Raw genomic sequence first — 40,980 nt, forward strand, 5'->3', positions numbered from 1 at the left:
TGCGATGCCCGAGCCGGGCCAGATGCGGGCGCAGGGTGATCGAGTAGTGCGTGAGACGTCTGCCGGAGTCGCCTTGAGATACCTGATCGATCAAGCCATGAATGCCCCCTTCGTCAGGTGCGAACTGCAGAAACGCAGGACGATTCAGCAGGTCTTCAAGGTCGAGCGACATGCGCTCGCTGACCAGCTCAAGCGTAAAGCAGAAGGGCTTGTTGATGGCCTCATGGCCGGTAAACGCCATTACCTGAAAACCATGATCAATGCCGTTGTGGCTATCGATGTTCAGGCTGAAACGAGGCTGACTGGCAGGTGCGAACATCCGAAACTCTCCGCGGTAACGGACGAATGCGCCCGCTGAATAGCGTGAGAGATAACAAGAAAGGTGCCAGATAATATTTTTATATATGAATCAGTAGGTTGGCGACGTTAGGGATGGGTTTTAGGTGCGTGGAGCAAAAAAAGCAGCAAAATCTGCGCATCATCTTGCGCGCTTTTTCGCGATGTTGCGCAGCGCCTCGAAACGTACGTGAAGCTTGCTCCTCAGCTATCCAGTGCCTCTATTACACAGCATGACAAGGCAACTTCTTGCGCATCATCTTGCAAAGCGTAATTCCGGCTTATCCCCCAACAAAAAACCCTTGTTCAACTCTGTCACCTCCCGGATGTACTCCCACAACAATGTAATCCGCTTGAGCTTCCTGAGGTCCTCCCGACAGTACATCCAGAATTGACGAGTGATGTTCACTTCTTCTGCCAGCACCGGCAACAGCCGCGGGTCTTGAGCGGCCAGAAAGCATGGCAGGATCGCCAGTGCGCGGCCTTGTAGCGCGGCGGTGTATTGGGCGATGACGCTGGTGCTGCGCATTTGTGCCTGGGCGTTGGGCAGCAGGTTGCTCAGGTACAGCAGCTCGGAGCTGAACGCCAGATCGTCGACGTAGCTGATGAAGACGTGTTCGCTCAGGTCAGCTTTTTGCTCGATGGCCGGGTGGCTATCCAGATACGCCTGGGTCGCATACAGGCGCAGGCTGTAGTCGCAGAGTTTGCAACACACGTAGGGGCCGTGTTCCGGGCGCTCCAGGGCGATGACGATATCCGCCTCGCGCTTAGACAGGCTGATGAAGTGCGGCAGCGGCAGGATGTCCAGCGAAATGCTCGGGTAGCTGTCGAGAAAGTGGCTCAGTTGCGGGGTGATGAAGAAGCTGCCGAAGCCTTCGGTGCAGCCCATGCGCACATGCCCTGATAGCGCGACGCTGGACCCGGAAACCTGTTCGCAAGCCATGTGCAGTGTGCTTTCGATGGACTCGGCATAACCCAGCAGGCGCTGACCTTCGGCGGTCATGATGAAGCCGTTGTTGCGCGATTTCTCGAAGAGCAGTGTGCCCAGTGAGGTTTCCAGCGAGTTGATGCGCCGCGACACGGTGGTGTAGTCAACGCCCAGACGCCGGGCCGCGCTGCTGACTTTTCGGGTGCGTGCCACTTCGAGGAAAAACTTCAGGTCATCCCAGTTCAACAGCCCCAGGGAGGTGATGTTTTTTTGCATGTTGACCCTGCTTTTATCTGCATTCTTGTTAGAAGTTTGCACATCTATACTCCAAAGCACGCCCCCTGACCAACTCAAAAACAAGACTGCCGGGAGACCACGGCGATCCATCTGCACATGCGCTGGATGCGTGGTTTGCTGGAGGGAGAACCGCTGAAATGAACGCCTCGTTGAACGACACCACAACCACCGTTGCTCGCGTAAAACTGCTGATCAACGGCGAGTGGATAGACTCGCAAAGCAGTGAATGGCAAGACATCGTCAACCCTGCGACTCAGGAAGTCCTCGCCCGGGTGCCATTTGCCACGGCCAGTGAAGTGGACGCTGCTGTCGCTGCGGCTCACGCGGCCTATCGCACCTGGCGCGAAACGCCTGTCGGTGTGCGTATGCGCATCATGCTCAAATTGCAGGCGCTGATCCGCGAACACTCCAAACGCATTGCGGCAGTATTGAGTGCCGAGCAAGGCAAGACCCTGGCCGATGCCGAGGGCGATATTTTTCGCGGCCTTGAGGTGGTCGAGCACGCGTGTTCGATCGGCACGCTGCAAATGGGCGAGTTTGCCGAAAACGTTGCCAATGGCGTGGATACCTACACCTTGCGCCAGCCCATCGGCGTCTGCGCGGGCATCACGCCGTTCAACTTCCCGGCGATGATTCCGCTGTGGATGTTTCCGATGGCGATTGCCTGTGGCAATACCTTTGTCCTCAAACCTTCTGAGCAGGACCCGCTGTCGACGCTGTTGCTGGTTGAGTTGGCGATTGAGGCCGGAGTGCCGGCCGGCGTGCTGAATGTGGTGCATGGCGGCAAGGAGGTGGTGGACGCGATCTGCACTCACAAGGACATCAAGGCTGTTTCCTTTGTCGGTTCGACCGCTGTCGGCACGCATGTCTACGATCTGGCCGGTCGGCACGGCAAGCGTGTGCAGGCGATGATGGGCGCGAAAAATCACGCGGTCGTGCTGCCTGATGCCAACCGTGAGCAAACGCTGAATGCATTGGTGGGCGCAGGTTTTGGTGCAGCGGGCCAGCGTTGCATGGCGACCTCAGTAGTGGTGCTGGTCGGTGCGTCGAAACAGTGGCTGCCGGACCTCAAGGCGCGGGCGCAGAAACTCAAGGTCAATGCCGGCCAGGAGGCAGGGACGGACATCGGGCCGGTGATTTCCAGAAAGGCAAAGCAGCGCATTCTGGACCTCATCGAGAGCGGTGTGCGTGAAGGCGCGACGCTTGAACTGGATGGTCGGGAGGTTTCGGTGCCGGGTTACGAGCGCGGCAACTTCGTAGGGCCGACGCTGTTCTCGGGTGTCACCACCGACATGCAGATCTACACCCAGGAGATTTTCGGTCCGGTGCTGGTGGTGCTTGAGGTCGACACCCTTGATGAGGCTATCGCGCTGGTTAACGCCAACCCGTTCGGCAACGGCACTGGCTTGTTCACCCAGAGCGGGGCGGCGGCGCGCAAGTTTCAAAGCGAGATTGATGTCGGGCAGGTCGGGATCAATATTCCGATTCCCGTGCCGGTGCCGTTTTTCAGTTTTACCGGCTCGCGAGGTTCCAAACTGGGCGATCTGGGCCCGTATGGCAAACAGGTGGTGCAGTTCTACACTCAGACCAAGACCGTTACCAGCCGCTGGTTCGATGACGACAGCGTGAACGACGGCGTGAACACCACGATCAATTTGCGTTGAGCACAGCCTGTCAGTCGGGCCAGGAGAACAATAATGAACATCGCATTTATCGGTCTGGGCAACATGGGCGCGCCCATGGCCCGCAACCTGATCAAGGCCGGACACACCTTGCAGGTGTTCGATCTCAACAAGAGCGTGCTGGCTGAATTCGCCGGTCTGGGCGCACAGGTCAGCGACTCACCCCGGCAGGCCGCCGAAGGCAGCGAGCTGCTCATCACCATGCTGCCTGCTGCGGCGCATGTGCGTAGCGTGTACCTGAACGACGACGGCGTGCTGAAAGGCATCTCACCCGGCGTTCCGGCGGTTGATTGCAGCACCATCGACCCGCAGACCATCCGTGACATCGCCGCTGTCGCCGCACAGCAAGGCGTGGTGTTGGGCGACGCGCCGGTGTCAGGCGGCACCGGTGGCGCGCAGGCCGGGACGTTGACGTTCATGGTCGGCGGATCTGCCGAGCATTTTGCCGTGCTCAAACCGGTACTGGAGCAGATGGGCCGTAACATCGTGCATTGTGGCGACGTGGGCACCGGCCAGATTGCCAAGATCTGCAACAACATGCTGCTGGCGATTTCCATGATCGGCGTGTCCGAGTCCATGGCATTGGGCAATGCGCTGGGCATCGATACTCATGTGCTGGCCGGCATCATCAATACCTCGACTGGCCGTTGCTGGAGTTCCGAGGCGTACAACCCGTGGCCCGGCATTGTCGAAACCGCTCCAGCGTCACGCGGTTACAGCGGCGGCTTTGGCGCTGAGTTGATGCTAAAGGATCTTGGCCTGGCAACCGAGGCTGCGCGCGCTGCGCATCAACCGGTCATCCTCGGCGCCGTGGCGCAACAGCTGTACCAGGCCATGGGCCTGCGCGGTGATGGCGGCAAGGATTTCTCGGCGATCATTGAGGGGTATCGCCCGAAAGCCTAGGCGTCACCCGTGTCGGGAATCAGTGGGGCGTAGCTTTGTATCCGGTTTTTACATTAGGAAAACGTGGCAGAACCGGCTACTTTGGACCTCGTCAGATCAGCGCAGGGATGCTCGGTACGCTTCGACGAGAAGCGCCGCATCCTCGCCTGGAGGCTGGCGCTCCACTCATCAAACGTCCCTGACTCAGAAAAAGAAGAGATCGACCATGAAGTTCGAACCCCTCGCCAGATCGCTGATAGCGACGGCATTGATCGTCGCTTATTCCCCCTCATTTGCTGCATCACAAGCCCCGGTTGCCGCCGAAAACGGCATGGTTGTGACGGCTCAGCACCTGGCTACCCATGTGGGTGTCGATGTGCTCAAGGCTGGCGGCAACGCCGTCGATGCGGCTGTAGCGGTCGGTTACGCGCTGGCGGTGGTCTACCCTGCGGCCGGTAACCTCGGTGGCGGCGGCTTCATGACCGTCCAGTTGGCGGACGGGCGCAAGACTTTCCTCGACTTCCGCGAAAAGGCACCTCTGGCCGCGACGGCCAACATGTACCTGGACAAGGACGGCAAGGTCATTCCTGATCTCAGTGCCAAAGGTCATCTGGCCGTTGGCGTGCCGGGCACCGTGTCCGGCATGGAAATGGCCCTGAGCAAGTACGGCACCCGCAAACGCGAAGAAGTTATCGCCCCGGCGATCAAGCTGGCCGAGGAGGGCTTTGTGCTGGGTCAGGGCGATGTCGACATGCTGTCGAGCGCCACGGAGGTGTTCAAGGCAGATATGGCTGATTCCGGGTCGATCTTCCTCGACAAGGGCGAGCCGATGCAGGTTGGTCAGAAGCTGGTGCAGAAAGACCTGGCCAAGACTCTTAAAGAAATCTCCGATAAGGGCAGCGACGGTTTCTACAAGGGCTGGGTCGCCAAGGCGCTGGTCGATTCAAGCCAGGCTGGCAAGGGCATCATCACCCAGGCCGACCTCGATCATTACAAGACCCGCGAGCTGGCTCCGGTCGAATGCGACTACCGTGGCTACCACGTCGTGTCAGCGCCACCTCCAAGTTCCGGTGGCGTGGTCATCTGCCAGATTCTGAACATCCTCGAGGGCTACCCGATGAAAGAGCTGGGCTTCCGCTCGGCGCAGGGTATGCATTATCAGATCGAAGCCATGCGTCATGCCTACGTAGACCGCAACAGCTATCTGGGCGACCCCGATTTCGTCAAGAACCCGGTCGAGCACCTGCTGGACGTGAAGTACGCGGCCAAGCTGCGTGAGGCCATCGAGCCGCAAAAAGCCGGCGACTCGAACAAGATCAAACCGGGCGTCGCGCCCCATGAAGGCAGCAACACCACCCACTATTCGATTGTCGATAAATGGGGCAATGCGGTCTCGGTGACCTACACTCTGAACAACTGGTTCGGCGCGGGCGTCATGGCCAGCAAGACCGGTGTGATTCTCAACGACGAAATGGATGACTTCACCGTCAAGGTCGGCGTGCCCAACATGTACGGTCTGGTGCAGGGCGAAGCCAACGCCATCGCGCCGGGCAAGACGCCGCTGTCTTCGATGAGCCCGACCATCGTCACCAAGGACGGCAAGGCCGTGATGGTTGTCGGCACGCCAGGTGGCAGTCGCATCATTACCGCGACGTTGCTGACCATGCTCAACGTCATCGACTACGGTATGAACATTCAGGAAGCTGTGGACGCGCCGCGTTTCCATCAGCAATGGCAGCCTGAGGCGACCAACATCGATACCTTCGCGGTCAGCCCCGACACGCTGAAGATTCTTGAGAGCTGGGGCCACAAGTTTGCCGGTCCGCAGCCACTCAATCATGTGGCAGCGATTCTGGTAGGCGCGCCTTCGCTGGGCGGCAAACCGGTCGGTAACAACCGCTTCTACGGTGCCAACGACCCGCGTCGCAACACCGGGTTGTCACTGGGCTACTGAGTCACTCTGTGATCACGCCACGGTTCCGAGCTTCAGGACCGTGGCGTTTTCGTTTCTGGTGCCGGGTCAGTTGCTTACCCAACGCTGTCTGCTCCAGCCGCTCAACGCGTCAACGGCGAACACCAGGATCAGCATCGCCAGAATCACGGTGCTGGCCTGCGCTTCCTGAAACAGGCTGAGACTTATGTAAAGCATCTGGCCCAACCCACCCGCGCCAACAAAACCCAGCACGCTGGCCATGCGAATGTTGTTCTCCCAGCGGTACAGCGTGTAGGCCAGCAACTGCGGCCACAGGTTGGGCAGGGTGCCATAGCCGAATGCCTGCCAGGCACTACCGCCTTGCATGCGAATGGCAGCGGCGGGCTCGGGTGCAGTGTTTTCCAGTGCCTCGGCAAACAATCTGCCGAGTACGCCAGTGGTGTGCAGTGCAAGCGCCAGAGTGCCCGCGTTGGGTCCAAGACCTGCGGCGAGCACCATCAACACGGCCCACACCAGTTCCGGAATGGCACGCAGTGCATTGAGCAGCAGACGACTCACGCTGCGCAACGGCCAGCCCAGGCGACCGGCAGCGGGCAATGCCAGCAACAAACCTGCGATGGCCGCCAGCAATGTGCCCAGTGCAGACATTGCCAGAGTTTCCAGAGCGCCCTGGCCGATTGCCTGCAAATGCTCACTGCTGAGGTCCGGGCTCATGAAGCGCAATGCGTAACGGCCCATCTGCGTCAGGTTGTCGTGACTGCCCAGGGTGAAGAGGTCGAGGCCGAGGTACATAAACGATGCGATCACTGCCTTAATCATCGCCAGCACCAGCAGCAGATTGCCTGCGCGCTTCATGTGAACTGCCTGCGCAGCAGGCGGCTGAGCTGGTCGGCGAGCAGCACCAGCAGCAGGAAGGTCAGCAGCATGCTCGCCACTTCGTCACCGGCGAACATGCGCATCGACAGGTCGATCTGCTGACCCAGTCCGCCTGCGCCGACGAAACCCATGACCACCGAAGCGCGCACGGCGCACTCCCAGCGGTACACAGTGTAGGACGTCAATTCGGCTGCCGCACTGGGCAGGATGCCGTAAGCCAGCGCGGCGAGGCGTCCGCTGCCCGATTGAAGCAGGGCGTGGGCCGGGCGTTGGTCCACCGATTCGAAAATCTCGGCGTATACCTTACCGAGCATGCCTGCGTAAGTGATGGCGATTGCCAGCACGCCCGCGGTCGGACCCAAGCCGACCGCGCGCACGAACAATAGCGCCCAGACGATTTCCGGCACGCTGCGCAGGAAGATCAACATGCCGCGCACCGGCCAGCGCAGGCATTGGCCGAGCCAACCGGGACGCCCGCCGCGTGAGGCGGCCGACAGGGACAGCGCCTTGCTGGCGAGCAGGCTTGCCGGTACAGCCAGCAGCAGAGCAAGGGCGATGCCAGCCGTGGCGATAGCCAGCGTTTGCAATGTCGCCTCCAACAACAGCCCGAGGAATTCTGCAGAGTGCGCCACAGGCCAGAACCCAGCGAGAAAGCTGCCCATCGTCCGCGCATTATCGGCTTGCAGCAGTACCAGCGGATTCAGTTCGGCCAGACGAATGCCCGGCCAGAGCAGGGCGACCGCCAGCAGCGTCAGCAACAGGCGTGGCGTTGCCGCCGGGTCGCGCTGATCCTGAGTCAGCATCGCGGCGTCCAGGGTGTTTCAGACACATCCGGGGCAGGCTGAGGGCTCAGTTGTTCATTGGCATACAGGGTGTCGAGATGCTGCCGGTCGACCTCGTTTGCGGCGAGGTCGAAGTGAACTTGCCCGTCGCGCACCCCGATGATTCGCGGAAAGTGCGCCAGCGCCAGCTCCACCGCATGCAGGCTGGCGACCAGCGTCACGTGGTGCTCGATGGCGTGCTGGCATAACAGCGCAAGGGTGTGATCGGCCAGACGCGGGTCCATCGCCGAAACCGGCTCGTCGGCCAGCAGCAGTTCAGGTGCCTGATACAAGGCGCGGGCGATGCCAACGCGTTGCAGCTGCCCGCCAGACAACTGCTGGCAGCGCTCGAACAGTTTGTCCGCGAGGTCCAGACGTGCCAGCACTTCGCGGGTGCCAGAAACGTCCAGTGGGTGCAGCAGGTTCAGCAGACTTTTGCCCAGCCCCCATTGACCAAGTTTGCCCGCCGACACCGCAGTGATGACCCGTTGGCGCGCGGGTAACGGCGGTGCCTGATGAATCAGCGCAATGCGGCTGCGCAGGCGCTGGCGGCGTTTGCTGGAAAGCTGCCAGGGATCAGCCCCCAGCACTTCCAGTTGTCCGGCACTGGGCGGCAACGCGCTGGCCAGCAGGTTGAGCAGCGTTGTCTTGCCCGCACCCGACGGCCCGATGATCGCGACCCGCTCGCCACGAGCGATGTTCAGATCAAGGCCGCGCAACGCCAGTGTGCCGTCGCTGTGGCGCAGTTCGATGCCGGACAGACGCAGGGTCATTTCAGCAGGTCGGCAGCGCGAGCGGCTTCTTCGATGCCTTTGTAGTTCTCTGGTTTGGTCTCGATGAAGCGGCTGGCAGCCTGAAGATCAAGGATTGCCTTCTGCTCCGGGTTAGCCGGGTCAAGGTCAAGGAAGGCCTGTTTGATCTTCGCCGCCAGCGCCGGGTCGATGCTGCCGCGTACAGTCCAGTTGTAGTCGAAATACGTTGGCGTGGTTTCGAAGACGTGAACCTTGCTGGTGTCGACCTTGCCGCTGGCGACCAGTTTGTCCCAGACGCTGGCGTTGAGCACGCCCGCATCGACCTTGCCCGCCTGAACCCATGCGGCAGTTGCGTCATGCGCGCCGGAATAGGCGACGCGGCTGAAGAACGTTTCCGGCTTGATGTTTTCCTTGAGCATGAAATAACGCGGCATCAGGCTGCCGGATGTCGACGACACCGAGCCGAAAGCAAACGTCTTGCCCTTGAGGTCCGCCAGGGTTTTCACGTTCGGGTCGGAGGTGATGAATTTGCTGGTGAATTTCGCATCCTGCTCACGCTGTACCAGTGGCACCGCATTACCGGTCTTGAGGTTGACCTGAACGAAGGTGAAGCCGCCCAGCCAGGCCATGTCGAGCCGGTCAGTGGCCAGTGCTTCGACCACTGCCGGGTAGTCGGCGACCGGAACGAACTCGACTTTCATGCCCAGTCGTTGTTCCAGATAGGCACCCAGCGGCTTGAACTTGCGCAGCAGTTCGGTGGGCGCTTCATCGGGAATGGCCGAGACGCGCAGGGTGTCGGCCGCATGGCTGGTCAGCGCGGAGAAGGACAGGGCAAGGCCGGCGGCGAGCGCCAGGGTACGCTTGAGCATGGAGGTTCTCCGGTTCAATAGCGGAAGAAGGATAAGGCAAAGCCCGCGTGCATCAGCAGGCGGCGCTTCACAGAATTCGGTGGTGATGCGCGGGGATTATAAGAGGCATGGCGAGAAAGGCCAGTTCAGCAGGTTCTCGGCCCCGAGGCACAACCGATGGGCGATGCGGTTTGCGCTGATAAGGGAACAGCCCCTAGACTCCGCAGCCTGTTTCCCGGTAACCGAGAGTGTCGCGATGAAAGAGCCAATCCGCCTGACCCAGTACAGTCACGGAGCAGGGTGTGGCTGCAAGATTTCCCCCAGGGTGCTGGACGTGATCCTCGCGGGCAGCGGCGCTCAGAACCTCGACCCCAAGCTCTGGGTTGGCAATGCTTCGCGTGATGACGCAGCGGTCTATGCGCTGGATGACGAGCGCGGCGTGGTCTCGACCACTGACTTCTTTATGCCTATCGTCGATGACCCGTTCGACTTCGGCCGTATCGCCGCGACCAATGCCATCAGCGATATCTACGCGATGGGCGGCGACCCGCTGATGGCCATCGCCATTCTCGGCTGGCCGGTCAACGTGCTGCCACCCGAGGTCGCTCGTGAAGTCATTCGCGGTGGCCGTGCAGTCTGCGACGCTGCCGGTATCCCGCTGGCTGGCGGGCACTCCATCGATGCGCCTGAGCCGATCTTCGGTCTGGCGGTGACCGGCGTGGTGCAGAAAAAGCACATGAAACGTAACGACACCGCCCAGGCGGGGTGCACGCTGTACCTGACCAAGCCGTTGGGCATTGGCATTCTCACTACTGCTGAGAAAAAGTCGAAATTGCGTGATGAAGACATCGGTCTGGCGCGCGACTGGATGTGTACCTTGAACAAGCCAGGCAGTCGCTTCGGCAAGCTGGCCGGGGTGCTGGCAATGACCGATGTCACCGGCTTCGGTCTGCTCGGGCATCTGGTTGAAATGGCTGATGGTGCAGGCCTGACCGCTCGTCTGGATTACGCCGCTGTACCGCGCCTGCCCGGCGTCGAGCATTACATTGCCGAGGGCTGTGTGCCGGGCGGCACGTTGCGCAATTTTGAAAGCTATGGCGACAGGATCGCTGCGCTGAGCGAGGCCCAGCGCGACCTGCTGTGCGACCCACAGACCAGCGGCGGTCTGCTGGTCGCGGTCAGCCCTGAAGGTGAGGCGGAGTTTCTGACGGTGGCTGCCGAACTGGGCCTGCTGCTCAACCCTATCGGCACCCTGCGTGAGCGACAGACCCACGCCGTCGAGGTGTTCTGATGGCCGACAACAGCAGCGACTACCGCGCATTGTTTCTCAACGACGTGCCGATGATGGACGCTCGTGCTCCGGTGGAGTTTTCCAAGGGGGCTTTTCCTGGTGTGATCAACCTGCCGCTGATGAACGACATCGAGCGGCAGAAGGTCGGCACCTGCTACAAGCAACATGGCCAGGACGCCGCTATCCAGCTCGGGCATCAATTGGTCTGCGGTCAGGTCAAGGACGAACGTGTCCGCGCGTGGATCGAGTTCGCCAGGGCGAATCCGGATGGCTGCCTGTATTGCTTTCGCGGCGGGCTGCGCTCGCAGACGGTACAGCGCTGGCTGAAGGATGCCGGGGTCGACTACCCGCGCGTTCTTGGCGGCTACAAGGCGATGCGCACGTTTCTGCTGGATACCCTGCACGAGGCGGTGAGCGAGTGCGATATCGTCGTGCTCGGCGGAATGACCGGCACGGGCAAGACCGAAGTGTTGACGCAGCTGCGCAACAGCCTGGACCTGGAAGGCATCGCCAACCACCGCGGCTCTAGCTTCGGTAAGCGTGCCACCGGGCAGCCGGCGCAGATCGACTTCGAGAACCGGCTGGCCATCGATTTGCTCAAGAAGCGCGCAGCCGGTATCGAACAATTCGTTGTGGAAGATGAAAGCCGTCTGGTCGGCAGTTGCAACGTGCCGCTGGAGCTTCATCAAGCAATGCAAGACTGCCCGATGGTCTGGCTGGAAGACAGCTTCGAGAACCGCGTCGAGCGCATTCTGGCGGATTATGTGGTCAACCTCTGCGCAGAGTTCATCAGCGTCAAGGGCGAAGAGCAAGGCTTTGGCCTGTTCGCCGAGCGTCTATTGCAGAGCCTGAACAACATTCACAAACGCCTGGGCGGCGAGCGTCATCAACGCTTGTTCGGCCTTATGCAGGCAGCGCTGGACGAGCAACAGCGCAGCGGTAAGGTTGATCTGCACAGGGGCTGGATCGAGGGCCTGCTCGGCGAATATTACGACCCGATGTACGCTTATCAGCGCGAACATAAAGCTGCGCGTATCGAATTCGCCGGCAACCAGATGGACGTGCTGGCCTATTTGCGCGAGCGGTCTGACAAACGTTAGGCCCCACTTTTTATCGACCTGGGCAGGGATGCCATGCACTCAATTCTCGACTTCTATCAAACCCTCGGCTGGGGCCTTTCGGCTCTGGTGATCGGCACCTTTCTGCTGGCCGGAACGGTCAAGGGTGTCATCGGCCTGGGCTTGCCTACGGTGGCAATGGGGTTGCTGGGGCTGGCCATGCTGCCGGCGCAGGCTGCGGCGTTACTGATCATCCCGTCGACGTTCACCAATGTCTGGCAACTGGCGACGGGTGGCAATCTGCAGCCTTTGCTGAAGCGGCTATGGCCGATGCTGAGCATGATTTTCATCGGCACTCTGGCCGGGGCGTTCTGGCTGGGCATGAGTGGCGGTCATTCAATGACCCGCGCGTTGGGTGGCGCGTTGTTTCTCTACGCACTGAGCGGGCTGTTTTTGCCGACCTTCAGGGTTGCTGCCGCTGCCGAGCGCTGGCTGGGCCCGCTGTGCGGTTTGATCACCGGGGTTATCGCTTCGGCCACCGGGGTATTCGTGATTCCCGTGGTGCCTTATCTGCAGGCGCTGGGGCTTGAGCGCGACCAGTTGGTCCAGGCGCTGGGGTTGTCCTTCACAGTCTCGACGCTGGCGTTGGCAGCGGGCTTGTCGTGGAACGGTGCGCTGGGCGGCGCAGAACTGGGCGCATCCACGTTGGCGCTGATGCCAGCCCTGTTGGGCATGATGCTGGGGCAATGGCTGCGCCAGCGAATCAGCGCGATGCTGTTCAAGCGCGTGTTCTTCATCGGCATGGGGCTGTTGGGGCTGCACCTGCTGATAAAGGGTTGAGCCTGATGGGGGTAAACCTGTCCTCATCCGCTCAGGCATTTCGCTCAATAGTCTTAACGCCATTCGTGACTGTGAAGCAAGAGTATTTTGCCCTTCGCTGTCTTACTCATGGGCGCACATCTCTTTACTCTCGGCTCATCCATTAATCACCTCCATCTCAGCCTCAAGACGGGCGGGGTCGGGTAGCGAGAGATCATCCATGAAAAAAGTATTGTTCCTCAACGGCGGCAAGCAGTTCGCGCACTCCGATGGTCGTTACAACGCAACCCTGCATCAGGCTGGAGTGGCGTTCATGGACCGTGCCGGTTTTGATGTGAAGGAAACCTTCATTGACGGCGGTTACAACGTGGCCGAGGAAGTGCAGAAGTTTCTCTGGGCCGATGTCATCGTCTGGCAAATGCCTGGCTGGTGGATGGGGGCGCCATGGACAGTGAAAAAATACATTGATGAAGTGTTCACCGAAGGACACGGCAGCCTGTACGCCAATGACGGCCGCACCCGTTCGGATGCGTCACAGACGTATGGCAGCGGTGGCTTGCTGCAGGGCAAGCAATACATGATTTCCGCGACCTGGAATGCGCCACAGAAAGCCTTCGATGACGCTTCTGATTTCTTCGAGGCCAAGGGCGTCGACGCGGTGTACTTCCCGTTTCACAAGGCCAACGAGTTTCTGGGTATGACCGGGCTGCCGACGTTTCTGGCAGTGGACGTGATGAAAATGCCGAATATCGAAGCGGATGTGCAGCGTTACGAGGCTCACCTGGGCAAAGTGTTTGGTGCGCAGTAAGCACAACCTTTGCACTGAACAGCGCTAATATCCTCTGAGCGTTGAGCAGGGGACAACAGTGAAAGCCAGATCTGATGAATTGCAGGTGTTTGTCTCGGTCATCGAAAGCGGTTCGATTTCCGCGGCGGCAGAGAAAATGGGCCAGACGCCCTCCGGTGTCAGCCGTACCCTGTCACGTCTGGAAGCCAAGCTTGAAACCACGCTGATCAACCGCACGACGCGGCGCATGGATCTGACCGAGGAGGGCAAGTTCTTTCTGGAACGGGCCCGCCATATTCTTGAGCAGATGGAAAGCCTGGAAGAAAGGCTCTCTTCCTCCCGGCAGACGCCCGCTGGCCGCTTGCGTATCAATGCCGCATCACCGTTCATGCTGCATTGCATCGTGCCGCATGTGGCGGAGTTTCGTCAGCGTTACCCGGATATCGAACTGGAACTCAACAGTGATGACTGGTTCATCGACCTGCTTGAGCAGAGCACCGATATTGCCATTCGAATCGGCGTGCTGCCTGACTCAACCCTGCATGCCCGCTCGCTGGGCAGTTGCCTGCTGAATATCGTCGCCAGCCCGGCTTACCTGCAACGCCACGGCTCCCCGAAAACCGCAGAAGATCTGGCGCAACACGTATTGGTGGGTTTCACACACGTGGAATCTCTCAATCAATGGCCGTTGCGCCACGCTGAGGGCGATCGCCTGTCCATCAAGCCTGCCATTTCGGCATCCAGCGGTGACACCTTGCGCCATCTGGTGCTGGAGGGCGTGGGAATCGCCTGTCTTTCCGACTTCATGACCAATGATGACCTGCGCGAGGGGCGGCTGGTCTGTCTGTTGAAGGGCGCCAACAGTGGCTATCGTCAGCCGATTCATGCCGTGTACTACCGCAATTCGCGACTGGCGTTGAGGATTCAGTGTTTTCTGGATTTCATGCAGGAGAAACTTGCTGGCTACACACACTGAAGGTGCTTGAGCGCGATGGGCGTTGTGCGCAGGTAATAAAAAAGCCCGTCACGCTGGACGGGCTTTTCGGCTGCGATGGCTGTCAGTGTGTGCGGGCGACCGCAAACTCGCTCAGCTCGACCAATACATCCCGGTACTCGCTGGGCGGCAGGGCATCCAGACAGGCGATCGCGCGGGCGGCATAGTCACGGGCCAGTTGTGCGGTGTAGTCCAGCGCTCCAGCGCTTTCCACAGCATTGCGGATGCTTTCCAGATCTTCCAGACCACCTTTCTGGATCGCCTGACGAACCAGCGCGGCCTGCTCCGGGCTGCCTTCACGCATGGTGTAGATCAGCGGCAGGGTAGGCTTGCCTTCGGCAAGGTCGTCGCCGACGTTCTTGCCCAGGGTTTCGGCATCGCCACGGTAGTCCAGCAAGTCATCGACCAGCTGGAAAGCCACGCCCAGATGGTCGCCGAAGGTGCGCAGCGCTTCGCTCTGTACCTCTGGTGCGTTGCACAGGGCTGCGGCACTGTGAGTCGAGGCTTCGAACAGCATGGCTGTCTTGCCGCGAATCACTTCCATGTAGGTTTCTTCAGTGGTGCTGGCGTCGCGAATCTTCGACAACTGCAGCACTTCGCCTTCGGCAATGATACGGGTCGCCTTGGACAGGATTCTCATGACTTCCATCGAGCCCAGTTCGACCATCATTTCGAACGAGCGCGAATACAGGAAGTCGCCGACCAGCACGCTGGGCGCATTGCCCCACAGCGCGTTGGCGGTGGATCGACCACGACGCATGCCGGACATGTCGACGACGTCGTCATGCAGCAGGGTTGCGGTGTGGAGGAATTCGATGGTGGCGGCCAGCAGGCGAAGGTCATCGCCTTCGCGGCCCAGCGCCTTGCCACACAGCAGTACCAGCAACGGACGCAGACGCTTGCCGCCTGCCGACGTAATGTAATCACCGATTTTCGAGACCAGCGGTACGCGCGACGTCAGTTGCTTTTTGATGATAAGGTCAACGGCACTAAAGTCGTCCGCCACCGCGCGATAGAAGGCTTGGGGTTGCATCAGCGACACGTGCTCCGGATAGGTTGCGCCGCATGCTAGGTCGCGGGGTAGAGCGTGTCAAGGTATGACGACCCGCCTCTTGCAACACACGAATGCCTTGCGTACAATCGCGCACCCTAACTTTCCTGGGCAGCACCTGCCTTACGCAATGCAAACGGGCCGTTCCAGCCCCATGCAGCCATGCCAGCCGATACTCTTCTTATAAAGAGCTGGGTGAGCAGGATTTTCGGAGAAATACCATGTACGCAGTAATTGTTACCGGTGGCAAGCAGTACAAAGTCGCCCCAGGTGAATACCTGAAAATTGAAAAACTGGAAATCGCTACTGGCGAATCCGTCACTTTCGACCGCGTTCTGCTGGTTGGCAATGGCGACGACGTCAACATCGGTGCTCCAGTTGTTGCTGGCGCTACCGTTGTGGCTGAAGTGGTTTCGCAAGGTCGTCACGATAAGGTTCGTATCATCAAGTTCCGTCGTCGTAAGCACCACATGAAGCGTATGGGCCACCGCCAGTGGTACACCGAGATCAAAATCACAGGTATTCAGGCTTAATTCAGCCTAATCCTCATTTGGAGAATTGACTCATGGCACACAAAAAAGCTGGTGGTAGTACCCGTAACGGGCGCGACTCAGAAGCCAAACGCCTTGGCGTGAAGATGTATGGCGGCCAGGCTATCATTCCTGGCAACATCATCGTGCGTCAGCGCGGTACCCAATTCCACGCTGGCTACGGCGTTGGCATGGGTAAGGATCACACCCTGTTCGCGAAAGTGGAAGGCGTGATCAAGTTTCAGGTCAAGGGCGCCTTCGGTCGCCGCTACGTGAGCATCGTTCCGAAGACTGAAGTCTCCGCAGCGTAATCACGCAGTTGCTTAAAAGCCCTGTCTTGCGACGGGGCTTTTTTGTTTGTAGAGGTAGAGAGGCAGGTGAGTCTCTTGCAAAACTGTTTGTGCGGGCTGTTGTGATGTTGACCCCTGGGGTCGCTGGTTTCTGATCGGTATCGCAACGCTCATTTTTGCAAGAGTCTTATGTAATTTATGTGGTTCTGCTCGTCCCTGTGGCGGGAGGCGTGCGTTATGAAATTTGTAGATGAAGTATCCATTCGAGTAAAAGCCGGTGACGGTGGCAACGGTTGCATGAGCTTCCGTCGCGAAAAATTCATTGAAAACGGTGGTCCGAACGGTGGTGATGGTGGTGATGGTGGCTCGATCTTCATGGTCGCCGACGTCAACCTGAATACGCTGGTCGACTACCGTTATACCCGTCACTTCGATGCCGAGCGCGGCTCCAATGGCGGCAGCGCAGACTGCACGGGTCGCAAGGGTGAGGAGCTGGTACTGCGTGTGCCGGTCGGGACCACCATCATCGACGCCACTACCCAGGAAATCATCGGTGACCTGACTAAAGACGGTCAGCGCCTGATGGTCGCCCAGGGCGGCTGGCACGGCTTGGGTAACACTCGATTCAAATCCAGTACCAACCGTGCTCCGCGTCAGACCACGCCGGGCAAGCCGGGTGATCAGCGTGATCTCAAGCTCGAGCTGAAAGTGCTGGCCGATGTTGGTTTGCTGGGCTTGCCAAACGCTGGCAAGAGCACCTTCATTCGCTCGGTATCCGCTGCCAAGCCAAAAGTCGCCGACTATCCATTCACCACGCTGGTGCCAAACCTGGGCGTTGTCAGTGTCGATCGCTGGAAGAGCTTTGTGGTGGCCGACATTCCAGGTCTGATCGAAGGTGCATCCGATGGTGCCGGTCTGGGGATTCGCTTCCTCAAGCATCTGGCGCGTACCCGCCTGCTGTTGCACCTCGTCGATATGGCGCCGCTGGATGAAAGCAGTGCTCCGGATGCCGCTGAAGTGATCGTCAACGAGCTGGAAAAATTCAGCCCGTCGCTGGCCGAGCGTGATCGCTGGCTGGTGCTGAACAAGTGTGACCAGATCCTCGAAGAGGAGCAGGAAGCGCGCAAGCAGGAGATCGTTGATCGTCTGGAGTGGACCGGCCCTGTTTACGTGATCTCTGCGATTGCCAAAGAAGGTACCGAGCAGTTGACCCGCGACATCATGCGTTACCTCGAAGAGCGCAGCCAGCGTATCGCCGAGGAGCCTGGTTATGCTGAAGAGCTGGCCGAGCTGGATCAGCGCATCGAAGACGAAGCCCGTGCTCAGTTGCAGGCGCTGGATGATCAGCGTGCACTGCGTCGCAGCGGCGTGAAGAGCGTGCATGACATCGGTGACGATGACTGGGACGAAGAAGATGTGGACGATGAAGACGGTCCGGAAATCATTTACGTCCGTGACTGATCGCTTGAAGTAAACTTGAACGCCGCTACGATTGTCAGCGGCGTTTTTGTATCCCGAATTTGAAAATCTCTGGCTAGGGTTGGAAGAAGATGCGCAGCAAAGTGACGGGCGCCCAGCGCTGGGTTGTGAAGATTGGCAGTGCCTTGCTGACCGCGGATGGCAAGGGGCTGGATCGCAACGCCATGGGTGTTTGGGTGGAGCAGATGGTGGCGCTGCATGAGGCGGGTGTCGAGCTGGTGCTGGTGTCTTCCGGGGCAGTGGCTGCCGGTATGAGCCGTCTTGGCTGGACGGCTCGACCCAGCGCCATGCATGAGCTCCAGGCTGCTGCGGCCATCGGTCAGATGGGCTTGGTACAGGCGTGGGAATCGAGTTTTGCCGAGCATGGCCGGCATACCGCGCAAATTCTGCTGACCCATGACGACCTGTCGGACCGCAAGCGCTACCTGAATGCCCGCAGTACCCTGCGCACGCTGGTCGAGCTTGGGGTTGTGCCGGTCATCAACGAAAACGACACAGTGGTCACCGACGAAATCCGTTTTGGCGATAACGACACGCTGGCGGCGCTGGTTGCCAATCTGGTCGAGGCAGATCTGCTGGTCATCCTGACTGACCGCGACGGCATGTTCGACGCTGATCCGCGCAACAACCCGGATGCACAACTCATTTACGAAGCGCGTGCCGATGATCCGGCGCTGGATGCAGTGGCGGGTGGTACGGGCGGTGCGCTGGGTCGCGGCGGCATGCAGACCAAGCTGCGTGCAGCGCGTCTGGCGGCGCGTTCCGGTGCGCATACCGTCATTGTCGGCGGGCGTATCGAGCGTGTGCTGGCGCGGCTCAAGGGTGGCGAGCGTTTGGGTACATTGCTGTCTCCCGAGCGCGGCATGCTCGCGGCGCGCAAGCAGTGGCTGGCAGGGCACCTGCAGACTCGCGGCACGCTGGTGCTGGACGATGGCGCTGTTGCGGCGCTGGCCAAGGATCAGAAAAGTCTGCTGCCGGTGGGTGTCAAGCTGGTGCAGGGCAGTTTCCGGCGTGGCGAGATGGTGGTATGCGTCGCCCCGGACGGTCGCGAGATCGCTCGTGGGCTGAGCAACTACAGTGCCATCGAAGCCCAGAAAATCATTGGTCACTCTTCCGAATCCATCGTGCGCGAGCTGGGCTACATGGCCGAGCCTGAGCTGATTCATCGGGATAACCTGATCCTCGTCTGACTCGAGGCTGCAAAAAAGGACTATTTGATGCGCTTCATGAAAAGTTTGTTGGCGGCCGCGTTGCTGATGCCGGTGTTGGTCTCGGCTGAAGAGATCGGTCAGGTGTCTACGGTGTTCAAGATGGTCGGGCCGAACGATCGCATCGTGGTCGAGGCGTTTGACGATCCCAAGGTCGACGGTGTGACGTGCTATCTGTCGCGCGCCAAGACCGGTGGCGTGAGGGGTGGTCTGGGGTTGGCCGAAGACCGTGCCGAGGCGTCCATTGCCTGTCGTCAGGTCGGGCCTATCCGCTTCAAGGAAACCCTCAAGGATGGCGATGAGGTCTTCAAGGAGCGTACGTCGCTGGTCTTCAAGACCATGCAGGTGGTGCGCTTCTTCGACAAGAAGCGCAATGCGCTGGTGTACCTGGTCTATAGCGACCGGGTCATTGAGGGCACCCCGCAGAATGCCGTGACCGCAATCCCGATCCTGCCATGGACAACCGCGCCCGCGCCTTGATGTGGCTCAGGGTTGGACGCAGAGCGTCCAGAAAGGCATGCCGACGCGGAGCGTCGCACGATAGTTGAATTATCGTTCCTCACGCTCCAGCGTGGGAATGCCTGTCGTGACGCTCTGCGTCACAAGTTCCGTTGCACCGGCTACTTTCCAGCAGGCAATAAAAAACCGACCCTGAGGTCGGTTTTTTAACAAGCGGGTCGCTTAGGCTGCAGCAGCAAGGCTCAGAGCCTTGATGTGACCGTTCAGACGACCTTTATGGCGAGCAGCCTTGTTCTTGTGGATGATGCCTTTATCGGCCATACGGTCGATAACAGGAACAGCCAGAACATAAGCGGCTTGCGCTTTTTCTGCGTCTTTTGCGTCGATGGCTTTAACTACGTTCTTGATGTAGGTACGAACCATGGAACGCAGGCTGGCGTTGTGGCTGCGACGCTTCTCAGCCTGTTTTGCACGTTTTTTGGCGGAAGGTGTGTTGGCCACCGTCGAGCTCCTCGAAAGACTTTGTGAAATAGCAAACAAAATAGGCCGCGAATCATGCCGATGAGTTGAAGTCTTGTCAAGGGCAGTTAAGGTGTTCCGCTGAGTGGTTGCTACATTTGACCGGAGGATTTATTTCCGGCCTGTGACCTGTAAACTCGCGGCCTTTGCTTCGGGCGTTTTTGCGGCGCGAAGTATCGCATAAATGGCGGGCTTAATCGCCCATCCTTTGCCAAGGCGCACAACTCTTTCAATGAATCTACTCAAGTCACTCGCCGCCGTAAGCTCTATCACCATGGTTTCCCGGGTTCTGGGCTTTGTTCGCGACACCATCATCGCGCGCACTTTCGGAGCCGGAATGGCCACCGATGCGTTCTTCATCGCCTTCAAACTGCCCAACCTGCTGCGCCGGATTTTCGCTGAGGGCGCTTTTTCCCAGGCGTTCGTGCCTATCCTGGCGGAATACAAGAGCCAGCAAGGGGAGGAGGCGACCCGCACTTTTGTCGCCTACGTCACCGGGTTGCTGACCCTGGCGCTGGCGCTGGTGACGCTGCTCGGAGTGATCTTTGCACCCTGGGTGATCTGGGCCACCGCGCCCGGCTTTGTCGACACCCCTGAGAAGTTTGCGCTGACCTCGGACCTGCTGCGGGTGACCTTTCCTTATATATTGCTGATCTCCCTGTCATCGATGGCCGGGGCGATCCTCAATACCTGGAACCGTTTCTCGGTGCCTGCATTCGTACCGACGCTGCTCAATGTCAGCATGATCTTCTTCGCGCTGTTTCTGACCCCGTACTTCGATCCCCCTGTCATGGCGCTGGGTTGGGCGGTGCTGGTCGGCGGCCTGCTACAGCTGCTCTACCAGCTGCCACACCTGAAAAAGATCGGCATGCTAGTGCTGCCGCGCCTGAATCTGCGTGATACCGGCGTCTGGCGCGTAATGAAACAGATGCTGCCCGCCATCCTTGGCGTTTCTGTCAGTCAGATTTCTCTGATCATCAATACGATATTTGCCTCGTTCCTTGTCGCCGGTTCGGTGTCATGGATGTACTACGCCGACCGTCTGATGGAATTACCCTCCGGCGTACTGGGTGTTGCGCTGGGTACGATCCTGCTGCCGATCCTATCGAAAACCTACGCGCAGCGCGATCGTCAGGAATATTCGCGGATTCTCGACTGGGGGCTGCGACTGTGTTTCGTGCTGGTCCTGCCTTGCACATTGGCGCTGGGGTTGCTCGCCGAGCCGTTGACCGTTTCGTTGTTCCAGTATGGTAGATTCGATGCGCTTGATTCAGCCATGACCCAGCGTGCTCTGGTTGCTTATTCAGTCGGGTTGCTGGGGATCATCCTGATCAAGGTGCTGGCTCCCGGCTTTTATGCCCAACAAAATATCCGCACCCCGGTGAAAATCGCGATCTTCACCCTCATAGTGACTCAGTTGCTCAACCTGGCCTTCATCGTGCCCTTGCAACATGCCGGTCTGGCGCTGGCCATTAGTGTGGGGGCGTGTATCAACGCCGGGTTGCTGTTCTGGCAGTTGCGCAAACAGGATCTGTTTCAGCCGCAACCTGGCTGGACGGTGTTTCTGTTGAAGCTGGTGGTGGCTGTTGCGGTGATGTCGGCTGTGCTGCTCGGGCTCATGCACGTCATGCCGGCGTGGGACGAAGGTCATATGCTGGAGCGCTTTCTGCGTGTGGGTGCGCTGGTTGCGGCGGGTGTCGTGACTTACTTCGCCATGCTTCTGTTGCTGGGCTTTCGCCTGAGGGATTTCGCCCGCAAGGCCATTATGTAGGCCCGGTTTGATCGTTGTTTTCTGGGGCCACGCCAAGAACCTTCATCCGGTCTTGGTGTGTTGCCTGTCGCCCACGGCCGTGTGTGGTTATAATCGGCCACTTTATGAGCAAGAAGTGCGTTATGCAGCTGGTTAGAGGCCTTCACAACCTGCGCCCCGAACATCGGGGCTGCGTCGCCACGATTGGCAATTTCGACGGCGTTCACCGCGGCCACCAGGCTATCCTGGCGCGTCTGCGCGAGCGTGCCGTCGAATTGGGTGTGCCCAGCTGTGTGGTGATTTTCGAGCCGCAGCCGCGTGAGTTCTTTGCTCCCGAGACCGCTCCGGCACGTCTGGCCCGACTGCGTGACAAACTCGAGCTGCTGAGTGCCGAAGGCGTTGACCGGGTACTTTGCCTGTCCTTCAATCAACGACTGTGCAAGCTGAGTGCCGCGAGTTTCGTCGAAACCGTGCTGATCGACGGCCTCGGCGTTCAACACCTAGAAGTAGGCGACGATTTTCGCTTCGGTTTTGACCGGGTCGGCGATTTTGACTTCCTGCAACAGGCCGGCACGACGTATGGATTTACTGTAGAAGCGGCGCAGACCGTTGAAATAGATGGCATCCGGGTCAGCAGTACCAAGGTACGCAAGGCCTTGGCTGCGTCGGATTTTGCCCTGGCCGAACGCATGCTTGGTCGTCCGTTCCAGATCACTGGACGGGTATTGCATGGTCAGAAGCTGGCGCGTCAATTGGGTACGCCCACCGCCAATGTGCAACTCAAGCGTCGTCGTGTGCCGTTGAGCGGGGTTTACCTGGTCAGCACGGAAATCGATGGCAAAACCTGGCCGGGGGTCGCCAACATCGGTGTGCGTCCGACGGTAGCGGGTGATGGCAGTGCCCACCTTGAAGTGCACCTTCTGGATTTTGCCGGCGATCTTTACGACCGGCGTTTGACGGTGGCTTTCCACCACAAGCTGCGTGATGAGCAGCGTTTCGCCTCACTGGAGGCGCTCAAGACGGCGATCAATGCGGACGTCGCCGCCGCCCGTGCCCATTGGCATGGCTAACCGCTAAACAAGAGCCTGAAATGACTGACTATAAAGCCACGCTAAACCTTCCGGACACCGCCTTCCCTATGAAGGCCGGCCTGCCCCAGCGCGAGCCGCAAACTCTGCAGCGCTGGGACAGCATTGGCCTGTACCAGAAGCTGCGCGAGATTGGCAAGGATCGTCCCAAGTTCGTCCTGCACGACGGTCCTCCGTACGCCAACGGCAATATTCACATCGGTCATGCGGTCAACAAGATTCTCAAGGACATGATCCTGCGTTCCAAGACCCTGGCGGGCTTCGATGCCCCGTACGTGCCGGGTTGGGACTGTCACGGTCTGCCGATCGAGCACAAGGTTGAAGTGACCCACGGCAAGAACCTCTCCGCAGACCGTACGCGTGAGCTGTGCCGCGCCTATGCGTCCGAGCAGATCGAAGGCCAGAAGTCAGAATTCATCCGCCTGGGTGTGCTGGGCGACTGGAGCAATCCATACCTGACCATGAACTTCGCCAACGAAGCCGGGGAAATCCGCGCGCTGGCCGAGATGGTCAAGGGCGGGTTCGTCTTCAAGGGCCTCAAGCCGGTCAACTGGTGTTTCGATTGCGGCTCGGCACTGGCTGAGGCCGAAGTCGAGTATCAGGACAAGAAGTCCTCGACCATCGACGTCGCGTTCCCGATCGCCGATGAGGCAAAACTTGCGGCGGCGTTCGGCTTGCCCGCGCTGGGCAAGCCTGCCTCCATCGTGATCTGGACCACCACACCGTGGACGATCCCTGCCAACCAGGCGCTGAACGTTCATCCCGAGTTCGAATACGCGCTGGTCGATGTCGGCGACAAACTGCTGGTACTGGCCGCCGAACTGGTCGAAAGCTGTCTGGCCCGTTACAAGCTGGAAGGCACGGTCATCGCGACCACCACCGGTCAGGCGCTGGAGCTGATCAACTTCCGCCACCCGTTCTACGACCGCCTGTCGCCAGTCTATCTGGCTGACTATGTCGAGCTGGGTGCCGGCACCGGTATCGTTCACTCCTCGCCTGCCTATGGCGTAGACGACTTCAATATCTGCAAGCAGTACGGCCTGAGCAACGACGACATCATCAGCCCGGTGCAGAGCAACGGCGTGTATGTCGAGTCGCTGGAGTTCTTCGGTGGCCAGTTCATCTTCAAGGCCAACCAGAACATCATCGACAAGCTGGTCGAAGTCGGCAGCCTGATGGACACCGAAACCATCAGCCACAGCTACATGCACTGCTGGCGCCACAAATCGCCATTGATCTACCGCGCCACTGCGCAGTGGTTCGTGGGCATGGACAAACAGCCTGAGAGCGGCGAGACCCTGCGCAAGCGTGCGGTCAAGGCCATCGAAGACACTGAGTTCGTTCCGGCATGGGGCCAGGCGCGTCTGCATTCAATGATCGCCAACCGTCCTGACTGGTGCATCTCGCGTCAGCGCAACTGGGGCGTGCCGATTCCGTTCTTCCTGCACAAGGAAAGCGGCGACCTGCACCCACGCACCGTCGAGCTGATGGAAGAAGTGGCGCAGCGTGTCGAGAAAGAGGGCATCGAAGCCTGGTTCAAGCTGGACGCCAGCGAGCTGCTGGGTGACGAGGCTGCCAAGTACGACAAGATCTCCGACACCTTGGACGTCTGGTTCGACTCGGGCACCACGCACTGGCACGTATTGCGCGGTTCGCATCCGATGGGCCATGAAAGCGGTCCACGTGCCGATCTGTACCTGGAAGGTTCCGACCAGCACCGTGGCTGGTTCCACTCGTCGCTGCTGACCGGTTGCATGCTGGACGATCACGCACCGTATCGCGAGCTGCTGACCCACGGCTTTGTGGTCGACGAGAACGGCCGCAAGATGTCCAAGTCGCTGAACAACGTGGTAGCACCGCAGAAGGTCAACGACTCGCTGGGTGCGGACATCATGCGCCTGTGGGTATCGGCGACTGACTATTCGGGCGAAATGGCCGTTTCCGACCAGATCCTGCAGCGCAGCGCCGATGCTTACCGTCGTATCCGCAACACTGCGCGCTTCCTGCTCTCCAACCTGTCGGGCTTCAACCCGGCAACCGACATCCTGCCGGCTGAAGAAATGCTCGCGCTGGACCGTTGGGCCGTGGATCGCACGCTGCTGCTGCAACGCGAGCTGCAAGAGCATTACGGCGAATACCGCTTCTGGAACGTGTACTCGAAGATCCACAACTTCTGCGTGCAGGAGCTGGGTGGGTTCTATCTGGACATCATCAAGGATCGCCAGTACACCACGGCTGCCGACAGCACCGCGCGTCGTTCCTGCCAGACCGCACTGTTCCACATCTCCGAAGCGCTGGTGCGCTGGATCGCGCCGATCCTGGCGTTCACCGCCGACGAGCTGTGGCAGTTCCTGCCAGGCGAGCGTAACGAATCGGTGATGCTCAACACCTGGTATGAAGGCCTGACTGAAATGCCTGCCGACTTCGAAATGGACCGCGCCTACTGGGAACGGATCATGGCGGTGAAGACGTCGGTCAACAAGGAAATGGAAAACCTGCGCGCGGCCAAGGCCATTGGCGGCAACCTGCAGGCCGAAGTGACCCTGTACGCTGAAGATTCGCTGGTCGCCGATCTGTCGAAGCTGAGCAACGAACTACGCTTCGTGCTGATCACCTCGACTGCCAGCGTTGCTCCATTGTTGTCTGCTCCGGCTGATGCGGTGGTTACCGAGGTCGCGGGCCTGAAACTCAAAGTGCTCAAGTCCAGCCACGCCAAGTGTGCCCGTTGCTGGCACCATCGCGAGGATGTGGGGGTAAACCCTGAGCATCCGGAAATCTGCGGCCGTTGCGTAGACAACATCAGCGGTGCAGGCGAGGTCCGTCACTATGCCTGACACCTCGTTTGGCCGTCTGGCCTGGCTGTGGTTGAGCGTGCTGGTTCTGGTCATTGACCAGGCCAGCAAGTACTACTTCGAGAACGCCTTGAGCCTGTACCAGCAGATCATTGTGATTCCGGACTTCTTCAGCTGGACCCTGGCCTATAACACCGGTGCTGCCTTCAGTTTTCTGGCAGACGGTGCCGGCTGGCAGCGCTGGTTGTTTGCCCTGATCGCCATTGTGGTCAGTGCCGTGCTGGTCGTCTGGCTCAAGCGTCTGGGGCGCGACGATACATGGTTGGCTGTTGCACTGGCGTTGGTACTTGGCGGCGCACTGGGCAACCTATACGACCGTATCGTGCTGGGCCATGTGATCGACTTCATTCTGGTCCATTGGCAGAACCGCTGGTACTTCCCGGCGTTCAATGTCGCTGACAGCGCGATCACTGTCGGCGCAATCATGCTGGCGCTGGATATGTTCAAGAGCAAGAAAACCGGAGAAACCGTCAATGACTGAGCAGTCTTCGACTCAAGGCTCGTCTGGCGAGCTGCGCATCGGTCAGAATACGCAGGTCACCTTGCACTTCGCCCTGCGTCTGGAAAACGGCGATACCGTCGACAGCACCTTCGAAAAGGCCCCGGCCACGTTCAAGGTTGGTGACGGCAACCTGTTGCCCGGTTTCGAAATGGCGATTTTCGGCTTCAAGGCGGGCGATCGTAAGACCGTGGAAATTCCGCCGGAAAACGCCTTTGGTCAGCCCAACCCACAAAACGTGCAGATCATGCCACGCTCGCAGTTTGTGGGAATGGAACTGTCCGAAGGGTTGCTGGTGATCTTCAACGACGCCGCCAATACCGAATTGCCCGGCGTGGTGAAGGCTTTCGATGATGATCAGGTAACCATCGACTTCAATCACCCGCTGGCAGGCAAGACACTGAGCTTTGAAGTGGAAATCTTCGAAGTGAAGGCGATTCTGGCTTCCTGACCTTCGCCATCAAGCCCGGCCCAGGCCGGGCTGCCCCGTACCAACCATGAGGCACAGCATGCAAATCAAACTCGCCAACCCCCGCGGCTTTTGTGCCGGAGTGGACCGCGCGATCGAAATCGTCAATCGCGCTCTGGAAGTGTTTGGTCCGCCGATTTATGTGCGCCATGAAGTCGTTCACAACAAATTTGTCGTCGAAGACCTGCGCTCTCGTGGTGCGATCTTCGTCGAAGAGCTGGACCAGGTGCCGGATGATGTCATTGTCATCTTCAGCGCCCACGGTGTTTCCCAGGCGGTGCGTACCGAAGCAGCTGGCCGTGGCCTGAAAGTATTCGATGCCACCTGTCCGCTGGTGACCAAGGTGCATATCGAGGTCGCCCGTTACAGCCGTGACGGCCGCGAGTGCATCCTGATCGGCCACGCCGGTCACCCGGAAGTCGAAGGCACCATGGGCCAGTACGACGCCAGCAATGGCGGCGCGATCTATCTGGTCGAAGACGAAGAGGACGTCGCCAGCCTGCAGGTGCGCAACCCTGATTCCTTGGCGTTCGTGACCCAGACCACCTTGTCGATGGATGACACCAGCCGGGTGATCGACGCGTTGCGCAAGCGCTTCCCGGCCATTGGCGGTCCGCGCAAGGACGACATCTGCTACGCCACGCAAAACCGTCAGGATGCGGTCAAGCAACTGGCCGACGAGTGTGACGTGGTGTTGGTAGTGGGCAGTCCGAACAGCTCCAATTCCAACCGCCTGCGCGAACTGGCCGAGCGCATGGCGACTCCGGCGTACCTCATCGACGGTGCCGAGGACATGCAACAAGGCTGGTTCGAAGGCGTCGAGCGTATTGGCATCACCGCGGGTGCGTCGGCCCCGGAAGTTCTGGTGCGTGGTGTGATCCAGCAATTGCAAGCCTGGGGCGCCACCGGTGCGGATGAACTCGCCGGTCGCGAGGAGAACATCACGTTCTCCATGCCCAAGGAATTGCGCGTCAAGTCGCTGCTCTGAAGCTGCCTACCCGCACAACGCAACATCACGCTTCGTGTCCTCTATCCTGACCCGTCCAGTCGGCGCAACTATCACGCGATAGCTGCTGACCGGCTGGTCGTTTAGGCACACATGCAACGTGCCGTTGGTTCTGTTGCGCAAGTTGCCCAGGCCGTTGAAACTCAGTCGCTCCGTCACTTTCTGGTTGCCGACCACGCGGGTCATTCCGCCATTGGCGCGCTCTACAAGCAGCGTATCGTTTTCGTCGGGGCCTTTGCCGTCCAGGTCGAGTATGATCCGCCAGCCGTTGCTCCAGTCACCGTCAATGGCATGAATCGTCACGATCTGATTGCGCGTTATAGCGGCGACTCTTGCTGACCGGATACCGCTGGCCAGCTCCTGAGCGGCGGCGAGCCCGCGACTGGATTCGATCAGTTGCTTGAAGGAAGGTGTTGCGACGTTGGCCAGAATGCCCATCAGTGCAACGACGATCAATAATTCGATCAGTGTGAACCCTGCATGCCTCATATGCTTTCCTCCCTGGAAACCGCGGTTTCAGAACCTTGCGGGCGTTCGTCGTCACAAAACAACCGTACGTCCCGCTATGGATTTTCCTGCGGCATTGCTGCCTTATAGTCGTAACGTCTAGGAGACACTCAATGCGTCATATAGCCAAGGGATTCAGCCTCATCGAATTGTTAGTCACTGTGTCCCTGGTGGGCATCCTTGCGGCTATCGCTATCCCGAGTTTCACCAGTTCCATTCAGAGCAACAAGGCCGACACCGAGCTCAGCGATTTGCAGCGGGCGCTCAACTATGCGCGACTTGAGGCGATAAACCGGGGAGTGACGGTGCGTATTGCACCGACCAGCGGGACGGCGTGGACTGGCGAATTGCAGGTTTATCTGGTTTCCGATGCCAACAAGAAGGCGCTTCGTACAGTGGCTGCAATGAGCAGCGGCGGTACGTTGGTGGCGGATCCCAATGTGGCGGCATTCGATTTCAACAATCTGGGCGGGCTAATCGCGCCGTCTTCGCTGGTAACCATGACCTACACCCGAGGCAGTACTACCAAAACCATGAGTATCTGCCTGACAGGCCGGATCGTCCTCAGTGGAAGCTGCAATGCCCAATGAAACCCGACATCGCCAGACCGGCATGACCCTGATCGAGGTGCTGGTTTCGGTACTGATCCTGGCTATAGGCCTGCTGGGGGCAGCCGCTATCCAGCTTAATGCCCTCAAATACACCGACAGTTCGGCCATGACCAGCCAGGCCAGCTTCATTGCGTACGACATGATGGATCGTATTCGGGCGAATGTTGATGGCAATGCGAGTGCCAACGGGTCGACCAATGTCCTGGCGAACTATGCCCTGGCGAGTCTGGCTACGGAGCAAGTCGCCAACCCGAACGATGCCAGGGTGCAGGATTTGTATGATTTCAAAACCAATATCGTTAATTTTGCGGGCGCAAGCGGCACGGGCAGTATTGATGTCAGCAAGGCTCCGGAGGTGACTATCATCATTGGTTGGAGCGATGCACGCGCTGCGGGTTCGAGCAATCAGGCAACAGGGAATACGACCGTCAGCCCGACCACTCAGATCTTCAAACTGGTCTCCCGGATCGGGGTCAACCCATGAGAAAACCGTCCAAAGGCTTCGGTCTGGTCGAAATCATGGTGGCGCTGGTGCTGGGGTTGGTTGTCAGCCTGGGTATCGTGCAGATATTCACTGCCGCCAGAGGCACTTATCAAAGCCAGAATGCAGCTGCCCGGATGCAGGAAGATGCCCGGTTCATACTGAGTAAACTGACTCAGGAAATCCGGATGACGGGTATGTATGGTTGCCTGAGTTTCAGCAATTACACGCCTGTAGCTCCCGCAGTCCCTTGGCCTGCTGCGCTGGATAATCCGATTCTTTGGGATAACCCGACCAAGACGCTCACCCTGGTGACGACCGATGTCGGTACCGCAGGCGGTACGCCGACCTGGACTATCGTTTCAAACTGCCAGACTACTACACAGCTCTACGCAAACAGTCGGGCACCTGCTGCGGGGGAAACGGCTTTTCCGCTGCGGCAGCTGGTTTACAAGCTTACCGGTACAAATTTGACCATCCAGTACGGTACGGGCGGCGATGTACAACCGCTATTGCAGAATGTCGCGGATTTTACAGTTTCCTTTGGAATGGCAGGCAACCCGATGTTCTATACCACGGCAGTCACCAAGGCCAATGCTGCTAACGTTCGTAGCGTTCGTATCAGTCTGACGCTGCAGGATGGGCAGAATGGCATCGTCAAGAGTCAGCAGTACAACGTTGTTGCTTACCTGCGTAATCGCTTGTGAACGGGCCGGGTATGAACAAGACCATGCATTTCACCTCAACACAGACTTACGCTTTCCCTGCCAGACAGCGCGGCATGGTGCTGCTGGTCAGTCTTGTGTTCCTGTTGCTGCTGACATTGCTGGGCATTTCCTCCATGCAGAACGCCACATTGCAGGAGAAGATGGCGGGCAGTGTGACGGTTCGTAATGTTTCGTTTCAGGCAGCCGAGGCACAGCTGCGTCTCGGTGAGTCCAGGATCATGGAGTCCAATTTTGCAATGGCAGTCTGTAACTCATTTGCTGCCTGCGCCCCGCCTGTTGATTCGACAACGGTACAGAATCCGGGGCTGGGCACTTCCGGGGTGACCTGGATCGGAACTAGCGCTGCGATGTTTGGCATTCAGAATCTGGGTACAACGCCTACGCCCATAAAACGTCCTGCAAATTGTACGGGCTCGGTAACGATGTATCGGGTAACAGCCATCGCCATTCAAGGCACCTCGCGAACGGTGCTGGAGAGTATCTATGCCAATTGCTAAGGCGCTTCGTGGTGGCTTGAAATACCTTTATGGCGCGCTGCTTGCGCTGTATCTGGCAAGCCCGGTTTATGCCTTCACGCCAGCGCAAGTGCCCCTGTTGAGCTCTCCGGCGGTGCCACCAAACCTTATGTTGCTGGTCGATAACTCGGGCAGTATGTACAACATCATCTGGGATTCAGGGTTTGACGCATCGGTCAATCGTCCGAATATTGGTTACTACTCGACTCAGTGCCTGAGTGGCTTGATTACCGTAGCGTGCCCGTTCATGAGCACCATTTCGGACGACCAGACCCTGTCGGTGGGGGATATCAACGCCAACAGCATATTTACGCTTTCACTCATGTGTCCATTTGGCGGTCGTGCAGTATTTCGCAATGGCATTCAGTACTGCCTTAATTTGCCGGATCCAGCCGGTAGCGGGCTGACCCGTTATACCGCTGATTACCTGTCTTATCTCATTGATCTGGTCAGCCCCAACTTTTTTGGTGTTCGAAACTACACCAATGGCGTAATTCCCAATGACTATCGAATGAACGTCGCGAAAACCGTGGCGACCAATCTGGTGACCAACAATACATCGCTCAGGATTGGCCTCGCGTCTTTCAACCAACCCACAAACAGTGATCCTGGTCCCGGAGGCAAGATTGCCAGGGTGGTCGCGGACCTCTCTCCGGTAGCGGTCAGCACTTATCAAACCACTGGCGTCTCTCAACAGCAGGCTACGCAGAATATTACTGACCTCAAAACGGCCATCACCAACCTGACCCCGTCAGCCAATACCCCACTGGCTGAAACCTATTACGAGATCACCCGCTACTTCCGGGGGATGACGCCGTTCTATCAAAGCGGATCGACCTATGTGAGTCCGATCCAGTACCGCTGCCAGAAAAACTATGGCGTCGTGATTACCGATGGCTTGCCCACCTATGATCGTACGTTCCCCACCAACGACCCTGACGATGTCCTGGACACCACTCGCTCGCTACCCAATTGGGATTTGAACGCAGCCAATGACGGTGCCAACCTGTCTGGCGATGGTGAGGGAGATACGCTGTATCTGGACGATCTTGCCAAGTTCGCCTATGACATCGATCTGCGCCGGGACGCTGTGACTGCCGGGGGCGACCTGACCGGCAAAAGCTGGGACACCGCAGGCTTTGTGAAACAGAATATGAGCACCTATACCATCGGGTTCACTGCATCGAATCAGATGTTGAACGATGCGACCGATGATAATCATGGCCATGGCAAATACTTCCAGGCCAATGACAGCGCGGGGCTGACATCTGCCTTGAATCTGGCATTGAGCGACATTTATGCCAAGGTCGGTTCTGGCGCAGGCGGGGCGGCAAACTCATCAACGCTCCAGTCGGGGACTCAGTTCTACCAGACGCTTTACGACCCAACCGATTGGCATGGCACTATCAAAGCCTACAACCTGGATCAGACCAATGGAGCGTTGAGTGCACCGGTCTGGACTACCGACACCGCCATCGTCAGTGGGGCAACGGCACCGGTCTTCGAATCCTGGAACGTTGCCACTCCGGGGAGGATCGCTCTGGATTACAACGCCTTCAGCACTGCTCAACAGACAGCACTGAACGCTACCTTGCCAACCAATGCCACCGGGGCAGAGCTTATCGCCTGGGCCAAGGGGACCACCAACGCGAAGTTCAGGACACGTACCCGGCTGCTGGGCGATATAGTCAACTCTTCGCTTGGTACTGCATTCCCTTCACAAAAGACCGCCGCCGACCTGACGGGTGACACCACTTACACCACCTATCTGGCCACCAAGGCAAACAGCATGACTCCCAGCATTCTGGCCAATGCCAATGACGGCTTTTTCAACGTTATCAATACCAGTGATGGTTCAAGACGATACGCCTACATGCCATCCACCGCCCTGACTTCACTGGCTACCATCGCATCGACCACTTATGGATCCGGCGTGCACAAGTTCACCGTGGATGGGCAGATTGCAGTGTTTGATACGCAATTGTCAGCCGGTTCAGCGTGGCGCACCGTCGCTTATGGTGGGACCGGGGCTGGTGGCAAGGCGTTCTTCGCAATCAAGCTATTTGAGGGGACGAGTAACACCGTCAGCGCGTTATGGGAGGTCAAGGCACCTGACACGTCCGACACCAACAACAAATTCAACAATCTTGGATATGCTTATTCCAAACCGGATGTCGCGCGGATGGCGGATGGCACCGGGATTATGGTGGTCGGGAACGGTTATGGCAGTTTCACCGGCAGAGCGTCGCTGTATGTACTGAATGCCAATACCGGGGCGTTCATTGCCGAGATCCAGACGCCGGTGCTTAACAACGAAACCGATAACGGGCTTTCTTCGGTCAAATTGCGTGTCAACGCTCAGAACGTGGTTCAGGCTGCCTACGCGGGCGACCTGAAAGGGCGGCTGTGGAAGTTCGACATGAGTGGTGCAACCGCCGCCAGCTGGAAAGTGGCTTTTGGCGGCGCGCCTTTGTTCACGGCACCGCGTGGTGCCAACCAACCGATAACGGTTCAACCCTTCGTGCTCGATCATCCGCTCAACGGCAAGATCGTTTATTTCGGGACAGGCAAGTTTCTGGAAGTTGCAGACAAGCAAACCACTGCCCTTCAGGACTTTTACGCGATATGGGATGCCGACTCCGGAACGGGTAGCACTGTCGAGGCGAACCTGCAGGCGCAGGCGGTCAATGGCAGCGTCATCAGTAACGGAACTACCTATTTCACATCGACAACCAATGATGTGGATTGGTCAGTCAAGAAAGGCTGGTACATGCCGCTCTCCGCAGTAGCACCCTATCTGGGGGAGCGAATCATTTATCCCGCGCAGACCAGTAGGGGCCGGATTATTTTCTCGACTGCATCCGTAAACTCCGCCGACCCTTGTGAAAGCACCGGCACCGGTCGTTTATTCGAGCTCAATGCCGCGACTGGCAGCATGCTTAACTATCAGGTGCTCGATACCAGCGGCGATAGCGCTATCAACAGTTCAGACCTGCTTGTCGCGGGACTGGGGTACACCGGCATCCCGGTCGTCTCAGCTATCGTCTCGGGTGCCGGGAACGGCAATGATGTGAAGATCGTTAATAACTCCACGGGCAATTCGCCTGATGTTCTGAATGAAAAGGGCGGGAGTGGCAACCAACGCATCATGTGGCGACAAATCCAATAGGGAAACGAATCATGCGAGCGATATCCAGGGGCTTTACGTTGATCGAACTCATGATCGTCGTGGCGATTGTCGGTATTCTGGCGGCCATCGCGTATCCCAGCTACACCGAGTACGTGAAGCGTACCCAGCGGTCGGCGATTGCCAGCCTGCTGTCAGAGCAGACCCAGGCGCTGGAGCGCTTTTATTCGCGAAGCAATTCGTCTACTTCTACTTATGTAGGCGCTACCGTGAGCGGAGGCAATTCCTATTACACGATAGTGCTGGTACCCACTGCCACCGACTTCACCCTGACGGCTACACCCATAGCCGGCACGCTGATGGCCGGTGACAAGTGCGGCAGTTTCGTGATCACCAACACCGGTGCGCGCAGCAACACTGGCGCTACCTCGGGCGTGACCACCAAAGACTGCTGGGGCCGCTAAAACCGTTTTTCTTGTCCCGAGACCAAGATGTCCAAGCAAAAAACAGTCATTGTCGGCGGTGGCGTCATAGGTCTGCTGACCGCCTTCAATCTCGCCTCCGAGCAGGTCAGCGTCGTTTTGCTTGATCGCTCGGGTGTCGGGCAAGAGTCTTCCTGGGCGGGCGGCGGGATTGTTTCGCCGCTTTATCCGTGGCGCTACAGCCCGGCAGTCACCGCGCTGGCGCACTGGTCGCAGGACTTCTACCCGCATCTCGCCGAGCGCTTGTTCGCACAGACCGGCATCGATCCCGAGGTTCACAGGACAGGCCTATACTGGCTCGACCTTGACGACGAACAGGCCGCGCTTGAATGGGCGGTGCGCGAGAAACGCTCATTGACCAGTGTCGATATCTCGGCGGTGCATGATGCCGTACCGGTTCTGGGGGAGGGCTATTCGCGGGCTATCTACATGGCCGATGTGGCCAACGTGCGCAATCCCCGGCTGGTCAAGTCGCTCAAGGCTGCCTTGCTGGCGATGCCCAATGTCGAGATTCGCGAGCAGTGCGAAGTCAGCGGTTTTGTGCGCGAGGGTAGCAGGGTTTCGGGCGTGAGCACGCCTTCGGGCGATGTAACCGGGGATCGGGTGATTCTGGCGGCGGGGGCGTGGAGTGGTGAACTGCTCAAGACCCTTGGTCTGGACCTGCCGGTCGAGCCGGTAAAAGGCCAGATGATTCTCTACAAGTGTGCGTCGGACTTTCTATCGAGCATGGTGCTGGCCAAAGGGCGCTACGCGATCCCGCGCCGTGACGGCCACATACTCATCGGTAGCACCCTGGAGCATGAAGGTTTCGACAAGACCACCACGCATGCCGCGCTGGAAAGCCTCAAAGCGTCGGCCATCGAATTGCTTCCGGAACTGGCCAACGCTGAGCCTGTCGCCCAATGGGCAGGCCTGCGTCCCGGTTCGCCCGAGGGCATTCCGTTCATCGGGCCCTTGGCCGGGTTTGATGGCCTGTGGCTCAACTGCGGTCATTACCGCAACGGCTTGGTGCTGGCCCCGGCTTCCTGCCAGTTGATCACTGACCTGCTGCTGAACCGCGAGCCCATTATTGATCCTGCGCCTTATACACCTTCAGGGCGTCTGCATTTACCGACTGACTGAATTCAGGCGGGCTGTGTCTCCAGTCGTCGCCCGCTGCCATCCGGCCTGATCCTGAACCAGATCGAGTACATGGCCGGCAGAAACACCAGGGTCAGCACCGTACCCGCAAAGGTGCCGCCGATCAGCGTGTAGGCCAGCGTGCCCCAGAATACCGAATGGGTGAGCGGGATAAAGGCCAGAATGGCGGCCAGCGCCGTCAGTATCACGGGGCGCGCACGTTGTACGGTAGCCTCGACCACCGCTTGAAACGGGTCGAGCCCCGCCTGCTCGTTGTGGTGTATCTGGCCAATCAGAATCAGCGTATTGCGCATCAGAATGCCGGACAGTGCGATCAGCCCGACCAGTGCATTGATGCCGAATGGCTGCTGAAAGAGAATCAGCGTAGGCACCACACCGATCAGCCCCAGCGGACTGGTCAGGAAGACCATGACCATGGCGGATATCGAACGCACCTGAAGAATCAGAATGATCAGCGTGACCGCCAGCATGATCGGAAACAATGGCAACATCGCTGTCATGGCCTTGCCGGACTCCTCGATTGAACCTGCCTGCTCGATCCGGTAACCGCTGGGCAGCTTGTCGATAATCGGCTGTAACTGTCGGGTTATGGCTGTCGACACATCCGGTGGTTGCAGGCCGTCGGCTATGTCGCCCCGCACAGTGATGGTCGGCGTGCGGTCGCGCCGTCGCATCACCGGTTCCTCCATACGCACATCAACGGTACCAATCTGCGACAGCGGAACACGTTGCCCGTCGACGCCGGTGAGGGTGAAGTCCATTATCTTCGCCGGATCAAGTCGGGTGTCGCCGGCCGAGCGGGCGACGACCTGCACGGTGCGAATATCCTCGCGCACTGCCGTAACGGGCAGACCTGTCAGGAGAAACTGCAGTTGCTGAGCCACCTGACTGGAACTCAGCCCCATGGCCTGCATACGGTCCTGTTGCAAAGTGAAATGCAGCGCCGGAGTACGTGTGCCCCAGTCGGTATTGACGGTGCGCATCATCGGGCTGGCGATCAGAACCTGTTGTACCTGCGCCGCAATGCTGCGCAGTGTTTCCGGGTCGCGTCCGGCAATACGGTAAGCGACGGGGTAGGGCGAATAGGGGCCGAAGACCAGTTGCGTGACTCTTACCTGTGCCTCGGCGGCCAGCCCCTCGGAAATAGCCTGACGCAATCGGTGCTTCAGCGTTTCACGCTGTTCCTGGCTGTCGGTGCGCACTACGATCTTGGCGAATGACGGGTCAGGCAATTCCGGCCCCATCGCCATGTAGAAGCGTGGCGCACCCTGACCAATGTAGGCGGTGACGATCCCGGCTTCCGCCTGTTCAGCCAGCCAGCTTTCCACTTTTGCAGCGGCCGCACTGGTTTGAGAAATCGAGGTGCCATAAGGCATCTGCAGTTCGATCAATACTTCAGGACGATCGGACACTGGAAAGAACTGTTTCTTGACCAGTCCCATGCCAAGCACGGCCAGCACAAAGAGCCCGATGACCGAGCCTGCTACCAGCCATTTGCCTGCAATGACGCGCGCCAGAATCCGACGGAAGCGGTTGTAGCGCGGCGTGTTGTAAAGCGCCTGATGTCCGCCTTCGATCTGCTTCACATCAGGCAACAATTTGACGCCCAGATACGGGGTGAAAAACACGGCGACCACCCACGAGGCAATCAACGCGATACCGACGATCCAGAACATGTTGCTGGTGTATTCGCCTGCCGTGGAGCGCGCGAAGCCGTTGGGCATGAAGCCGACGGCGGTGACCAGCGTGCCGGATAACATCGGCGCGGCGGTGTGGCTCCACGCGTATGCGGAAGCAGCGACGCGGTCGTATCCTTCTTCCATCTTCACCACCATCATTTCGATGGCGATGATCGCATCATCTACCAGCAGCCCGAGTGCCAGGATCAGCGAGCCCAGCGTGATCCGGTCGAAATTCTTGCCGCTCATGGCCATGATCACGAAGACCACCGCCAGGGTCAGCGGGACGGCGGCAGCAACCACCACACCCACACGCCAGCCCATGCTGATAAAACAGACCAGCATGACCACCAGCAGTGCGACGAAGAACTTGATCATGAACTCATCGACCGCCGAACTGATATTGACGGCCTGATCCGTGACCTTGCTCAGGCTCATGCCCAGTGGCAGTTCGGCGTTGATCGCGCCCACTTCCTGGTCCAGTGCCTTTCCCAGGTCCAGCCCGTTCCAGCCATCGCGCATGACAATTCCCAGCAGCAGCGCAGGCTCGCCGCCGTTGCGAATCATGAACGTCGCCGGATCTTCGTAACCGCGTTTTACTGTGGCAATGTCCGCCAGCTTCAATGTCCGGCCCTGTGCCACAACAGGCGTATCGCGAATTTTCTGCAGCTCATCGAAAGCGCCGTCGAGCCTGATAAATACCTGCGGTCCTCGGGTTTCGACCGAGCCCGCGGCAGTCAGCGCGTTCTGGTCATTCAGCGCGGCGAATACCGTCTGAGGGCTTATTCCCAGCGTTGCCAGTCGCTCGTGAGAGAACTCGACGTAGACTCGTTCGGGCTGCTCACCCACGATATTGACCTTCTTCACTCCCGGCACATGCAGCAAGCGCTGGCGCAGCGATTCGGCGTCACGCGCCAGTACGCGCTGCGGCTCGCCTTTGGCCTTCAGCGCGAACAGCGCGAAGGTGACGTCCGAATACTCGTCGTTGACCATCGGCCCGATAACCCCGGACGGAAGGGTCATGGCCTCGTCACCGATTTTCTTGCGCGCCTGATAAAACTCATCCGGCACTTGCGACGGCGGCGTGCTGTCGAGCAGAGTCAGGGTTGTGAATGCCATGCCCGGTCTGGTGTAGGTTTCAGCGCGGTCGTACCAGCGCAGCTCCTGAAGGCGTTTTTCGATCTTCTCCGCCACCTGATCCTGCATCTCCTGGGCGGTTGCTCCCGGCCAGACGGACACCACGGTCATTACCTTGACTGTAAATGCCGGGTCTTCGGCCCGGCCCAGTTTGAAAAAGGCAATGATCCCGGCCAGCGAAATCAGGCAAACAAGGAACAGGGTAATCGAGCGCTCGCGGACGGCCAGCGCTGACAGATTGAAACGGTCATTACTCATGGGCGCGCGCTCTGTGCCAAGGCCGCTTGAGCGGTCACTCTTACTGGCTGACCTTCGTGCAGAAGGTGCGCGCCAAGTGCGACTATTCGTGTGCCTGGCTTGAGCTGCGTACTGATGCTGGCTTGCTCGTCATCAAGTTGCTGAACCACTACTGGCGTCCAGTAAACCTGTGCTGGCTCCCCTTGAATGACCCAGATGCCCGGTCCCTTGCCTGCGTCATACAGCGCGCCGATTGGCACCCGCAACGTGCTTTGCCCGGCGCTATCTGCGCTGGGGATTTTCACGGTGATGGTGGTGCCCAGTGGGGCATTTGCCATCTCGCCCTCGAGTATCCAGCGAGCTTCAAAGGTGCGGGTCTGACGGTCCGCAACGTCCGACAGCTGTCGCAAACGTGTTGTGGCGTTGAGGTCCTGATTGCCGAACAGCGTGGCCTGGGCGGTAGAACCGATACGGGGGCGCAGGTTTTCCGGAAGTTGAATAACCGCTTCACGCGGTCCGGCGTGTGCCACGCGTACCACGGCTTGCCCTGCACTGACGACTTGGCCGGGCTCAACGAGGGTTTCCATGACAATGCCGTCGGCATCCGCCACAAGGTCTGCGTAGCGAGTTGCATTGAGAGCAACTTCTGCCTGCGCTTCGGCTGCACTGAGTCGAGCCTTGGCCGAATCCGCCGTCGACTTGATCTGGTCGTAGCTTGACGCTGAAATGGCGCCACTGCTGCGCAGGCTTCGGTAACGTATCTCTTCGTCTGCGGCCTGCTTTGCCTGGGCTCTAGCTGCGTTCACTGCTTCGCGTTGGGCGTTGGCAGCGAGCTTCAGGTCGGCTGGGTCGATACGCATCAACGGTTGACCGCGCTTGACTGCCTGCCCGGTATCGACAAACCGCTCCAGCACCTTGCCGGACACCCGAAAACCAAGATCGCTTTGCACCCGCGCCGCTACGGTTCCGGTGAAGGAACGGGGCTCCAGGCCGGCCTCCTGGAGGCTCGCAACGCGCACCAATGGCGCTTCTGTGCGCGGGTCCGCTGGCGTTTTTTCGTTGCAGCCGGTCAGGACAGCCGGCAGAACACTGGCGAGAGCAAGCAAAACGAATCGGTGCCGGAGCATGGGAATCTCAATGTGCAGTGATCAGTGTCTGCACTTTGATTCCAGTGACCAATTTAGTCAATAGTCACAAGTGTTGTTTTGTTAAGGCGACAGACTGCGCAGCACCAGACTGGATAACTGACTCGGCCCTTCGTCGGTGTGCTCGAAGCTGTATTGCAGCAGCAGCGGGTTGATGTAGGGGCGCATGACCAAATAGATCGCCATGACCGTTTCATCAAGAGGCGTCTTGCGCTCAAAGTCGCCGGTCTGTCGGCCTTCCTGCAGAATGTCCCGGAGAGTTGCCTTGAGGTGTTCCTCGTAAACCAGCGTCGCCTGCCAGCGTTCGGTAGCTGCCGATGTGGCGATTTCGTACAGCTTGCGGTCCTGCGAAAACAGGCGAATGCTGGCCTCAACGACTGATTTGAACATGCGTCGCAGCTTTTCCGGTGGCTGGTCCGTTTGGCTGATTGCGGCGCTGACTTCGGCCTCGATTTCACTCAGGCAGTGGGCGCAGATCATCTCACCGATGGCCTGTTTGGACTCGAAGAATTTGTAGATGTACGCCTTGGAAAAACCGATCGCCCTGGCGAGATCGGACACGGTGGTCTTGCCGTAACCGTACTGGCTGAAATGTTCGGTGGCCGCAATCACGATCTGATCACGAATCTCATGGTCCACCGGACCACGGCCTGCTGCGGGATTGCTGATGTTTTTGCTCATGGTGCGGAGCTTACTGACATTGGAGTAAGGGGACAATAAGTGACATTGTTGGGGATTGGTCACGATCATTACGGTCTCAACGCACGCGACATCCAACCGGGACCGGACGCAGAGCGTCCAGAAACGCATGCCGACGCGGAGCGTCGCACGATAGTGGAGATTATCGTTGCCCAGACACTTATCGTTCCTCACGCTCCAGCGTGGGAATGCCTTGCGTGACGCTCTGCGTCACAAATCTGCGCTGCGTCGCCTATTCAGGATAGGACGCAGAGCGTCCAGAAATGCATGCCGACGCGGAGCGTCGCACGATAGTGGAGATTTTATCGTTGCCCAGACACTTATCGTTCCTCACGCTCCAGCGTGGGAATGCCTGGGGTGACGCTCCGCGTCACAAATCTCCTCTGCGCCGCCTATTCAGGATAGGACGCAGAGCGTCCAGAAACGCATGCCGACGCGGAGCGTCGCACGATAGTGGAGATTATCGTTGCCCAGACACTTATCGTTCCTCACGCTCCAGCGTGGGAATGCCTGGGGTGACGCTCTGCGTCACAAATCTGCGCCGCGCCGCCTATTCAGGATAGGACGCAGAGCGTCCAGAAATGCATGCCGACGCGGAGCGTCGCACGATAGTGGAGATTATCGTTGCCCAGACACTTATCGTTCCTCACGCTCCAGCGTGGGAATGCCTTGCGTGACGCTCTGCGTCACAAATCTGCGCCGCGCCGCTTATTCAGGATAGGACGCAGAGCGTCCAGAAACGCATGCCGACGCGGAGCGTCGCACGATAGTGGAGATTATCGTTGCCCAGACACTTATCGTTCCTCACGCTCCGGCGTGGGAATGCCTTGCGTGACGCTCTGCGTCACAAATCTGCGCCGCGCCGCTTATTCAGGATAGGACGCAGAGCGTCCAGAAACGCATGCCGACGCGGAGCGTCGCACGATAGTGGAGATTATCGTTGCCCAGACACTTATCGTTCCTCACGCTCCAGCGTGGGAATGCCTTG

General features: G+C 59.0%; 38 protein-coding genes. 26 read left to right on the forward strand and 12 right to left on the reverse strand.

Annotation, left to right across the window (positions count from 1 at the left end; all coding sequences use genetic code 11):
* Both RYC18_RS07120 and RYC18_RS07125 read right to left on the reverse strand, forming a co-directional pair.
* Positions 1 to 319 (reverse strand): contractile injection system protein, VgrG/Pvc8 family (locus RYC18_RS07120; RefSeq protein ID WP_316884662.1); only part of this gene is annotated, 319 nt, incomplete at its 3' end.
* A gap of 273 nt (positions 320 to 592) precedes the next feature.
* Positions 593 to 1,540 (reverse strand): LysR family transcriptional regulator, encoded by a 948-nt coding sequence (locus RYC18_RS07125; RefSeq protein ID WP_057404215.1) that lies wholly within the window; start codon positions 1,538 to 1,540, stop codon positions 593 to 595.
* A 158-nt stretch (positions 1,541 to 1,698) separates the two neighbouring features.
* Between RYC18_RS07125 and RYC18_RS07130 the strand changes: the two genes are divergently transcribed.
* The 3 genes from RYC18_RS07130 (at position 1,699) to ggt (ending at position 6,079) form a co-directional block, all read left to right on the forward strand.
* Entirely contained in the window at positions 1,699 to 3,225 is a 1,527-nt protein-coding gene (locus tag RYC18_RS07130; RefSeq protein ID WP_044295225.1) for a CoA-acylating methylmalonate-semialdehyde dehydrogenase, read from the forward strand.
* A 33-nt stretch (positions 3,226 to 3,258) separates the two neighbouring features.
* Positions 3,259 to 4,146: a 3-hydroxyisobutyrate dehydrogenase gene (gene mmsB, locus RYC18_RS07135; RefSeq protein ID WP_044295228.1), complete on the forward strand. Its 888-nt coding sequence runs from the start codon at positions 3,259 to 3,261 to the stop codon at positions 4,144 to 4,146.
* Between the two features lie 205 nt (positions 4,147 to 4,351).
* Positions 4,352 to 6,079: a gamma-glutamyltransferase gene (gene ggt, locus RYC18_RS07140; protein ID WP_005777773.1), complete on the forward strand. Its 1,728-nt coding sequence runs from the start codon at positions 4,352 to 4,354 to the stop codon at positions 6,077 to 6,079.
* 66 nt (positions 6,080 to 6,145) lie between these two features.
* Here the strand turns inward: ggt and phnE are convergent, their stop codons facing one another.
* Genes phnE through RYC18_RS07160 form a run of 4 tightly spaced genes read right to left on the reverse strand, consistent with a single transcriptional unit; the run spans position 6,146 to position 9,376 of the window.
* The gene (phnE, locus tag RYC18_RS07145) at positions 6,146 to 6,913 is read right to left on the reverse strand and encodes a phosphonate ABC transporter, permease protein PhnE (protein WP_010203014.1); all 768 of its coding nucleotides are present in this window, start codon (positions 6,911 to 6,913) and stop codon (positions 6,146 to 6,148) included.
* Positions 6,910 to 7,737: a PhnE/PtxC family ABC transporter permease gene (locus tag RYC18_RS07150; RefSeq protein WP_005777778.1), complete on the reverse strand. Its 828-nt coding sequence runs from the start codon at positions 7,735 to 7,737 to the stop codon at positions 6,910 to 6,912. Before RYC18_RS07150 ends, phnE begins: the two co-directional genes overlap by 4 nt.
* Positions 7,731 to 8,528, reverse strand: a complete 798-nt coding sequence (locus RYC18_RS07155; RefSeq protein WP_005777780.1) for a phosphonate ABC transporter ATP-binding protein — start codon at positions 8,526 to 8,528, stop codon at positions 7,731 to 7,733. The genes RYC18_RS07150 and RYC18_RS07155 overlap by 7 nt, the downstream gene beginning before the upstream one ends.
* Complete coding sequence (locus RYC18_RS07160) at positions 8,525 to 9,376, reverse strand: putative selenate ABC transporter substrate-binding protein (RefSeq protein ID WP_005777781.1); 852 nt, start codon at positions 9,374 to 9,376, stop codon at positions 8,525 to 8,527. Before RYC18_RS07160 ends, RYC18_RS07155 begins: the two co-directional genes overlap by 4 nt.
* Positions 9,377 to 9,611: 235 nt before the next feature.
* On the opposite strand from RYC18_RS07160, the gene selD reads away from it, so the two are divergent.
* The 5 genes from selD to RYC18_RS07185 all read left to right on the forward strand — a co-directional run bounded on the left by selD (position 9,612) and on the right by RYC18_RS07185 (position 14,286).
* Complete coding sequence (selD, locus tag RYC18_RS07165) at positions 9,612 to 10,646, forward strand: selenide, water dikinase SelD (RefSeq protein ID WP_010203008.1); 1,035 nt, start codon at positions 9,612 to 9,614, stop codon at positions 10,644 to 10,646.
* Entirely contained in the window at positions 10,646 to 11,746 is a 1,101-nt protein-coding gene (gene mnmH, locus RYC18_RS07170; RefSeq protein ID WP_316884668.1) for a tRNA 2-selenouridine(34) synthase MnmH, read from the forward strand. Before selD ends, mnmH begins: the two co-directional genes overlap by 1 nt.
* Positions 11,747 to 11,779: 33 nt before the next feature.
* Positions 11,780 to 12,544 (forward strand): sulfite exporter TauE/SafE family protein, encoded by a 765-nt coding sequence (locus RYC18_RS07175; RefSeq protein ID WP_005777786.1) that lies wholly within the window; start codon positions 11,780 to 11,782, stop codon positions 12,542 to 12,544.
* Positions 12,545 to 12,743: 199 nt separating this feature from the next.
* Entirely contained in the window at positions 12,744 to 13,331 is a 588-nt protein-coding gene (locus tag RYC18_RS07180) for an NAD(P)H-dependent oxidoreductase (RefSeq protein WP_005733829.1), read from the forward strand.
* A gap of 58 nt (positions 13,332 to 13,389) precedes the next feature.
* Complete coding sequence (locus tag RYC18_RS07185) at positions 13,390 to 14,286, forward strand: LysR family transcriptional regulator (RefSeq protein ID WP_005746377.1); 897 nt, start codon at positions 13,390 to 13,392, stop codon at positions 14,284 to 14,286.
* Between the two features lie 82 nt (positions 14,287 to 14,368).
* Here RYC18_RS07185 and RYC18_RS07190 read toward each other — a convergent pair whose 3' ends face one another.
* Complete coding sequence (locus RYC18_RS07190; protein WP_010202120.1) at positions 14,369 to 15,337, reverse strand: polyprenyl synthetase family protein; 969 nt, start codon at positions 15,335 to 15,337, stop codon at positions 14,369 to 14,371.
* 239 nt (positions 15,338 to 15,576) lie between these two features.
* Between RYC18_RS07190 and rplU the strand changes: the two genes are divergently transcribed.
* The 5 genes from rplU to RYC18_RS07215 all read left to right on the forward strand — a co-directional run bounded on the left by rplU (position 15,577) and on the right by RYC18_RS07215 (position 19,342).
* On the forward strand, positions 15,577 to 15,888 hold the full coding sequence (gene rplU, locus RYC18_RS07195; protein ID WP_002551971.1) for a 50S ribosomal protein L21: 312 nt from the start codon (positions 15,577 to 15,579) through the stop codon (positions 15,886 to 15,888).
* A 32-nt stretch (positions 15,889 to 15,920) separates the two neighbouring features.
* Positions 15,921 to 16,196 (forward strand): 50S ribosomal protein L27, encoded by a 276-nt coding sequence (gene rpmA / locus RYC18_RS07200; protein WP_002551972.1) that lies wholly within the window; start codon positions 15,921 to 15,923, stop codon positions 16,194 to 16,196.
* Positions 16,197 to 16,412: 216 nt separating this feature from the next.
* On the forward strand, positions 16,413 to 17,636 hold the full coding sequence (gene cgtA / locus RYC18_RS07205) for an Obg family GTPase CgtA (protein ID WP_002551973.1): 1,224 nt from the start codon (positions 16,413 to 16,415) through the stop codon (positions 17,634 to 17,636).
* Positions 17,637 to 17,725: 89 nt separating this feature from the next.
* A complete protein-coding gene (gene proB, locus RYC18_RS07210) occupies positions 17,726 to 18,844 on the forward strand; it encodes a glutamate 5-kinase (RefSeq protein WP_005746379.1) in 1,119 nt (372 codons plus the stop codon).
* A 27-nt stretch (positions 18,845 to 18,871) separates the two neighbouring features.
* Entirely contained in the window at positions 18,872 to 19,342 is a 471-nt protein-coding gene (locus tag RYC18_RS07215) for a CreA family protein (protein ID WP_005777790.1), read from the forward strand.
* A 201-nt stretch (positions 19,343 to 19,543) separates the two neighbouring features.
* On the opposite strand, the gene rpsT is transcribed toward RYC18_RS07215, so the two are convergent.
* Positions 19,544 to 19,822, reverse strand: coding sequence for a 30S ribosomal protein S20 (rpsT, locus tag RYC18_RS07220; protein WP_003344603.1), 279 nt, complete (start codon positions 19,820 to 19,822; stop codon positions 19,544 to 19,546).
* Positions 19,823 to 20,072: 250 nt separating this feature from the next.
* On the opposite strand from rpsT, the gene murJ reads away from it, so the two are divergent.
* The 6 genes from murJ to ispH all read left to right on the forward strand — a co-directional run bounded on the left by murJ (position 20,073) and on the right by ispH (position 27,486).
* Positions 20,073 to 21,611, forward strand: coding sequence for a murein biosynthesis integral membrane protein MurJ (gene murJ, locus RYC18_RS07225; protein ID WP_316884696.1), 1,539 nt, complete (start codon positions 20,073 to 20,075; stop codon positions 21,609 to 21,611).
* 122 nt (positions 21,612 to 21,733) lie between these two features.
* On the forward strand, positions 21,734 to 22,660 hold the full coding sequence (ribF, locus tag RYC18_RS07230) for a bifunctional riboflavin kinase/FAD synthetase (protein ID WP_004659638.1): 927 nt from the start codon (positions 21,734 to 21,736) through the stop codon (positions 22,658 to 22,660).
* Between the two features lie 20 nt (positions 22,661 to 22,680).
* Positions 22,681 to 25,512 carry an isoleucine--tRNA ligase gene (ileS, locus tag RYC18_RS07235; RefSeq protein ID WP_316884699.1) on the forward strand — a complete coding sequence of 944 codons (2,832 nt, stop codon included), beginning with the start codon at positions 22,681 to 22,683 and terminating at the stop codon, positions 25,510 to 25,512.
* On the forward strand, positions 25,505 to 26,011 hold the full coding sequence (gene lspA / locus RYC18_RS07240) for a signal peptidase II (protein WP_004667306.1): 507 nt from the start codon (positions 25,505 to 25,507) through the stop codon (positions 26,009 to 26,011). Before ileS ends, lspA begins: the two co-directional genes overlap by 8 nt.
* Entirely contained in the window at positions 26,004 to 26,480 is a 477-nt protein-coding gene (locus RYC18_RS07245; protein ID WP_002551981.1) for a peptidylprolyl isomerase, read from the forward strand. The genes lspA and RYC18_RS07245 overlap by 8 nt, the downstream gene beginning before the upstream one ends.
* Positions 26,481 to 26,538: 58 nt before the next feature.
* Positions 26,539 to 27,486: a 4-hydroxy-3-methylbut-2-enyl diphosphate reductase gene (gene ispH, locus RYC18_RS07250; protein ID WP_004659634.1), complete on the forward strand. Its 948-nt coding sequence runs from the start codon at positions 26,539 to 26,541 to the stop codon at positions 27,484 to 27,486.
* Positions 27,487 to 27,492: 6 nt separating this feature from the next.
* Here ispH and RYC18_RS07255 read toward each other — a convergent pair whose 3' ends face one another.
* Positions 27,493 to 27,993, reverse strand: a complete 501-nt coding sequence (locus tag RYC18_RS07255) for a GspH/FimT family pseudopilin (RefSeq protein WP_316884706.1) — start codon at positions 27,991 to 27,993, stop codon at positions 27,493 to 27,495.
* A 131-nt stretch (positions 27,994 to 28,124) separates the two neighbouring features.
* On the opposite strand from RYC18_RS07255, the gene RYC18_RS07260 reads away from it, so the two are divergent.
* From RYC18_RS07260 to thiO, 7 genes are read left to right on the forward strand one after another with little or no spacing between them, the layout of a single operon-like run.
* The gene (locus RYC18_RS07260; protein WP_004659632.1) at positions 28,125 to 28,601 is read left to right on the forward strand and encodes a GspH/FimT family pseudopilin; all 477 of its coding nucleotides are present in this window, start codon (positions 28,125 to 28,127) and stop codon (positions 28,599 to 28,601) included.
* On the forward strand, positions 28,591 to 29,106 hold the full coding sequence (gene pilV, locus RYC18_RS07265) for a type IV pilus modification protein PilV (RefSeq protein ID WP_005733840.1): 516 nt from the start codon (positions 28,591 to 28,593) through the stop codon (positions 29,104 to 29,106). Before RYC18_RS07260 ends, pilV begins: the two co-directional genes overlap by 11 nt.
* Complete coding sequence (locus tag RYC18_RS07270) at positions 29,103 to 29,810, forward strand: PilW family protein (protein WP_004659630.1); 708 nt, start codon at positions 29,103 to 29,105, stop codon at positions 29,808 to 29,810. Before pilV ends, RYC18_RS07270 begins: the two co-directional genes overlap by 4 nt.
* Before the next feature lie 11 nt (positions 29,811 to 29,821).
* Entirely contained in the window at positions 29,822 to 30,328 is a 507-nt protein-coding gene (locus RYC18_RS07275; protein WP_029240949.1) for a PilX N-terminal domain-containing pilus assembly protein, read from the forward strand.
* On the forward strand, positions 30,315 to 33,515 hold the full coding sequence (locus RYC18_RS07280) for a pilus assembly protein (RefSeq protein WP_316884712.1): 3,201 nt from the start codon (positions 30,315 to 30,317) through the stop codon (positions 33,513 to 33,515). The genes RYC18_RS07275 and RYC18_RS07280 overlap by 14 nt, the downstream gene beginning before the upstream one ends.
* A gap of 11 nt (positions 33,516 to 33,526) precedes the next feature.
* Positions 33,527 to 33,937 carry a type IV pilin protein gene (locus tag RYC18_RS07285; RefSeq protein ID WP_016981459.1) on the forward strand — a complete coding sequence of 137 codons (411 nt, stop codon included), beginning with the start codon at positions 33,527 to 33,529 and terminating at the stop codon, positions 33,935 to 33,937.
* Positions 33,938 to 33,964: 27 nt separating this feature from the next.
* Positions 33,965 to 35,077, forward strand: a complete 1,113-nt coding sequence (gene thiO / locus RYC18_RS07290) for a glycine oxidase ThiO (RefSeq protein ID WP_316884717.1) — start codon at positions 33,965 to 33,967, stop codon at positions 35,075 to 35,077.
* A 2-nt stretch (positions 35,078 to 35,079) separates the two neighbouring features.
* On the opposite strand, the gene RYC18_RS07295 is transcribed toward thiO, so the two are convergent.
* The 3 genes from RYC18_RS07295 to RYC18_RS07305 form a co-directional block, all read right to left on the reverse strand.
* Entirely contained in the window at positions 35,080 to 38,169 is a 3,090-nt protein-coding gene (locus RYC18_RS07295; RefSeq protein ID WP_016981457.1) for an efflux RND transporter permease subunit, read from the reverse strand.
* Positions 38,166 to 39,275, reverse strand: coding sequence for an efflux RND transporter periplasmic adaptor subunit (locus RYC18_RS07300; RefSeq protein WP_316884720.1), 1,110 nt, complete (start codon positions 39,273 to 39,275; stop codon positions 38,166 to 38,168). The genes RYC18_RS07295 and RYC18_RS07300 overlap by 4 nt, the downstream gene beginning before the upstream one ends.
* A gap of 81 nt (positions 39,276 to 39,356) precedes the next feature.
* The gene (locus tag RYC18_RS07305) at positions 39,357 to 39,974 is read right to left on the reverse strand and encodes a TetR/AcrR family transcriptional regulator (RefSeq protein ID WP_002551994.1); all 618 of its coding nucleotides are present in this window, start codon (positions 39,972 to 39,974) and stop codon (positions 39,357 to 39,359) included.
* Positions 39,975 to 40,980 lie beyond the last annotated feature (1,006 nt).

Source organism: Pseudomonas syringae group sp. 247E2, assembly GCF_032587795.1.
Classification (GTDB): domain Bacteria; phylum Pseudomonadota; class Gammaproteobacteria; order Pseudomonadales; family Pseudomonadaceae; genus Aquipseudomonas; species Aquipseudomonas amygdali.

What these genes read in the sequence shown, in the direction of transcription:
- selD (WP_010203008.1), top strand. Translation starts at nt 9,612, where the DNA reads ATGAAAGAGCCAATCCGCCTGACCCAGTACAGTCACGGAGCAGGGTGT.
- RYC18_RS07190 (WP_010202120.1), bottom strand. Translation starts at nt 15,337, where the DNA reads ATGCAACCCCAAGCCTTCTATCGCGCGGTGGCGGACGACTTTAGTGCC.
- lspA (WP_004667306.1), top strand. Translation starts at nt 25,505, where the DNA reads ATGCCTGACACCTCGTTTGGCCGTCTGGCCTGGCTGTGGTTGAGCGTG.
- RYC18_RS07160 (WP_005777781.1), bottom strand. Translation starts at nt 9,376, where the DNA reads ATGCTCAAGCGTACCCTGGCGCTCGCCGCCGGCCTTGCCCTGTCCTTC.
- phnE (WP_010203014.1), bottom strand. Translation starts at nt 6,913, where the DNA reads ATGAAGCGCGCAGGCAATCTGCTGCTGGTGCTGGCGATGATTAAGGCA.
- RYC18_RS07300 (WP_316884720.1), bottom strand. Translation starts at nt 39,275, where the DNA reads ATGCTCCGGCACCGATTCGTTTTGCTTGCTCTCGCCAGTGTTCTGCCG.
- RYC18_RS07125 (WP_057404215.1), bottom strand. Translation starts at nt 1,540, where the DNA reads ATGCAAAAAAACATCACCTCCCTGGGGCTGTTGAACTGGGATGACCTG.
- rplU (WP_002551971.1), top strand. Translation starts at nt 15,577, where the DNA reads ATGTACGCAGTAATTGTTACCGGTGGCAAGCAGTACAAAGTCGCCCCA.
- ribF (WP_004659638.1), top strand. Translation starts at nt 21,734, where the DNA reads ATGCAGCTGGTTAGAGGCCTTCACAACCTGCGCCCCGAACATCGGGGC.
- RYC18_RS07255 (WP_316884706.1), bottom strand. Translation starts at nt 27,993, where the DNA reads ATGAGGCATGCAGGGTTCACACTGATCGAATTATTGATCGTCGTTGCA.
- RYC18_RS07175 (WP_005777786.1), top strand. Translation starts at nt 11,780, where the DNA reads ATGCACTCAATTCTCGACTTCTATCAAACCCTCGGCTGGGGCCTTTCG.
- RYC18_RS07270 (WP_004659630.1), top strand. Translation starts at nt 29,103, where the DNA reads ATGAGAAAACCGTCCAAAGGCTTCGGTCTGGTCGAAATCATGGTGGCG.
- cgtA (WP_002551973.1), top strand. Translation starts at nt 16,413, where the DNA reads ATGAAATTTGTAGATGAAGTATCCATTCGAGTAAAAGCCGGTGACGGT.
- RYC18_RS07275 (WP_029240949.1), top strand. Translation starts at nt 29,822, where the DNA reads ATGAACAAGACCATGCATTTCACCTCAACACAGACTTACGCTTTCCCT.
- RYC18_RS07130 (WP_044295225.1), top strand. Translation starts at nt 1,699, where the DNA reads ATGAACGCCTCGTTGAACGACACCACAACCACCGTTGCTCGCGTAAAA.
- pilV (WP_005733840.1), top strand. Translation starts at nt 28,591, where the DNA reads ATGCCCAATGAAACCCGACATCGCCAGACCGGCATGACCCTGATCGAG.
- RYC18_RS07285 (WP_016981459.1), top strand. Translation starts at nt 33,527, where the DNA reads ATGCGAGCGATATCCAGGGGCTTTACGTTGATCGAACTCATGATCGTC.
- ileS (WP_316884699.1), top strand. Translation starts at nt 22,681, where the DNA reads ATGACTGACTATAAAGCCACGCTAAACCTTCCGGACACCGCCTTCCCT.
- RYC18_RS07280 (WP_316884712.1), top strand. Translation starts at nt 30,315, where the DNA reads ATGCCAATTGCTAAGGCGCTTCGTGGTGGCTTGAAATACCTTTATGGC.
- mnmH (WP_316884668.1), top strand. Translation starts at nt 10,646, where the DNA reads ATGGCCGACAACAGCAGCGACTACCGCGCATTGTTTCTCAACGACGTG.
- rpmA (WP_002551972.1), top strand. Translation starts at nt 15,921, where the DNA reads ATGGCACACAAAAAAGCTGGTGGTAGTACCCGTAACGGGCGCGACTCA.
- RYC18_RS07245 (WP_002551981.1), top strand. Translation starts at nt 26,004, where the DNA reads ATGACTGAGCAGTCTTCGACTCAAGGCTCGTCTGGCGAGCTGCGCATC.
- RYC18_RS07295 (WP_016981457.1), bottom strand. Translation starts at nt 38,169, where the DNA reads ATGAGTAATGACCGTTTCAATCTGTCAGCGCTGGCCGTCCGCGAGCGC.
- RYC18_RS07150 (WP_005777778.1), bottom strand. Translation starts at nt 7,737, where the DNA reads ATGCTGACTCAGGATCAGCGCGACCCGGCGGCAACGCCACGCCTGTTG.
- RYC18_RS07305 (WP_002551994.1), bottom strand. Translation starts at nt 39,974, where the DNA reads ATGAGCAAAAACATCAGCAATCCCGCAGCAGGCCGTGGTCCGGTGGAC.
- murJ (WP_316884696.1), top strand. Translation starts at nt 20,073, where the DNA reads ATGAATCTACTCAAGTCACTCGCCGCCGTAAGCTCTATCACCATGGTT.
- RYC18_RS07155 (WP_005777780.1), bottom strand. Translation starts at nt 8,528, where the DNA reads ATGACCCTGCGTCTGTCCGGCATCGAACTGCGCCACAGCGACGGCACA.
- RYC18_RS07180 (WP_005733829.1), top strand. Translation starts at nt 12,744, where the DNA reads ATGAAAAAAGTATTGTTCCTCAACGGCGGCAAGCAGTTCGCGCACTCC.
- mmsB (WP_044295228.1), top strand. Translation starts at nt 3,259, where the DNA reads ATGAACATCGCATTTATCGGTCTGGGCAACATGGGCGCGCCCATGGCC.
- RYC18_RS07260 (WP_004659632.1), top strand. Translation starts at nt 28,125, where the DNA reads ATGCGTCATATAGCCAAGGGATTCAGCCTCATCGAATTGTTAGTCACT.
- ggt (WP_005777773.1), top strand. Translation starts at nt 4,352, where the DNA reads ATGAAGTTCGAACCCCTCGCCAGATCGCTGATAGCGACGGCATTGATC.
- ispH (WP_004659634.1), top strand. Translation starts at nt 26,539, where the DNA reads ATGCAAATCAAACTCGCCAACCCCCGCGGCTTTTGTGCCGGAGTGGAC.
- thiO (WP_316884717.1), top strand. Translation starts at nt 33,965, where the DNA reads ATGTCCAAGCAAAAAACAGTCATTGTCGGCGGTGGCGTCATAGGTCTG.
- proB (WP_005746379.1), top strand. Translation starts at nt 17,726, where the DNA reads ATGCGCAGCAAAGTGACGGGCGCCCAGCGCTGGGTTGTGAAGATTGGC.
- RYC18_RS07215 (WP_005777790.1), top strand. Translation starts at nt 18,872, where the DNA reads ATGCGCTTCATGAAAAGTTTGTTGGCGGCCGCGTTGCTGATGCCGGTG.